We start from the raw sequence: 56,277 nt of genomic DNA, 5'->3' as shown, positions 1-56,277 counted from the left end.
CTCGAAGCGGGCGGTGGCGCGCAGGCGGTCGGGCGCCTCGAAGTCGACGACGATCATCCCGACCGGGCCGTCGGTCTTGGTTTGGAGCTGGAACCGGCCCTCGAACTTCAGGGACGAGCCGAGGAGCACGGTGAGCGCCGCCGCCTCGCCGAGCAGGCGCGCCACCGCATCCGGGTAGCCGTGCCGCCGCAGGATCGTGTCGACGGACGGCCCGAGCCGGACGACGCGCCCGCGCACGTCGAGCGCCTCGACGGAGAACGGCAGCACGCAGTCGTCGGCGCCGTCGTGACCGTTGCCTTCGTTGATCGGGGTGGTGTCGTGTCCGGCGGTCATGGTGCTCAATTCGATCCTGGAAGCAATTGGCCTGGAAACGTTCGGCTTGGAAGCGTTCGGGTCGTCATCGTCTGTCTGTCAGCGCGCCGATCGGCAGGAACAGGGTGCGCGAGTTGTCTGGGAACGCGAGGAATTCCGCCCGGCTGCGGTAGAATGTCAGCGCCTGGTCGTCGAGCGCGTGGATCAGGACGGCGCCGATGCCGATCACCTCGGCGGCATTGGCGATCCGGCGCAGTGCATCGGCCAGGAGGTCGGCACCGAGCCCACGCCCGGCCCAACGCCGATCCAAGGCCAGCCGACCCAGAATCGAGACCGGGATCGGCTCCGGCGCGTTGCGTCGAATCCGTCCCGGAGCATCCGCCCGGGCGACCGTTCCCGCGGAGATGCAGTAATAACCCACCACCGCGCCGTCCGCACAGATCACATAGGTCCGGGCGAACCGGCCCTCGCTGCGGCGTGCTTGCCGCTTCAGCCAATCGTTGAGCACCGGCTTGCCGCACGAGAACCCATCGAGGCCGTGCTCCGGACCCAGCGGAACCGGCGGGCCGATCATCGCTCCCAGGCCGGCTTCCTCTCCATGAGCGCGCTCAGCCTCGGTCTCGCAACCGGCGGCGCGTCGAGGGCCGCGACGAACGCGGCATGCCGCGCGTCGTCCAGGGCGAACAGGCGCTGATCGAGCAGCACGTCGATGGCGTGATGACGCGCGGTGTCGATCATGAACTCGGTCCGCGTCTTGCCGAGCACCGATGCGGCGTCATCGATCAGGTCCCGCGTCTCGGCCTCGACGCGCAGGTTGATCGTCGTCCCGCGCCGCACCGGGACGTTGCTCAGCCCATCGATGCTCACGGCGACAGCCTCTCACAACCGGGTCGGGATCGGTATCTCACGCCGTGAACGTATACACGATGTTCATACGGTCAAGGCCCGCGGACCTCAAGGGTCCTGCGTCCGAACGGCCTCGGCGATCCGTCCGCTCAGAGCCCGTTCGCCCGCAGGCACCACGCCAGAATGCCCTTCTGGGCGTGGAGGCGGTTCTCCGCCTCGTCGAACACCACCGATTGCGGGCCGTCCATCACCTCGGCGGTGACCTCCTCGCCGCGATGGGCCGGCAGGCAGTGCATGAACACCGCGTCCTTGGCGGCGGCGCGCATCAGCTCGGCGTTCACTTGGTAGGGGTTGAGCAGGTTGTGGCGGTGGCTCTCGTCCTCGTCGCCCATCGAGACCCAGCAATCGGTCACGACCGCGTCGGCTCCCTCGACGGCGGCGAACGCGTCGGTGGTGACGTTGACGCGGGCGCCCTCGGCGCGCGCCCAGGCCATCAGCGCGGGCGGGGGCGCCAGCTCGGGCGGGCAGGCGACGTTGAGGGTGAAGTCGAAGCGCGCGGCCGCGTGCGCCCAGCTCGTCAGCACGTTGTTGGCGTCGCCCGACCACGCCACCGTGCGGCCCTTGATCGGCCCGCGATGCTCCTCGAAGGTCAGCACGTCGGCCATGATCTGGCACGGATGCGACAGCTTGGTCAGTGCGTTGATCACCGGCACCGTGGCGTTCTCGGCCAGCTCGAGCATCAGCGCGTGATCGAGGATGCGGATCATGATCGCGTCGACGAAGCGGGAGAGCACCTGCGCGGTGTCGCCGATGGTCTCGCCGCGGCCGAGCTGCATCTCGGAGCCGGTCAGCATCAGCGTCTCGCCGCCGAGCTCGCGCATCGCCACGTCGAACGAGACGCGGGTGCGGGTCGAGGGCCGGTCGAACACCATCGCGAGGTTCTTGCCGGCGAGCGGGCGCTCCACGGCGACCTCGCCCTTGCGGCGGCGCGCCTTGATCGCGGCCGCCGCGTCGAGCACCCGGCGCAGGTCGGCGCCGGAGAAGTCCGACAGGTCGAGGAAGTGGCGGGGCGCGCTCGCGCCGGCCGTCTGGCCGCTGCTCTGGCCGTTCGCTGGGGCAGTCATCTCAACACATCATGTCCGGGTTCGGTCGGCGGCTCCGCCTTCGGGAGCCGAGGAAGGATCACTCGGCGGCGCCGCGCATCGCGCCGTCGAACGCGGCGGCGGTGGCTTCGAGGCGCGCGACGGCCTCGGTCACGTCGGCCTCGGTGACGATCAGCGGCGGCAGCAGGCGCACCACGTTGTCGCCCGCCGGGATCACCAGCAGGTGCTCCGCCCGCGCGGCGGCCGCGAACGCGGTGTTGGGCACGCCGAGCTTGAGCCCGAGCATCAGGCCGTCGCCGCGGATCGCCGTGACGACGTCGGGATAGCGGTCGCGAAGGGCCCCGAGCTTCTGCGTCAGAACCCGCGCGACCTGCCGGACGTGATCGAGGAAACCGTCGGCCAGCACCACGTCGAGCACGGCGTTGCCGACCGCCATTGCGAGCGGGTTGCCGCCGAAGGTGGTGCCGTGGCTGCCGGCGACCATGCCGCGGGCGGCCTCGTGCGTCGCCAGGCACACGCCCATCGGGAAGCCGCCGCCGATGCCCTTGGCCGCGCTCATGATGTCCGGGGCGATGCCCGACCACTCGTGGGCGAACAGCCGCCCGGTGCGGCCGACGCCGGTCTGGACCTCGTCCATGATCAGCATCAGGCCGTGCTCGTCGCAGAGCTCGCGCAGGCCCCGCAGGCATTGCGGCGGCACCGGCCGGACGCCGCCCTCCCCCTGGATCGGCTCGATCATCACGGCCGCCGTCTCGGGGCCGATCGCGGCGCGCAGCGCGGCATGGTCGCCGAAGGGCACCTGGTCGAACCCGTCGACCTTCGGGCCGAAGCCCTCGATGTACTTCTGCTGGCCGCCGGCGGCCAGCGTCGCCAGCGTGCGCCCGTGGAACGCGCCCTCGAAAGTGACGATGCGGTAGCGCTCGGGGTGGCCGCCCGCGGCATGGTACTTCCGGGCCATCTTGATCGCGGCCTCGTTGGCCTCGGCGCCCGAGTTGCAGAAGAAGGCGACGTCGGCGAAGCTCGCGTCGACGAGGCGCTGCCCGAAGCGCTCGCCGTCGGGAATCTCGAACAGGTTCGAGGTGTGCCAGAGCTTCTGCGCCTGGGTGGTCAGGGCCTCGACGAGGTGCGGGTGGGCGTGGCCCAGCGCGTTCACCGCGATGCCGGCGCCGAAATCGAGGTATCGCTCGCCCCCGCGCGCCACCAGCCATGCGCCCTCGCCACGCTCGAAGGCGATGGGGGCCCGGGCATAGGTCGGCAGAAGGGCGGATGTCACGATCCCGTCTCCGTGTCGGCGTGCCGGGCGACGACCCAGCGTTGAAGGCTGCGTGCAGGACGAGTGCCCTGCGTGCAAAAACGAAAGTGCCGCCTCGTCACCGGGGCGGCACGCGCGCGATTACTATGAAACGAGGCCGCGCTGTCAATGATGGGGCCGGCCTTCGTGCCGGACATGCCTGCAAAACAGGCGTCGTTTGCCGGCTTGCCTACGACATGCCTCGCACGGGCCGCTTGCGCGGCAGGTGCTGCCCGTGCTCCAGAACCCGCGCATCGCCGACGACGAACCAGAGGAATCGCCTCATGAGCACGGTCAAGGAACGCCTCGAGAGCCTCGGGCTCGCCCTGCCGAAGGCGGCGGCCCCGGTCGCGAACTACGTGCCGTTCGTGCGGACCGGCAACCTCGTGGTGATCTCGGGCCAGATCTGCTTCGGGGCGGACGGCAAGCTCGGGCCGGCGCATGTCGGCAAGCTCGGCGCCGAGGTCTCGGCGGAGGACGGCATCGCCGCGGCCAAGCTCTGCGCGCTCAACGTACTGGCCCAGGTCGAGGCGGCGGTGGGCGACCTCGAGCGCGGGGTGGTGCAATGCGTCCGCCTCGGGGGCTTCATCAACTGCGTGCCGAGCTTCGCCGGCCTCGCCGGCATCATGAACGGCGCCTCCGACCTGATGGTCGCGGTGCTGGGCGACCGCGGCCGCCATGCCCGCTCCACGGTCGGCGTCGCCGAGCTGCCGCTGGACGCCGCCGTCGAGGTCGAGGCGATGTTCGAGGTGCGGTGATGGGCCGGCCCGCCGGGATCTCCTGGCTCGTCGCGCGGCCGATCGCCCATCGCGGCCTGCACGACCGCGCGGCGGGCCGCCCCGAGAATACGGTCGCCGCCGCCCGGGCGGCGATCGCCGGCGGCTACGCCATCGAGTGCGACGTGCAGATCAGCGCCGACGGCGAGGCGATGGTGTTCCACGATGCGGCGCTGGGGCGGCTGACGGGCGTCGCCGACCCCGTCGCCGCGATGCGGGGCGCCGACCTCGCTCGCCTGACGGTCGCGGGCACGGCGGAGACCATCCCGACGCTGCCGGCCTTCCTGTCGGAGATCGCCGGGCGGACGCCGCTCGTGGTCGAGATCAAGTCGTCCTATTCCGGCGACCTCACCCTGACCCGCCGGGTCGCGGACATCCTGTGCGAATACGCCGGGCCGGTGGCGGTGAAATCCTTCGACCCGCAGGTGGTCGCGGCGCTGCGCGGGCTGGTGCCCGAGACGATCCCGCGCGGCATCGTCGGCGAGACGAACCAGGACGACCCGGCCTATGCCGGCCTCACCGATTCGGCACGGCGCCGGCTCTCGGACCTGCTGCACATCGCGGAGACGCGGCCCGGCTTCGTGTCCTGGCGGGTCGACGACCTGCCCTGCGCCGCGACGCATCTCGCCCGCGTGCTCGGCCATCTCCCGGTGATGGCCTGGACGGTGCGCAACCCGGACCAGCGCCGGCTCGCCGAGATGCATGCCGACCAGATGGTGTTCGAGGGGTTTTCGGCCTGAAAGCCCGGCTTCCGCGTCAGGCGGCTTCGCGCGGAAGCGGCTTGATCAGCGCCAAGGCGTCACCCGCCCGCGCTGCCGCGACCGCGATGTCGAAGCGGATCTGCAGGCCGAGCCAGAGTTGCGCCGAGGTTCCAAGATAGCGCCCGAGCCGGAGCGCGGTGTCGGCGGTGATCCCGATCTCCTCGCGGACGATCCGCTCGATGCGGGTACGCGGCACGCCGCAAGCCTTCGCCACCGCGTAGGGCGTGAGGCCGAGCGGAACCAGAAACTCCTCGCGGAGCACCTCGCCGGGATGAAGCGGCGGCAGCGTCTCAACGATCTCCAAGGCGGTGCCCATCGACTGATCCTCAGTGATAATCGACGATCTCGACATCGGCCGGGCCATGGTCGGTCCAGCGGAAGCAGATTCGATACTGGTCGTTGATCCGGATCGCGTGCTGTCCGGCGCGATCATGGGTCAAGGGGTGGAGCCGATTGCCGGGGGGCGCCCGCAGGTCGTTGAGATCGGCAGCCTGATCGAGGACGGCGAGCTTGCGTCGGGCCGTGGGAAAGATCGCGGCGGGAAATCCCTTCGGCCGATCGCCGCGATGGACCGCCTCGGTCGTTCGATCCGCGAAGCTCTGGATCAGGGCCGGCCTCCCCCGTGCCTTCGCGATACCGCATCGTTCTTGGTATCACTGAGTGTTACCATTTGGCAAGCGGTCCGCGATGCCCCACGCTGCGACGGCAGGATGCACGCCTCCGCCTTGTCCCCCCTGTCCGGCGGGCTAGATTGTCGTGCATGGAAAAACCGGGTGCTCCGCACGAGCCTGCGACCTCCGAGACCGTGCTCAAGGTCCGCGCGCTCGCCGGCCTGAAGGAGATCGGGGCCGCGGCCTGGGACGCCTGCGCCACGTCGGCCGAGACGCTGGGCTCGGGCGACGAGACCCACAACCCCTTCGTCAGCCACGCCTTCCTCTCGGCGCTCGAGGATTCGGGGTGCGTCTCGCGCCGGACCGGGTGGCTGCCGTTGCACGTCTCGGTGGAGCGCGACGACACGCTGCTCGGGGTCGTGCCGTGCTACCTGAAATCCCACAGCCAGGGCGAATACATCTTTGACCACGGCTGGGCCGACGCCTTCGAGCGCGCCGGCGGGAGCTACTACCCGAAGCTGCAGGTGAGCGTGCCGTTCACCCCCGTCACCGGCCCGCGTTTCCTGATCGCGCCCGGCGCCGACCCGGAGACCGCGACGGCCGCCCTGGTCGCCGGCCTGCGGGCGCTGCGGTCCGAGACCAAGGCCTCCTCGATCCACGTCACCTTCATGCAGGAGCCGGAATGGGAGCGGGCGGGCGCCGCCGGCTTCCTCCAGCGCACCGACCAGCAGTTCCACTGGGAGAACGCCGGCTACGCGGGCTTCGACGACTTCCTCGCGGCGCTCGCCTCGCGCAAGCGCAAGAGCATCAAGCGCGAGCGGCGCGACGCGCTGTCGCCCGGCATCACGGTGGAGCACCTGACCGGGGCCGACCTCACCGAGGCGCATTGGGACGCGTTCTACGAATTCTACACCGACACCGGCGCGCGCAAATGGGGCCGGCCCTACCTCAACCGGCGCTTCTTCTCGCTCCTGTCCGAGCGGATGCCCGAGCGCGTGCTTCTCATCATGGCCAAGCGCGAGGGCCGCTACGTCGCCGGCGCGATCAACCTGATCGGCGACACGGCGCTCTACGGCCGGAACTGGGGCTGCATCGAGGAGCACCCGTTCCTGCATTTCGAGGTCTGCTACTATCAGGCGATCGACTTCGCGATCGCGCGCGGCCTGAAGCGGGTCGAGGCCGGGGCGCAGGGCGAGCACAAGCTCGCACGCGGCTACCGGCCGGTGCTGATGCATTCCGCGCACGACATCGCCGACCCGTCGTTGCGCCGCGCGGTGGCCGACTACTTGCAGCGCGAGCGCGCCCATGTCGAAGCCATGGTCGACGAGCTCGACACCCTGACGCCGTTCCGACGGCCCAGCCCGGAAGAGTCCTGACGCCCATGAGCCCGATCGATCGCATCACGACCTACGCCGACGCGTTGACCGCGCTCCGCCGCGACCTGCACGCCCATCCCGAGATCGGGTTCGAGGAGGTGCGCACCTCGGGCATCGTCGCCGACCTGCTCGAGGGCTTCGGCATCGAGGTCCATCGCAACGTCGGCGGCACCGGCGTCGTCGGCATCCTGAAGGGCCGCAGCGACAACGGCCGTCGCATCGGCCTGCGCGCCGACATGGACGCGCTGCCGATCGCGGAGGAGACCAACCTCCCCTATCGCTCGACCATCCCCGGTAAGATGCACGCCTGCGGGCACGACGGCCACACCACCATGCTCGTCGGCGCCGCCCGGTACCTCGCCGAGACCCGCGACTTCGACGGCACGGCGGTGTTCGTGTTCCAGCCGGCGGAAGAGGGGCTGGGCGGCGCCCGCGCCATGCTCGCCGACGGGCTGTTCGAGCGCTTTCCCTGCGACGAGATCTACGGCCTGCACAACCAGCCGAGCGGCCCGCACGGCATGATCAAGCTGCGCCCCGGCCCGATCATGGCGGCGGCCGACTTCTTCGACATCCACGTGAAGGGCCGCGGCATCCACGCGGCGCAGCCGCACAGCGGCATCGACCCGATCGTCGTCGGCACGGCCCTGGCGCAGGCGCTGCAGTCGATCGTCTCGCGCAACGCCGACCCGCTCAAGTCGATCGTGCTGTCGATCACCCAGTTCAACGCCGGCTCGGCCTACAACGTCATCCCCGACACCGCGCACATGGCCGGCACGATCCGCACCTTCGACCGCGACCTGCGCAAGCTCAGCCACGACCGGATGCGGGAGCTCGCCAAGGGCTACGCCGCGGCCTACGGCGCCGAGATCACGGTCGACATCCAGGACAAGTTCTCGGTGCTGGAGAACGCCCCCGACCAGACCCAGGCCGCGATCGACACCGCGACCGAGCTGTTCGGGCCCGAGCGGGTCGACCTCAATTCCAGCCCGAAGATGGGCAGCGAGGACTTCGCCGACATGGCGATGGCGGTGCCCGGCGCCTATGCCTGGATCGGCGCCTCGACCGGAGCCGGGCTGCACAACCCGGGCTACAATTTCGACGACACGATCATCCCGATCGGGTCCGCGTACCTGGCCCGCCTCGTCGAGCGGCGGACGGCGGCCCGATGACGCTGTTCGACTTCGCGCCGAAGGGCGCCGACGGCGCTCCGCATCCCCTCGCGCAGTACCGCGGCAAGGTCGTGCTCGTCGTCAACACCGCCTCGAAATGCGGGTTCACCCCGCAATACGAGGGGCTGGAGGCCTTGTGGAAGAAGCACCGCGCGGCCGGGCTCGTGGTGCTCGGGTTCCCCTGCAACCAGTTCGGCGCGCAGGAGCCGGGAAACGCCACCGAGATTGCCCAGTTCTGCAGCCTGACCTACGACGTGAGCTTCCCGCTGCTGGCGAAGGTCGAGGTCAACGGGGCGGGCGCCGACCCGGTCTACCGGCATCTCAAGAGCGAGAAGCCCGGCCTCCTCGGCACGGCCGGCATCAAGTGGAACTTCACGAAATTCCTCGTCGGCCGCGACGGCCGGGTGATCGGCCGCTATCCGCCGACCGCCAAGCCCGCGTCGCTCGAGCGCGACATCGCGGCAGCCCTCGCCGCCTGAGACGTCGGCGCGCCGCGAACGGTCTCGGCCGTTTGCGGCGGGCGTCAGCCGTCCCGGAAGGTTCTCTCGAAGGGTGGCGCGCGCTTTGCCGCCGTGTTCCCTTGATCGCCGGCATATGGCGCTCGATGGATCGTGAGGCGGCGGGGTCATGAGAGATTCGTCCACCGACGCGGGGCTCGACCGGATCGACCTGAAGATCCTGCGCCTGCTGCAGGCGGACGGGCGGATGGGCAACGCCGAGATCGCCAAGCGCGTGAGCACCAGCGCGGCGACCTGCCATCGTCGGACGCAGCGGCTGTTCGCGGAGGGCTACGTCAAGGCGGTCCGCGCCCAGGTGGCGCCGGACAAGGTCGGCCTCGGCGCGCTGGTGATCGTCGGCGTGGTGCTCGACCGCTCGACGCCGGAGAGCTTCGCGGCCTTCGAGGCGGCGGCCCGCGCCATGCCGACCGTGCTCGACTGCCACCTGGTGGCGGGCGATTTCGACTACTTCCTCAAGATCCGGGTGCGCGACATGGCGGATTTCAACCGCCTGCACAGCAGCACGCTGATCGCGCTGCCCGGCGTGCGCCAGACGCGGACGTTCTTCGTGATGAAGGAGGTCGTCGACAACGCGCCGCTGGCCCTGTGACGCGGAGCGCCGCATGCCGGTCGGGCCGGGGCCTATGAGCGTGGGCCTCCCCTGCCCGCGACCGGGCCGGACCTCCGCTCGCCTTCGGGGTGCGGGGCGCCCGAGGTCAGGCGTCCGCTGCGGCGATGCGCCGTGCGGGGCGGCTGACGTACCGGGATCCGGCGAGCAGGAAACGCCAGGGCGTCTCGGCGCCGCGCGTGATGCCGATGCGCCGGTCGACGACGACGGGCACCGGCCGGCCCCGAGGCGCGAAGCGGAACGGCGGGCCCGCGAGGGAACGACCATCGAGCGCATCGGTGACGCCCAGCGCCTGGCACAGGCGGCCGGGCCCCGCGCACAACAGCCGCGGTTCCGCCGTGGCACGGCGCGCCTGCATCGCCGCGATGCCCTGCGTGGGCTCGATGGCGCGCAGCAGCACCGCGCTGCCGGGCTCGCACACGAGGTTGAGGCACCAGTGCAGGCCGTAGGAGCGATAGACGTAGGCGTGGCCGGGCGGCCCGAACATGCTGGCGTTGCGCTTCGTCGGCCCCCGGAAGCTGTGGGACGCCGGATCGGCGCGGTCGTAGGCCTCGGTCTCGACGACGAGGCCGCCGACCGCCTCGACGAAGAGTCGCGCGCCGATCAGATCCTGCGCGACGGCGGCCGCGGGGCGGTCGAAGAAAGCCTCGAGCATGGATGCGCAATCCTCTGGGGAACCGCGACGCGCCCGCTGTCGCGGGACACCCCGGCGTCTCGCTCGTCGTCGCCGAGCCGCGATCCGGACCCGACCCCGCCGATCGAGGGGATCCGCGGAGGACCCGCACGCGGCCGTTCATGGTCTGCCGCCTCCGGCCGGTCCCGGCCGGGGGCGCGCGGTCAGGCCGCCGACATCGGCATCCCGGATTCCGGGTGGAACGAGGTGAAGCGATCCTGCGCGTCGAGCGGCACGTCCAGGGTGCAGCGAAGCCCCGAGCGGTCGAACTCGAGCTGCACCGTCCCGCCGAGCTCATGGCCGATGCCGCCGTTGATCAGCCGCGTGCCGTAGCCGCGCCGCTGCGGCGCGACGACCGGCGGGCCGCCGCTCTCGCGCCAGTCCAGCACGAGCCGGCGCGTGCCGCCCTCCGCGGTCGCGGTCCGCCACGCGATGTCGACGCGCCCGGTCCCGCCGGACAGGGCGCCGTACTTGGCGGCGTTCGTGGTCAGCTCGTGCAGCGCCATGCCGAGCGCCAGCACGTAGCGCGGCGGAAGGTCGACCTCCGGGCCGTCGAGCCGGAAGCGGTCGGCCTGGCCCTCGCTGAACGGCGCCAGCTCGTTCTCCAGCACCGTCCGGAGCGGGGCGCCCGCCCAGTCGTCGCGCGAGAGCAGGTCGTGGGTCTTCGACAGGGCGATGATGCGCCCCTCCAGCCGCTCGCCGGTCTCGTCGGTGCGGCGCGACTGGCGGGCCAGCGACTGCACCGTGGTGAGGGTGTTGCGGACCCGGTGGTTGAGCTCGTGCAGCATCATCGTCTGCCGTTCCTGCAGGAGATGGCTGCGCGCGATCTCCGAGCGCAGCTCGCCCTCGTGCTTCTGTAGCGAGATCGCCATGGCGTCGAACGCCTCGCCGAGCTGCCCGAACTCGGACGGGCCGGACAGGCTCGACCGCGCGCCGAGGTCCCCGAGCCGCCAGGCGGACGCGGCCTGCAGCAGGCGGCGCACCGGACGGCGGATGAAGGCGCGCCCCGCCAGCAGCGCCGCGACGAGGGCGCCGAGGGCGCCGAGGACGATGAGGATGACGCCGCGCTGCGTCGCCGCGTCGATGTCGGCGAAGGCGGCCGTGGGCGAAAGGCCGACCGCGACGGTCACGCCTTCGAGGTCGTCCGGCGTGACGGCCGCGATTCCGGTGATCCGCATCGTCCCGCGCAGGCCCGCCAGGTCGATCACCTTGCCGCGGTTCTCCGAGAGCGCCGACCAGAACGGCTGCGGCAGCGGCTTGCCGACCCATGCGGCGTGGTCGGGCAGGCGGAGCAGGATGACGCCGTCCCGATCCGCGACGATCAGCGCGGCGTCGGGAGGCAGCCCGGCCCGGGCCTGGTGTCCGGCGAGGTGGTCCAAGTCGATGCTGGCCACCACGACGCCGGTCGGCCGGCCGCCGGCTCCCGGGATGGCCTGGGCGAACTGCCAGGTCGGCTTGCGGGTGATCCGCCCCGTCACGAACCCGCCGACCGCGAAGCCGCCCGTGCGCATCGCGTCCCGGAAGTAGCCGCGGTCGGCCAGGGTGTAGGCGCCGCGCGGGGAGCCGAGGGTGTTGCAGACGATGGTGCCGTCGGCATCCGCCACCCCGAAGAAGAACGCGCCCGGGACCTTCCCGAGCAGGGTCCTGAGATAGGCCGTGCAGGTGTCGGGGTCCTTGCCCTGGATCTCCGGGACCTCGGCCAGGATGCCGAGAACCTGCCGGGTGCCGCGCCCGAACTGGCCGAGGTCGGCGGCGACGCTGCGGGCGGCGCGCATCGCCTCGTCGCGCACGGCCTCGCCCCGCGCGGCGCGCAACGCGAACTCGTTGTAGCCCTGGATCGCGAGGGCGGGCACGAGCGCGAGCGTGACGAGGCCGACGATGCGTTTGGTCAGCGACATGACGGGATCGGCCGAGCGCTCGGGCTGCGCGCGATGGGCATCGCGGCGCGGTGACCGCACAGATAGGCCGGTCGGCCGCCGCGCCAAGGCGCGATGCACGCGCAGGCCGCGCCCGCCCGCACCTCAGGCCGCGGCGGCATCGGGGATCTCCTGCATCGACGCGAGGGGGGCCTCCAGCCGGCAGACGAGGCCCGTCCGTGCGTAGGTGAGCGTGACCTCGCCGCCGACCTCGGCGGCGAAGCTGCGCTCGATCAGGCGCGATCCGAAGCCGCGGCGCGCCGGCTGGACCAGGATCGGCGGGCCGCCCTGCTCGGACCAGACCAGGGAGAACCGCGGGGCGTCGCCGGCATGGGCCACGTGCCAGCGCAGGTCGACGACGCCCGCGTCGTTCGAGAGCGCGCCGTACTTGGCGGCGTTGGTGGCGAGCTCGTGCAGGGACAGGGCGAGCGACAGGGCGGGCTTGGCCGCCAGGAGCACGTTGGGCCCGCTGGTGCGCAGGCGCGCGGCCATCGCCCCGAGATGCACGCTCAGAGCCCCGTCCACGACGTCCCCGATCGGGGCGGCCGTCCAGCTCGCGGCGGTCAGGATGTCGTGCGCTCGGCCGAGCGAGATCAGCCGGGCGGCGAACGCCTCCCGCATCTCGTTGACGTCGGTCGAGCCGCGCAGGGTCTGGCTGGCGATGGCCTGCACCAGGGCGAGGGTGTTCTTGACCCGGTGCTGCAGCTCGCCGGTCAGCAGGCGCTGGTGCTCCTCGGCCTTCCGGCGCTCGGAGATGTCGAGCATGGCGCCGATCATCCGAACCGCCCGGCCGGTCGCGTCGCGGATGACGTAACCCCGGTCGAGGACGTAGGCGTAGGAGCCGTCCGCGCGCAGGAAGCGATACTCGTCGGTCCAGGCCGTGCCGGTGCCGTCGATGATCGCGTGGATGGCGGCGTCGACGCGCCCGCGGTCCTCGGGATGGATCTGCCCGATCCACCAATCCCCCGTCGGGTCGACGGCGTCCGGGGCGTGGCCGTAGGCGGCCTGGAGCGCCTCGTTCCACAGCACGTGATTGCTGGCGAGGTCCCAATCCCAGATCGCGTCGTTGGTGGCGCGCGATGCCAGCCGATAGCGCTCCTCGGTCTCGCGCAGGACCTGCTCGGCCCGCCGCGCGACGGTGATGTCGCGCGCCGTCCCGATGAGCCGCAGGGGCCGCCCGTCCTCGAACAGGGTCTGCCCCTTGGCGGACACCCAGCGCTCGATGCCGTCCTCCGGCGCCACGGTGCGGTAGGTGATGTCGTAGGTCCCGTCGCCCGCCGGATCGATCGCGGCGCCGACCGCCGCGTCCGCCGCGGCGCGGTCGTCCGGGTGCAGGCGGGCGAGGTAGACGTCGAGGTTCACCGCGGCATCGGGACCGAGGCCGAAGAAGGAGCGCGTGCGGGCATCCCACTTCAGGACGTCGGCGACGAGGTCGTAGTCGAAGATCCCGGTTCCCGTCGCCTCGACGGCGAGGCGCAGCTGCTCGCGCGCGCGGCGCAGGTCCTCCTCCACCTGGCGGCGGTCGTGGATGTCGCTGGTGCTGCCGAGCCAGCCCACGACCGATCCGGCGCCGTCCCGCATCGGCTCGGCCCGGATCAGGAACCAGCGATAGGCGCCGTCGGCCCGACGCAGCCGCGCCTCCGTGTCGTAGACGGTCTCGCGGGTGCGCGCCGCCTCCCACGTCTCCAACAGCCCCGGCCGGTCGTCGGGATGGATCGCTTCGGCCCAGCCGAGCGGCAGCGCGTGCTCCGCCGTCTGCCCGGTATAGGCGTACCAGCGGTCGTTCAGGTAGCTGAGGCTGCCGTCGGGATTGCCGAACCAGATCACGGTCGGCGCGAGCTGGGTCAGGGTCTGGAAGCGCGCCTCGGCGACCTTGCGCTCGTGGATGTCGAGCGAGGTGCCGATCCAGCTGCGCACGGTCCCGTCCGCATCGCGGATCGGGCGTGCGCGGGACAGGAACCAGCGGTACATCCCGTCGGCCCGCCGCAGCAGGAACTCCACCTCGTAGTCCCGGCCGTCGCGGGAGGCGGCGAGCCAGGCGCGACGGGTCGCGTCGCGGTGGTCGGGATGGATCACGCCCATCCAGCTCGTCTCCCCGGTCTCGTTCGCGGGTAGTCCGGTATAGGCGTACCAGTAGGCGTTGCAGTAGGTGACGTTGCCGTCGATGTCGCCGAACCAGACCACCTGAGGGCTGACCTCGACGAGGGAGCGGTAGCGCAGCTCGCTCGCCTCCAGCGCCGCACCGGCGTCGCGTTCCCGGGTCCGGTCGCGCAGGATCTTGAGGAAGCCGACGGTTCGCCCATCGTCCGACCGGAGGGGCATCATCTTGCCCGAGGCCCAGAACCGGCTGCCGTCCTTGCGCACGTGCCAGCGCTCGTCGGGCGCGCTGCCGTTCTTTTCCGCGAGCCGCATCTCGATCTCCGGCCGCCCGCTCGCGCGATCGTCCGGCGTGAAGAACGCGTCCACCGCCCGGCCCAGCATCTCGGCTTGGGTCCAGCCGAGGGTGCGCTCGGCGCCCGTGTTCCAGCGGGTCACGCGGCCCGCCGCGTCGGTCGCGACGATGGCGTAGTCTGTGGCGCCGTCGACGATGCGCTCGTGCAGGAGGCGCTGCTCCTCCTGCGCCCGCAGCGACCGGCGCAGCTCCATCTGCGCCATGGTCTGGCGGGCGAGGCGGGCGAGGCCCTTGCGCTGGCGCTCGGTCAGCTGGTGCGGCTTGGTATCGAGGACGCAGACCGTGCCGATGGGATGGCCGTCGGCGGTCTTGAGCAGGGCGCCGGCGTAGAAGCGCAGGCCCGGGTCCCCGACGACGAGCGGGTTGTCCTCGAAGCGCGGGTCGTGGCGCGCGTCGGGGACGTAGAGGAAGTCCTCCTGCAGGATCGCCTGCCGGCAGAACGAGCTCTCCAGCGGCGTCTCGCGGACGCCGAGCCCGACCTCGGCCTTGAAGAACTGGCGCCCGTCGCCGATCAGGTTGACGACCCCGATCGGCACCTCGCACAGCTCGGCGGCCGCTTCCGCGATCTCGTCGAAATCCTGCTCGCGCGGCGTATCGAGCATGCGATAGCGATCGAGGGCGCCGAGACGCGCGGCCTCCGTCTCGCGGGCGGGGGGACGATTCATGTCACCGATTTTATCTGGAACGGTCTGGTCGGTCTCTCAGAGTCGGTGCGCGACGGCGGAAATATGACCGCTCGCCTGTCGTTCCGACCGGTGGGCGATCGTCGAGCGCCGCCGCTCGACGCTTCGAACTCGCACGCCCGCTCGGCCGCGTCGCACGGTCTTTTCGGTACAATCCGCCCCGAAAGCCGACGCGCCGGTCGGGGGGGCCGCCCACCCGACCCGAGACGGCCCGGCGTCTCGATACGGGACAGCCGGGCATGGTCCGATCCTACGCACGCTTAAATCCGATCGCGGTATCCCGCATCCGGGCCGCGTCGCGTTTCGGCCCAGGCTGGTGAGATCCGGGGTTCCCCCGCCCCGTGAGCGGATCGGGGCGGGGCCGAACCGAGGGCGGCCGGCGTTCCAGGGCCGAGGCGGCCCGGTCGAGGACGCGGCATCTCGCCCGGTCGGGCAACTTCCGCGAGTCGCCCCACGTTTGAGGGCATGACCCAGCAACCTCCGCTTCGGTTCGACCCCTCCTTCGAGACCGTCCCGGCGGACGAGGACGAGATCCAGCGGGGCCTGACCGAGGCCATGCTCTCGATCCAGCGGAAGACGCATGCCGACACCGGCTACGCCCACCGGGCCGTCCACGCCAAGGCGCACGGCTACCTGAAGGCACGATTCGAGGTCCTGCCCGGCCTTCCGCCGGCCCTCGCCCAGGGCCTGTTCGCGGCGCCGGCCAGCTACGAGGCGATCCTGCGGTTCAGCACCACGCCGGGCGACATCCTCGACGACCGGGTGTCCACCCCGCGGGGGGCCGCCTTCAAGGTCCTGGGCGTTCCCGGCCCGCGCCTGCCGGGCAGCGAGGGCGAGACCACCCAGAACTACGTGCTCGGCAACTCGCCCGCGTTCCAGATCGGCACCGCCGAGGGCTTCCTGCGGCAGCTCAGGCCGCTGGCCGCGACCACCGGGCGTGCCGAGCCCCTCAAGCGGGCGGTGTCGGCCGTGACGCGCACCGCGGAGGCCGCGCTCGAGATGGTCGGGGGCAAGTCCGCCACGCTGACCACCCTGGCCGGCCAGGCGAAGACCCATCTACTGGGCGACAGCTTCTTCTCCCAGGCCGCGCTCCTGCATGGCGCGTATTTCGGCAAGGTGGCGCTTTCGCCGGTCTCCTCCGACCTCGTCGCCCTGTCGGAGCGGCCCCTCGACCTCGCCGGCCGTCCCGACGGGATCCGCGAGGCCGTCCGGGACTTCTTCCGCACCTGCCCGGCCGTCTGGGAGCTGCGGGTGCAGCTGGCGACGGACATCGAGGCGATGCCGGTCGAGGACGCCGCGGCGATGTGGTCCGAGGACGAGAGCCCCTATCGCCCCGTCGCCCGCATCACCGCCGCGCCGCAGGACACGTGGTCGGACGCGATGCGCGCCGCCGTCGAGGACCGCCTGGCCTTCAATCCGTGGACCGGCCTGGCCTCGCACCGGCCGCTCGGCTCGATCATGCGAGCCCGGCGCCCGGCCTACGCCGCCGCCCGCGAATACCGGTCCCGCAACAACCGGGTCGAGATCGCCGAGCCGACGGCCTTTCCCGTCGCCTGAGGCCTCTTCCTCCGCCGGCCGGTCAAGCCGACGGCACGGAAGGCCGGCTCAGGCGGCGAGCGCCCCGGGATGATCCGCCGCGATCCACCGCCCGCGCCCGCCGCCCTTGGCGGCATACAGCGCGCGGTCGGCCCGGTTCAGGACCTCCTGCGGATCGGCCCCGACCTCCGGCGCATGGGCGATGCCGACGGAGATCCCGATCTCCGCGCTGCCGCCGGACAGGCGGTAGGGGCGGCCGACCTCCGCGACGATCCGAGACGCCAGGGCGCGCGCCCGTTCGGGCGTCGCGTCGACCTCCAGCAGCACGGCGAATTCGTCGCCGCCGAGACGATAGGCGCTCGCCTGCCCTTCGATGGCCTGGCGAAGGCGGTCCGCGACCCGAGCCAAGAGCGTATCGCCGGCGGCGTGGCCCATCGTGTCGTTCACGGACTTGAAGCGATCGAGGTCGAGGTAGAGCACCGCGCAGGGCTCGCCCGTGCCGCCCGGCCGGCGGCAGGCGCGATCGAGCTGCGTGCCGAAGCTGGCGCGGTTCGGCAGGCCGGTCAGGCCGTCATGCGCCGCGGTCCAGGCGACGGCGCGCCGTGCCAGGATCTTGTCGATGACGGTGCCCTCCAGGTGCAGGCAGGCTTCGGCGTAGGCCACCAGCATCAGGATCAGGAACCAGCCTCCGAACCAGCAGCCGAATTCCGGCCGCCGGGTCAGGGCGACGATGCAGGCGATCAGCATGATGTAGGCGGTCGTCACCGGGATCCACGGGATCACGGAGGAGCGGGTCGCCGCGCCGACGCAGAAGCTGAGGATGATGCCGAAGAACAGGATGAAGAAGTCCAGGCGGTCGATCGCTGCGGCGCGCAGCGCGAGCAGGGCGAGGCAGATCCCGGTGCCGACCATCATCGCGCCGAAGGTCCGGCCGCAGGCCCGCGCGACGCGAAACGTCATGTCCTGCGTCCGCGTGCGCTTGAACCGCCGGATCGAGGCGACGCGGCAGAGGGTGGCGGCGGATGCGAGCGCGCCCAGCGCCGCCTCGACGAGGCCGCCGGTCGCGAGCGCGAAGGCGAGGCTGGCCGCCGACACGGTGATCGCGAGGATCGCCACCTGCGGCAGGGACGAGTACAGCAGGAAGACGAGCTCGGTCTGCACGTCGTCGGGCAGGTCCTGGCGGCTCGTGAGTCTGCGTGTCATGCCTTACTATCGCGGGCAAGGTCTTTCGAAATGGTAGCCGCGATTTGACAGTCGCGAGGCGTCAAGCGAGCCTACAGAGGCCTGATTTGTCGGATGTGCGATAGATCAGGCGACCATCAAGCCGGTGCCGGCCCGTGGGGCGCGTCGTCGTCGTCGGCGTCCCGGCGGTCCCTCAGGCGCCGGGGCCGTCGGCTGCCAGGCGGCGCGCGATCGCCTCGAACATCCCGGTATCCTCGCCCACCATGGCGCCCATCGCGGCCATGCGCTGGACCACGGTCGCGGTGATCTCCTCCTCGACCGTGCCCTCGGCATAGGCGTAGTGGATCGTCGCCGCCTGCCCGTCCCGGTGGCAGCGTCCCTCGATCTGAGCGAGCTGGATCGCGCTGTGGCGCATGTCGTGGATCACCAGGGCCCGCGTGCGCTCGCCGCCCGGCAGCTCGTCCTGATGGAGCGAGATCGACTCCGTCACGGTGAACACGACGACGTCGAGCCGACCGGTCTGGAAGGCCCGGCGCACCGCCTCGTTCGCCTCGGCATCCTGCCGCCCGTCGATGGTGCCGACCTGCCAGCCGCGCTGCTCCAGGGCCGCCTGCAGAGCCGCACCGGTCTCGAGGAACGCCACGGAGATCGCGACCTGCTCGCCCGCGCCGAGGAGAAGCTCGGCGAAGTCGCACGTTCCCGCCACGCGCAGCAGGCTCGCCTTCTGCCGGAAGCGCAGATCCGCCGCCCACCCGGCCGGGCGCCGGTGGCTGCCGCCGAGCAACCCGAATTCCTGGCGGAACGCGCGCCACGTCGCCTGGTACAGGCGGCGGGCCTCCGCCGTCAGGGCCGTCGGCGCCAGGGCGCGCTGAACCTCCGGCCAGCCGGCGATGTCGCCCGGGCGCCGCCGCAGCCCGATCGCGCGCGGGCCGGTGTAGAGCAGGTCGGCCATGACGGCGCAGTCGCGCGCATTGCTGGTCCACGACCAGTTCACCCAACGGCCCTTGGCCCGGCCGATCCCGAGGCGCTGCATCAGCGTCCGGAACTCGGCGAGGGTCGCGGTCGGCGCGTCGGCCGCCTCGCCGAGGAGGCGTCCGAGATAGGAGAGCTCGTGGGGCGCCTGCCCGGCCGTCGCGCTCACGTAGCCGGTGAACACCGCCGCGTCGGCCAGGTGGCGGCACACCAGGCTCTGCTGGCTGTAGGGATTGCGCAGCCGGTGGCTCTCGTCGAACACGACGAGGGGCCAGGTCCGGCGCAGGCTTCCGTTCTTGGCCAGCGCGTTGTTCCTGGCGCGCGCCGACCGGCGGGTGCTCGCGGGCGGCGGCGCCATCAGGGACTTGGTGCGCTCGTAGTTCACGAGGGTCACCGCCTTCTCCGGCAATCCCGAACCGGCGATCGTGCGACGCCATTGCGGCATCGCGCCCTTCGGGCAGACGATCAGCACCTCGCCCTCGGGCATCCGCGCGAGCGCGCTCCAGATCGAGAGCGTCTTGCCCAGGCCCGTCGCGTCGCCGAGCAGGAAGCCCGGACGGCCGGCGGCCCGCGCGGCCAGGATCGCGTCGGCGGCTGCGGCCTGATGCGGGCGCGGGACCAGCGTCGCCTGGAAGCGGGGCGCCGGCGCGCCGGCGAGGGCGATGCCGTCGAGGTGCTTATCCACCCTGTCGTGACCGCGCGACGCTGTTCGCACCGGAACCCGTTTGCCTTCGACGGATTTCAGAACATATCATGAACGAGATTCGACCCGGTCGCTCAGGGAGTTGCACCGCCATGGCACGCTACCGTTTCCATTGCACGAACGGCCTGGAATGCGTCGTCGACACGGTCGGCAAGGACATCCGCTTGCCGGACAGGCTGCCCGCCAAGGCGCGCGGTGTCGCCGAAGCCCTGATGGTCACGCTCGACGGGCAGACGGATTGGGCAGAGTGGCAGGTGAGCGTGCACGATCTGAAGGGACGCAAGGTGCTGGCGCTTCCCTTCCGGCCGCCCGGCGACCACCTCCGGCAGGACATCTGAGCTTACGGCGTCGCCTCTCGCGCAAGCGGCCTTCGTCGCCCCGGGCGATGGATGCCACCGCGCACGGCGCCGTCGCATGGCGGCGCGAGGCGCGACGAGATCCCGAACGGAGTGACGCCATGACGAGCCTTCCCCAGCTTCCGCCCGAGGCGTTCCTCAAGCGGGACCAGGCGCCGGACGCCCTGTTCTACGCCCAGCCCCGGTTCGTCACCCACATCGACGACGCGGCGATCGCGGCCGTGACGGACCTCTACCGCGCCCTGCTCCCGGCCGGCGGCCGCCTCCTCGACCTGATGTCGAGCTGGGTCAGCCACCTGCCTCCGGAGATCGCCTACGCCGCCGTGATCGGGCACGGCCTCAACGGGCGCGAGCTCGCGGCCAATCCCCGCCTGACGGCCTCGTTCGTGCAGGACCTCAACGGCGACCCGGCCCTGCCGCTGGAGGCGGGCAGCATCGACGCCGTCCTCGTCTGCGTCGGGGTGCAGTACCTGCAGGATCCGGTCGCCGTGCTGCGCGAGGCCGCGCGGGTGCTGCGCCCGGACGCACCCGTGATCATCACCTTCTCGAATCGCTGCTTTCCGACCAAGGCCGTGGCGATCTGGCAGGCGCTCGGCGGCGACGATCAGGCGCGGCTGATCGATCTCTATCTCCGCCAGGCCGGCTTCCCGACCGTCGAAACCCGTGTCGTCCTGCCGGAAGGCGGCCCTGGCGATCCGCTGCGCGCCGTGATCGGCCGGACCGCGCCGTAGAGCGCGGCGCGAGGATCGGGCTTCGGTCCCGCCCGCACGCTTCGGCGGCCCGTGACGGGAGCGGTCGCGACGCCTTCAGACCCTGCGTCGACCCAAGGCTCGCAGGACGGCGGGAACGCCGCCGGCCGACAGGCTCGGGGGGCGTGCGCGCCGCCGATCCGCAGGATCGCAGAAATGCTGATGGCGGGCCTCAACCCGTTGTCGCGGCAGCGTTATCGCGGCCGGACCTCACCTGACGATCGACCACCAGGAAAGCCTGGTGGAGCTGAGCGGGATCGAACCGCTGACCTCCGCAGTGCGATTGCGGCGCTCTCCCATCTGAGCTACAGCCCCGTCCAAGGCGCCGGCCTTTTAGGCTTGCGCCGATCGAACTGTCAATTCCCGATTCCCGCTGCCGTCGCGTCGCCGTTCCGGCGTCCCGCGCGGGCGCACGAGGACACGTGTTTCGCGCATGAATTCCTTGATCTGGCTCTTCGACACCGTCGTCCAGCTCTTCATCTACGTCCTCATCGCCAGCGCGATCCTCAGCTGGCTCGTCGCCTTCAACGTGGTGAACGTGCGCAACCCGATCGTCTCGCAGATCGGCGAGGTGCTCTACCGGATCACCGAGCCGGTGCTGCGCCCGATCCGCAACCTGTTGCCAAACCTCGGCGGCGTCGACATCTCGCCGATCATCCTGATCCTGCTGCTGCTGTTCGTGAGCCGCCTGCTGCACGAGTTCGTGCCGGCCGACCCCTACGTCTACGCCCGCTGACGGCCGGTCCCGCGATCCTCAGGATCGTGGGACCCGCGCGCCGGCGGCCGACCCGCCGCACACCGTCCTCGAAACCGTCGCGCCCGGACGCGGAGATCCCCGAGCCCCATGAAGACCAATCCCGGCCGCTTCTTCGAGGATTACCGCCTCGGCGAGACCATCCGCCACGCCACGCCCCGCACGGTGACCACCGGCGACGTCGCGCTCTACACCGCCCTCTACGGCCCGCGCTTCGCGGTGCAGTCGTCGGACGCGTTCGCGCAAGGCATCGGCTACCCGCGCAGCCCGCTCGACGACCTGCTCACCTTCCACGTGGTGTTCGGCAAGACCGTGCCGGACATCTCGCTCAACGCGCTGGCCAACCTCGGCTACGCCGAGGGCGGGTTCCGCCGTCCGGTCTATCCGGGCGAGACCCTGTCCACCGTCTCCGAGGTGATCGGCCTCAAGGAGAGCTCGAACCGCCAGACCGGCGTCGTCTACGTGCGCTCGACCGGCTCGGACGCCAAGGGCGAGACCGTGCTGAGCTATTGCCGCTGGGTGCTGGTGCGCAAGCGCGACCCGCAAGCCGCGATCGCCGAGGAGCACGTGCCGAGCTTCGCCAAGGTGGTCGACCCGGCCGACCTCGCATGCGCCCTGCCCCCGCTCGACGTCTCGGCCTACGATCTCGACCTCGCCGGCAGCCCGCATCGGTTCTCCGATTACGCGGTCGGCGAGAAGATCGACCACGTCGACGGCATGACCGTCGAGGAGGCCGAGCACCAGATCGCAACGCGCCTCTACCAGAACACGGCCAAGGTGCATTTCGACGCGCTGAGCGGCAAGGAGACCCGCTTCGGCCGGCGCCTGATCTACGGCGGCCACGTGATCTCGCTGGCCCGCGCCCTGAGCTTCAACGGGCTCGCCAACGCCTTCGCCATCGCGGGCATCAACGCCGGCCGGCACGTGGCGCCGCTGTTTGCCGGGGACACGGTCTACGCCTGGAGCGAGGTGCTCGACACGGCCGAGACCGGTCGCGGCGACGTCGGCCTGCTGCGGCTGCGCACGGTCGCCACCAAGAACCAGCCCTGCGCCGCGCATCCCGGCCGCGAGGGCGACGGCTACCACCCGAGCGTCATCCTCGACCTCGACTACTGGGCCTTCATGCCGAAGTGACGGCCCGCCCCGGGCGCGTCCCGCACCGGCTTCAGGCGCTGCGGGAGAAGGCTTTGGCGGGAACGGGCTCGGCGAGGCGACGTCCCAGGAGATCGCCCGGCACCGGCCGGCCGTAGCGGTACCCTTGCGCGTAGCGGCAGCCCATGCCCATCAGCGCCGCCTCCTGCTCCGGCGTCTCGATCCCCTCGGCGATGACGATCAGGTCGAGGCTGCGGCCGATGTCGAGCACCGCCTTCACGATGGTCGCGTCGTGGGCGTCGTGGAGCACGTCGCGGACGAAGCCGCGGTCGATCTTCAGCTTGGTGAGCGGGAAGCTCTTGAGGGTGGAGAGCGAGGCGTAGCCGGTGCCGAAATCGTCGAGCGCGATGCCGACGCCGAGGGCCCGCAGGCGCCGCAGCGGCTCCAGCGTGGCGGGTGCGTCGACCAGCGCGATCATCTCCGTCACCTCCAGCTCCAGGATCTCCGGCGGCAGCCGGTGCCGCGCCAGGGCCTGGATCACCACCTCGGCCAGGGTGCCGGCGCGGATCTGCGCGTCGAACAGGTTCACCGCCACGCCGATCCGCGGCAGGCCGGCCTTGCGCCACGCGGCCGCCTGGCGGCAGGCCTCGTCGAGGCACCACTGGCCGAAGCGGGTCGCCAGGGTGCTCGCCTCGATCGCCGGCAGGAACTCGGCCGGCGCGAGCAGCCCGCGGGTCGGGTGGTTCCAGCGGATCAGGGCCTCGACGCCGCGCAGGCGCCCGGTCGCGAGCTCGATCTGCGGCTGGTAGTGCAGGGCGACCTCGCCGGCGGCGAGGCCGTCGAGGAGCGCATCCTGCAGGTCGCGCCGGGTCTTGGCCGCATCCCGCATCGCGGGGGTGAAGGCGCGGTAGCCGCGCGGGCCCATGTGGCGGGCGCGCTCGAGGGCGAGGTCGGCCGCCGCCATCAGCTCGGCCGCGTCGGCCCCGTCGCGCGGCGCCTGCGCGGCGCCGATCCGCGCGCCGACATGCAGGACGTGGTGGCCGACGGTGACAGGTTCGGCGAGCGCGGCGAACAGGGCTTCGGCGCAGGCTTCGGTGCCGGCCTCGAGATCCGCCTCGCCGGGCGCCTCGGTCGCGGCCAGCAGCACGGCGAGCTCGTCCTCGCCGAGGCGGGCCAGGAGCGTCCCCGGCGGCAGGCGTCCGGCCAGCCGCACCACCAGCGCCTCCAGCAAGGCCGCCCCGATGCCCGAGCCGAACCCGTCGGTCACGGCCCGCAGGCCGTCGACCCCGAGGGTCAGCAGCCCGACCGGTCGGCGCGCGGCGAGGCGCGCATCGATCTCTCCGGATAGGCGGACCCGGTTCGGCAGGCCGGTGCCGGGGTCCTCGTGGGCGAGCCGGAGCAGGCACGCGTTGCGGCGGCGGCGGTCCGAGATGTCGCGCATCACCGCGCCGACGCCCATCGCGGCGCCCTCCCCCCAGGCGCAGAGCGACAGCTCGATCGGCACCTCGCTGCCGTCGGCGCGCAGAGCCGTCACCTCGACGGAACGGCCGGCGAGCTTGGGAGGGCCGCCGGCGGTGAGCGCACCCATGCCGGCGACGTGGTGCCCGCGCAGGCGCAGCGGCACGATCGAGGCCACGTCGCGCCCGGCCAGGGCACCGGCGGGGTAGCCGAGCAGCGTCTCGCAGGCGGGGTTGGCGAAGGTGATCTGGCCGGTCGCGTCGGTGGTGATCAGCGCCGAGCTCGTGGCGGCGACGAACCCTTCCGCGTCCCGCTGCGCCATCGTCCGCCGCCCCTGCGCCAGCACCGCGACGGCGAGGTCGGACAGCCGCGCCAGCCGCCGGCGCGTGCGGTCGGCCAGGGGCGGCCGCGGCGCCGGGTCGGCGACGCACAGCACCCCGAGGCAGGTGCCGTCGCGGTCGATCAGCGGCGCGCCGGCGAAGAAGCGGATCGCGCCGCCGCCGGCGGAGCCGGCACGGAACTGCGGATCGATCGCCGCGTCGGGGACGACGAGGACGTCGCCCCGGGCGATCGCACGGTCGCGGAAGGGCGCGAGCGCGTTCGCTTCCTCCGCTCGCGGCCCGATCGGCGCCCCGGCGCCGAGGATGGCGGCGATCGGCGCCTCGAGAAGGTCCGCGGCCAGGTCGATCAGGCCCTGCAGCGACGCCTCGACCGACGCCGTCCGCGCGTCGCGCATCGCCGCTGAGCCTGCTCGATCATCCGCCATGCGAAACCGTCCCGGACGCCCGATCGGGCGCGGACGGCAGGATTTCACGGCAAACGCTGTCAAAGACTTAAAATTACAATCTTGAATTGTAATTTTGTCGGTCGAGGCGACGGCTGCCCAGGCGAAGCCCTTCGTAACGGCGGGACGAAGACCGGCGCCCCATCCCGCCGCCATCAACCATCAGTTGCGAACGATCACCTTGGTGCCGACGCGGACGCGATCGTAGAGGTCGACCACGTCCTTGTTGGTCATCCGGATGCAGCCGGAAGAGACGGCGGCGCCCATGGTCTCGGGCTCGTTGGAGCCGTGGATGCGATAGAGCGACGAGCCGAGATACATCGCCCGGGCCCCGAGCGGGTTGTCCTGGCCGCCGGCCATGAAGCGGGGCAGGTCCGGGCGGCGGGCGAGCATCTGCGACGGCGGCCGCCACGACGGCCATTCCTTCTTCATCGTGACGCTCTTCTCGCCCGACCACGAGAAGCCCTCGCGCCCGACGCCCACGCCGTAGCGCACCGCTTCGCCGCCGCCGAGCACGTAGTAGAGCCGGCGCTGGCTCGTCGAGACGACGATGGTGCCGGGCTTCTCCTTGCCCTTCCAGGCGATGGTCTCGCGCGGGATCGCCTGGGTGCGGAAGATGTTCATGAAGTCGGCGATCGGCCCGGCATCGAACGGGTTCGCGTGCGCCGCGCCGGCGCCGAGCGCGAGCCCGGCAGCGAGGCAGAGTGTGGCGATGCGGCGTGTCATGCTGGTCCTCCGGTGGTTCGTTCGATCCGCTGCCGAGTAGGCGGGCATTGCGGCAAGCGGCGGACGTCGGATGCGTTGGGGGCCCGGAACGCGCCGCCTGTGGGATCGCCGCAACACTTCCTGCGGGTGGATCGCGGCCTGCCGACCCGGAAAGCCCTCCACCCGGCCGGAGGCGGAGGGCGATTGGTTCCCGGATTTCTCGCAGACCCTCTCGACAAGATGTCGCAGCCGGTTGTGCCGCGATGGGGCAGAGCCTTTATGGGAGCCGTGACATGCCCCTCCGAAATCGCTGCGCCGGCCCGCGTGGCCGCTCGTGCCACGATGCTGCGGGTGCTCGTCGCTCTCGTGGTCGGCGTGCTGCTGCTCGTCGTCGGTCTCCCTCGGGAGGCCGGTGCCGCCGTCTCGGGCAGCGGCTCGACGCTGACGGCTCCCCGGTCGGTCCTGGCCGACGCCGCCGACGCTTCGGTCGACATGGTCGCGCCGCACGCGGTCGAGGCCGACGATTGGGCCGGACGCCCGGCCTCCGCCGATCCGCTGCCGCACCTCCTCCGATGCCTGTCCGGATCCGCCTTCGTTCCACGCGGCCGCGCCGTCGTGCGCGCCCGGGCTTCCGCACCGCCCGACCGCCCGCCCCGGCTCGCCTGAAGGGCCGACGGCGCGGACTTTCCGCCCGTTGTCGCGGGATCGCCAAGATGTCCTGCGAAAGCGGGGGGCTCGCGCTGTCCTCGCGGTTGCCCCGACCCCTCGAGCGGGCGACCGTTGCCGAACGATCCGGCACCACGCGCCACCGACACACACCGGACGGCCGAGCCTCACCTCGGCCTTCCCCGAGATGCGTTTCGCAGGAGCGACCCGACCTTGACCTTCTCCCTGTCCGCCCGCCGGATGCGCCCTGCCTCGCTCGGTTTCGGGGTGTTTCTCGTCGCGCTCTCCGCCTGCAACCAGAAGCAGGCCTCGGCCCCGGTCCCGCCTCCGCCGCCGGAGGTCAGCATCGTCACGGTGGCGCCCCAGGCGATCCCCTACGTCCGCGACCTGCCCGGCCGCGTCGCGCCGATGCGGATCGCCGAGGTGCGGTCCCGCGTCTCCGGCCTCGTGGTGAAGCGGCTGTTCGAGCAGGGCAGCCAGGTCAAGGAGGGCGACGTCCTCTACAAGATCGACCCGGCACCGTATCAGGTCGATCTGATGAGCGCCGAGGCCGCGCTGGCGCGTCAGGAGGCGGCCCTGGTCCTCGCCAACCAGCAGGCCGAGCGCCTCGAGACGCTGCTCACCCGCCAGTCGGCGAGCCAGGCCCAGTACGACACCGCCTTCGCCGGCAAGAAGCAGGCGGAGGCCGAGGTCGCCGGCGCCCGGGCGACCCGCGATCGGGCCAAGCTCAACCTCGATTGGACGGATGTGCGCGCGCCGATCTCGGGCCGCATCGGCCGGGCGCTGCTCACCGAGGGCACCCTGATCGAATCCGGCACCACCGGCGTGCTCGCCACGATCCAGCAGCTCGACCCGATCTACGTCGACATCACCCAGTCGGTCGGCGAGCTGAACAAGCTCCGGCGCGATCTGGCCAGCGGCGAGCTCTCGCGGCTGGAGCGCGATTCCGCCAACGTCCACCTGATCATGGACGACGGCGCCCTCTACCCGATGGCGGGCCGGCTCCTGTTCTCGGACGTCACTGCCGACCCGAGCACCGGCCAGGTGACGCTGCGCGTGCAGATCCCCAACCCGCACGACGAGCTGTTCCCCGGCATGTACGTGCGCGCCCGGATCAAGCAGGGCATCGATTCCGATGCGATCGCGGTGCCGCAGCAGGCGATCCAGCGCACCAACGACGGCAAGGCCGAGGTCTGGGTCGTCAAGGCGGACGACAAGGTCATGCTCCAGCCGGTCGAGGTCGGCCCGGTGGTCGGCACCAACTGGCTCATCCGCGACGGCCTCAAGGCCGGCGAGCGGGTGGTGATCGAGGGCTTCCAGAAGATCGTCGCCGGCCAGCAGGTGAAGCCGGTGGACAAGACGCCGCCGCACGAGACCGCCGAGGCCATGCCGCACGACGTCGACGAGGTCGCCGAAGCCGAGGCGAAGGTCGCCGAAGCCAAGATGGCCGAGGCCAAGGCCGCCGAGGCCCGGGCCGCCGAAGCCAAGGCGAGCGCGGCGAAGGCCGGCGCGATCAAGGCTTCGGACGGCAAGACTTCGGACGGCAAGGCCGAGGCCGCCGCCAAGACGCGCTGAGCAAGTTGCGCTGATCACGACGCGCCGACGACCGACCACCCGACAGGCTGATCCGGAACATCCATGGCACGCTTCTTCATCGACCGGCCGGTCTTCGCCTGGGTCGTCGCGCTGTTCATCATCCTCGGCGGCGCGCTCGCGCTGCCGCTGCTGCCGGTGGCGCAGTATCCGGTGATCGCGCCGCCGGCGATCGCCCTGTCGACCGCCTATCCCGGCGCCTCGGTGGAGAGCCTCTACACAGGCACGACCCGGCTGATCGAGGACGAGCTGAACGGCGCGGCCAACATCATGAGCTTCGAGTCGACGAGCGACTCGTTCGGCGCGGTCAACATCACCGCGACCTTCCAGCCCGGCACCGACCCGGCGCTGGCCTCGGTCGAGGTGCAGAACCGCCTCAAGCGCGTCGAGGCGCGCCTCCCGGCCGAAGTCCGCCAGCAGGGCATCCTGGTCGAGGAGGCGTCGGCCGCCACGCTCAACATCATCACCCTGGTCTCGACCGACGGGAAGATGGACGAGATCGGGCTCGGCGACTTCCTCATCCGCAACGTCATCAACGAGATCCGCCGCATTCCCGGGGTCGGGCGCGCGACGCTGTACTCGACCGAGCGCAGCCTTCGCATCTGGGTCGACCCGGACAAGCTGCGCGGGCTCTCGCTCACCGCCGAGAACGTGACGGACGCGATCCGCAACCAGAACATCCAGGTGGCGTCCGGCGCCGTCGGCGCGCAGCCGAGCCCGTACAGCCAGGCGATCACCGCGCCGATCATCGTCAAGGGCCAGCTCGCCTCGGTCGACGACTTCGGCGCGATCGTGCTGCGCGCCAACTCGGACGGCTCGAACGTGCGCCTGCGCGACGTCGCGCGGATCGAGCTCGGCGGCGATGCCTACCAGTTCTCGACCCGCCTCAACGGCGGCCAGGCCGCGGGCATCTCGGTGACGCTGGCGCCCGACGGCAACGCCCTGGAGACGGCGGGCGCCATCCGCAAGAAGATGGAGGAGCTGTCGCAGTTCTTCCCGCCGGGCCTGAAGTGGGACATCCCCTACGACATCACCCCCGCGGTGAAGGCCTCGATCGAGAAGGTGCTGCACACCCTCGTCGAGGCGGTGGTGCTCGTCTTCGTGGTGATGTTCCTGTTCCTGCAGAACATCCGCTACACCCTGATCCCGACCATCGTCGTGCCGATCGCCCTGATGGGCACCTGCTGCACGATGCTGCTCGCGGGCTTCTCCATCAACGTGCTGACGATGTTCGGCATGGTGCTGGCCATCGGCATCCTCGTCGACGACGCCATCGTCGTGGTCGAGAACGTCGAGCGCATCATGACCGAGGAGGGCCTGTCGCCGAAGGACGCGACCAAGAAGGCGATGGACCAGATCACCGGGGCGATCATCGGCATCACCCTGGTGCTGATCGCGGTGTTCATCCCGATGGCGTTCTTTCCCGGCTCGGTCGGCATCATCTACCGCCAGTTCTCGATCGCGATGGTGACCTCGATCGCCTTCTCGGCGGTGCTCGCGCTCTCGCTCACCCCCGCCCTGTGCGCGACACTGCTGAAGCCGGTCGCGAAGGGCCATGGCCATTCCAAGGGCGGCGTGTTCGGCTGGTTCAACCGCATCGTCGACCGCGAGACCAAGCGCTACGGCCGCGGCACCGCGTGGTTCATCAAGAAGTCCGGCCGGGTGATGATCGTCTACCTCGCGCTCGTCGCCGGCGTCGCCTTCGCCTTCGCGCGGCTGCCCGAGGGCTTCCTGCCGCTGGAGGACCAGGGCTTCTTCACCGTCGACATCCAGACCCCGCCCGGCGCCTCGTTCAACCGGACGCAGGCCGCCGTGCGCAAGGTCGAGGAGCATCTGCTGGCCCAGCCCGGCGTCGCCACGGTGACGATGCTGAACGGCTTCTCGTTCTCCGGCCAGGGCTCGAACACCAGCCAGGCCTTCGTGACGCTGAAGCCCTGGGGCGAGCGCGACGCGGCGAACGCGGCCTCGGCGCTCGTGGCCGGAACCAACAAGGCGCTCTCCGGCTATCGCGACGCGATCGTCGACGCGCAGGAGCCGCCGCCGGTGGACAACCTCGGCAACGCCGCCGGCTTCTCGTTCCGCCTCCAGGACCGCGCTCAGAAGGGCTACTCGGCGCTGCTCGCCGCGCAGGAACAGCTCCTGAAGCTCGCCATGCAGAGCCCGGTGCTGCAGAAGATGAAGATCGAGGGCCTGCCGCCGGCGCCCGAGGCCGAGCTCGTCATCGACCGCGAGAAGGCCGCCGCGCTCGGGGTGAAGTTCGAGGACATCAACGCGACGATCCAGGTCAATCTCGGCTCGGTCTACACCAACGACTTCCCGAACCGGGGCAAGATGCAGCGCGTGATCGTCCAGTCGGAGGATCTCCAGCGGATGCAGGCGACCGACATCCTGAACTACGGGGTGAAGAACGCCTCCGGCACGATGGTGCCGATGTCCTCCTTCGCCGACCTGAAATGGAGCGTCGGGCCGCAGCAGATCGTCGGCTTCAACGGCTACCAGTCGGTCCGCATCACCGGCGAGCCCAACGCCGGCTACACGTCGGGCGACGCGATCGCCGAGATGGAGCGGCTGATGGGCCAGCTGCCCAAGGGCTTCGGCTACACCTGGACCGGCCAGTCGCTGCAGGAGAAGCAGGCCGGCTCCCAGGCCTCGCTGCTGCTCGCGCTCTCGGTGCTGATCGTGTTCCTGTGCCTGGCCGCGCTCTACGAGAGCTGGGCGATCCCGGTCTCGGTGCTGCTGGTCATCCCGCTCGGCGTCATCGGCTCGGTGGCGGCGGTCTACCTGCGCGGCCTGCCCAACGACGTCTACTTCAAGATCGGGCTGATCACGATCATCGGCCTGTCGGCCAAGAACGCGATCCTGATCGTGGAGTTCGCCAAGGACTTGTGGAAGCCGGGCACCTCGATCGTCGACGCGACGATCGAGGCGGCGACGCTGCGGTTCCGCCCGATCGTGATGACCTCGCTCGCCTTCATCTTCGGCGTGGTGCCGCTCGCCATCGCCAGCGGCGCCGCCTCGAAGAGCCAGCAGGCGATCGGCACCGGCGTGATGGGCGGCATGATCTCGGCGACCATCCTGGCGGTGTTCTTCGTGCCGGTGTTCTTCGTGGTCGTGATGCGGCTCTTCCGCCGCAAGGACGTGCTCGCCGGCGAGAAGGCCGATGCCGCGACCCCGGCGGTGCGGGCGCCGGGCGGGCACGGCGTGCCGGCGGAGTAGCGCCGGACGGCATTCGGGCGCAGGCCCGATCGCCGTGCACTGGTCGCCGCGGGTACGTTGTTGATCGCGTGCCGCGCGGCACCGGGCGAGGACAATCCTCGTGGACGCTGTCGTAAGATCTCGGTAAGAATTGTGCCGAGGCAGGCAGCGTCGTCCGCGCTGCCGCCGCCATCCGCCGGGGAGTGCGCGATGTCGATCGGAGCCGGTGGAATCCTCAGGGCGACCCTGATGCTGAGCCTGGCGCTCGGCACGACGGCCGCCTCCGCGCAGACCGCCCCCAACGGCGCCTGGACCGATCCGCCGACGCGCAGCACCACGACCGCCGCGCCGCCGGCCGCGGCAATCCCCGCCGCTCCGGTGACGGAGCCGACAGCGAGCGCGGGCCGATCGGCGGACGAACGAGCCGCGTCGAGCCGGTCGGAGACGGCGGGCAGGGCCACGGCACCGGCGTCCTCGCCGGCCCGCCAGGCGGCAGTGCCGGTGCGCAAGCGGGTGCGCGAGGTCCGGCGCACGCATCCGCAGGTGATCGCCGCGACACCGCGTGCCCGGATCGCGACCCCGCGCGTCGTCGAGCGTCGCGAGGCGACGCGGCCGGTGATGCGCCGGGTCGCCGCGCGGGCCTACACCCCCCGGACGTTTTCAGCGCCGCCCTACCCGTACGCTCCGCTGCCGGTCGGGCGGGTGGTGGGCCCGAGCGATGGCGAGCGCAACCCGATCTTCGCCGAGGGCGACGACCGGATGCGCCGCATCGCGGCGGCGCAGGCCGCCGGCTACCTCGTCGTGCGTTCCCGCTCGGTGCAGTATCCGGATGGGCGGATGGTGCGCAGCTACCGGCCCTACGACGACGATGACGGGCTGGACTAGCGTGCGAGCGCCCTCGTTCGATCACGAGGGCGCTGACGATCCGCGTACGACCGCGCCGTGCTCGCGCAGTCCTCGAAGCCGGCCGCTGCGCTCAGCGGATGCGGCCGGGGCGGGTCGGCTCGAACACGATGCGGCGGTGGAAGGCGCACCAGCTCTTCCCCTCGGCGACCGGAGCGCCGCAGCACATCGCGCGATCGTTCGGCTCGCCGATGATGAACTTGCACACGAAGGCGCCCGACTGCGCGAACGGCACGCGCAACTCGGCGGACGGCTCGGTGATGGTCTCTGCTTCGCCGATCTGGGACATGCGGACGAGTTGGTTCATCGCACTAAAGCTCGCGGAATCTCATGCTGGCGCCGACGGCCGCCCGGCAGGGGGATGGTGAGAGAACGCCGCACCGTATCGAGCGATCCCGCAACGCACGATGCTCCGTGCCGTCGAGACGTTCGGTCCATACGGGTCCGGCGAAAATGCCGGCGCGACAGTGTCATGGTGTTGTTATAACTGGTCTTGTTCTCCGCGGAAACAAGACCGCCCCGCGCATCTTGCAACCGCGCACAGCCTTCAGGGTCTGACGCGGACGTAAGCCGGCGGCACCGGCGCGACACGATGTCTTGCCCTGCAGCATGGAGCATCGGCACGGGATCCGCGACGGTTGCGGCGGATCGGCGACGCCCGGGCGGGCTTCCCGACGAAGCCCGCCCTCGCGACCGCGCACCGTTCGGCGGGGCGTGCATCCGTCTCCACCCTGTGATTGAGTGGCGCCGACATCGCCCGCAACGACTTCCCGGACGCATCATGGCCGACACCGCGCTCGTCTCGACCGAATGGCTGCACCAGCGCCTGGATGCGCCCGACATCGTGGTGCTCGACGCCTCCTGGTACCTGCCCGCCGCCGGGCGCGACCCGGAGGCGGAGTATCGCGCCGCCCACATCCCGGGCGCGGTCCGCTTCGACATCGACGCGATGAGCGACACCGAATCCGGCTTGCCGCACATGATGCCGCGCCCGGAGGTGTTCGCCTCGCGGATGCGGGCGCTCGGCATTGGCGACGGGCTGCACATCGTCGTCTACGACGGGCACGGCCTGTTCTCGGCGCCGCGCGTGTGGTGGATGCTGCGCACCTTCGGCGTCCGCGACGTCTGCGTGCTCGACGGCGGCCTGCCGGCCTGGGTCGCGGCCGGCTACCCGACCGAGGACGGCGAGCCGCGGGTCCGCGACCGGCGCCATTTCACCGCCCGGCTCGACCACGGCGCCGTCGCCGACGCGGCCGACGTCGCCCGCGCGCTGGCCGGCGGCACCGCCCAGGTGGTCGATGCCCGCTCCGCGCCCCGCTTCCGCGGCGAGGAGCCGGAGCCCCGCCCCGGCGTCCGCCCCGGCCACATGCCCGGCGCCCGGAACCTGCACTACGCCGCGCTGCTGACCGACGGGCATCTCAAGGCGCCGGACGCGCTCCGCGCAGTCTTCGCCGAGAACGGTGTCGACCCCGACCGGCCGATCGTCACCACCTGCGGCTCAGGCGTCACCGCGGCGATCGTCGCCTTGGCGCTGGACCGCCTCGGCCGCCCGGCCCGCGCGCTCTACGACGGGTCGTGGTCCGAGTGGGGGGGCGATCCGAGCCGTCCCATCGCGACGGGCCCGGCCTGACCGACACCGGCGTCATCCGCGCGTCATCGAGCGCGGGGCATTTTTGCAACGTCGCGATCGGGAATGCGCAGGCCGGCAGGGCCGGGATTGCCGCAGTTATAGCCAATGCTATACCTCGCATCGGAACGTGCGGGGGATCAGGTCGATGCGGCATCGGGGCGAGGCGGACAGCGCCGGATCGATGGGCGTCGCCGGTCGCCGCGCGGCCTGGCTGATCGGTGCCTGCCTCCTCCCGGCGCAGGCCTTCGGCGCCGATCTCGCGGTCGCGCGCGCGCCGGCGCCCGCCTTCGTCGACTGGTCGGGGGGCTATCTCGGGATCGAGGGCAGTGCCGGCGGCTCCTTCGGCGCCCTCGGCTTCGAACCGACCACGATCGGCGGACGCCCCGTGCCGCCGTTCAAGACCGGGGATGCCACCGGCCGCGCCGACCGCAGCCGCGAGGCGACCACCGCCGTCGGCGGCGTGTTCGGCGGCTGGAACTGGCAGGCCGGCCCGTGGCTCTACGGCCTGGAGGCGGACATCGCCGGCGCCAACCTCAAGCGCCCGGTCGCCTCGACCGCCGCCGGCTTCGGCTACGAGGGGTTCGACCCGGTCTTCGACGTCATCCGCGCCAAGACCGACCTCTACGGCGCCCTGCGCGCCCGCCTCGGCTTCGCCTTCGAGCGCGCGCTGATCTACGCGACCTTCGGCCTCGCCGGCGCCGAGACGCGGTTCCTCGCCACCTATCCGGACCGTGCCGGCGGTCCCGCCGCGACGGCCAGGACCGACCGGGGAACCCTCGGGTTCACCCTCGGGGCCGGCGTCCAGTACGCGATCACCGAGCACCTCGCCCTCGGCCTCGACTACCGCTACATCGATCTCGGCAGCACCGGGCGGTTCGACCTCGGCGCGGTGCCCGGCCTCGGCCCGGTGTCGACGCAGGCGCACGTCACCTCCAACCAGATGCTGGCGCGGCTGTCCTGGTATCCGGCGGGGCTGCGGCTGCCGCCCGAGCCCGACGAGGCGGCCCCGCACGACCCCGACAACGGCGACACCGGCCGGTTCTCGCTCCACGGCCAGACCACCTTCATCAACCAGGGCGTGACCGGGTTCCGCTCGCCCTATCTCGGCCCGAACAGCCTGGTGCCGCACCAGGCCCAGGCGACCACGACGGCGACCGCCTTCGTCGGCTTCAAGCTGTGGGAGGGCACCGAGCTCTACTACAACCCGGAATTCAGCCAGGGCTTCGGCCTGTCGCGGACCCTGGGCGTCGCCGGCTTCGTCAACGGCGAGGCGCAGAAGGCCGGCGCCCCGTTCCCGAAGCTGCGCTCGAACCGCTACTTCGTGCGCCAGACCTTCGGCCTCGGCGGCGAGACCGAGGATGTGCCCGACGGCCCGAACCAGGTCGCCACGCGCCGCGACGTCGAGCGGATCACGGTGGTCGCCGGCAAGTTCGCGCTCGGCGACTTCTTCGACGGCAACGTCTACGCCCACGATCCGCGCGTCGACTTCATGAACTGGTCGCTCTGGGCGGCCTCGGCCTGGGATTTCCCGGCCAACCTCCCCGGCTTCACGCAAGGCGTCTACGTCGAGTACAACCGCGCCGAGTTCGCGGTGCGCGCCGCCTACACGCAGGTGCCCAAGGAACCGTCGAGCGACGTGCTCGACCCGCGGGTGTTCGACCGCCAGGGCGCCAACATCGAGTTCGAGGGGCGCTACGTCCTGCCCGCGCTGGAGCAGCCGGGCCGGGTGCGGATCGGCTTCTTCTCGAACCAGGGCAACACCGCGCGCTATCGGCAGGTCGTCGCGCTGACGCAGTCGGGCGTCTTCGACGACGTCAACGACGCGGTTGCCGCCACCCGCCGCCCGCGTCGCAAGACCGGCGGCTACGTCAACCTCGAGCAGGCGGTCACGGCCGATCTCGGCGTCTTCGCCCGCGTCAGCCTGTCGGACGGGCGCAACGAGAGCCTGTCCTTCACCGACGTCGACCGGAGCGCGTCGGGCGGCGTCTCGCTCAGGGGGACCGCCTGGGGCCGGGCAGGCGACACGGTCGGCCTCGGCGCCACGGTGAACGGCCTCACCGAGGCGCACCAGGCCTACTTCGCCACCGGCGGCCTCGGCTTGCTGATCGGCGACGGGCGCCTGAACTACGCCCCCGAGCGGGCGCTCGAGGCCTACTACGCCATCGGCCTGACCAAGACCGTGACCCTGACCTTCGACTATCAGCGGGTGATCAACCCCGCCTACAACCGCGACCGGGGCCCGGCGGACTTCTTCGCCACCCGGCTGCACGCGGATTTCTGATCGCTATTCCGCCTCGTCCACGGTCGCCCCGAACACCGCCTCGAACCCGGCCCGCAGCTGCATGTCGACCTCCGGCATCGCGACGATGCGGCCGAGGTCGGCCAGGCTGGTCACGCCGTGGCCGCGGATGCCGCAGGGGACGATGCCGGAAAAGTCCGCGAGGTCGGGCTCGACGTTGAGGCTGATCCCGTGGAAGCTGACCCAGCGCCGCACGCGGATGCCGATCGCCGCGATCTTGTCCTCGACGGCGTCTCTGTTCTCCTGGCCCTTCTCCGGCCGCCGCACCCACACGCCGACGCGGTCCTCGCGGCGTTCGGCCCGGACGTTGAAGGCCTCGAGCGTCGCGATGATCCAGGCTTCCAGGCAGGCGACGTAGGCGCGCAGGTCCGTGCGGCGGCGGTTGAGGTCGAGCATCACGTAGGCGACCCGCTGGCCGGGGCCGTGATAGGTGTACTGCCCGCCCCGCCCGGTCCGGTACACCGGCAGCCGCGCCGGCGCGACGAGGTCGGCCTCGCGGGCCGAGGTGCCGGCGGTGTAGAGCGCCGGGTGCTCCAGCAGCCAGACGCATTCCGGCGCCAGCCCGCGCGCGATCGCCTCGGCGCGGGCCTCCATCCACGCGACGGCTTCCTCGTACGCGACCGGCGCATCGCTGATCCGCCAGCCCACCGGCGGAGAGCCCGCCCGCGGCAGGAAGGTGTCGGGCGCGATCGCGAGACGGTGCGCGGCGTTTACCAAGGCTTCACCCTTCGTCGGGAATGCTCTCCTTCCACCGGTCCGTGCCGGTGGCAAGGCGCATGGGGGCGGTGGACGCGTGGCGGTTCTGGAAGACCTCAAGGTCGATCTCACGGTGGTGCTCGGGCGCTCCCGCATGCCGCTGCACATGCTGCTGCGCATGGGACGCGGCGCGGTGATCGAGCTGGAGGCGACCGAGACCGACCTGGTCGAGATCCTCGCCAACGACCATCCCGTGGCCCGCGGCCAGATCGTGGTGACCGGCAACCGCATCTCGATCGAGGTGACGGAGCTGATCCGCAAGGCGGATTCGGTGCGCACGCCGGGCGTCACCATCGGCGACGGCGCCGTGCCGTTCCTGGAAAGCCGCCTGGAGCCGGCATCATAACTTCGGCCGCGGCACCGAATTGCCGCGCTGCGGCGCTTGTCGGATCGGGATCGATCTGGTATCCGCTGCGCCGCTCACCCGAGACGCCGGCCGCCGCAGCGGCCCCGATCTCGGAGAAGCAAACGGGACCCGACGGGTGCCGATGCGGCCATGGCGGAATTGGTAGACGCGCTAGCTTGAGGTGCTAGTCCTGCAAGGGGTGGAGGTTCGAGTCCTCTTGGCCGCACCAACGTTTCGATGTCGTACGTCGAAGCGTCGGTGCATGAAAAACGGGTTGTGGGCGGCCGCGCTCTTCGACGACGGCGCCCTTCGCGGCTCACACGAGAACCCGCATTCGAAGGCGCCCGAACGCCGGGCCCTGATTCTTCGCACGGACATCACGGCTGACTGATAAGCGCTCCTGAAAGGCCGATGATCGATAGATCTCGTGCGCGTTCGGTGCGTCGCCGCGTCCTGCTGACGTCGTCTGTCCTGCAATCTTCTCCGCCGGCATTTCGGCGCCGCCGGGCGGCGTTCGCCCACCGCGGTCGAGGAAGCTGAACGCTTGCTGCCGACGGGCTTCAGCGTCGGTCCAGCGATACCCTGCCAATCTTCTCCTCGACAGCCGAGGCCGGGGCTTCGGCACGATGCCGGCCCCGCGACGTGTCAGGAGATGGGCGATGAAGAAGATTGCTGCCGTCACAGCCGCCGTGCTCTTCGCGGCGAGCGGGTTCGGAACCACCGCAGCCGAGGCTCGGGGCGGCGGTGCCCTCGCGGCCGGCCTGATCGGCGGGCTCGCCGCGGGCGCACTCCTCGGTGCCGCTGCCGCGGAGGCGCACGCGGCGCCCGCCTACGGCTATGGCGACCCTGCGCCCGCCTACGGCTACGCAGATGCGCCCCCCGTGGTGCGCTATCGGCCCGCTCGCGTCGTCCGCTCATACGACGACGAGGTGGTCTACCGGACCACGCGGATCGTGCGCTCCGACGCGACGGATCCGGAAGGTTACGGCTATCGCGCCGCCGGGTACGGCGACCGCTGGCACTGCGACCGGCCGCACGGCTACGGCGGCTGGTAGCCGAAGAGGCGCCAGGGCTGCCCGAGGGGCGCGGGCAGCCCGCTTGCACCGCTCGGCACGCCGCGAGGCCCAGGCCTCGGGCTCCGGCACCCGGGCGGGGCTTCGGCGAAGTCCGAGATGCCCCGTCGAGGGTGAAACCCTTGACCGGTCCCGCCGCACCGCCGAAACATCGCCATCGACCGACCGGTCGTCCCGATCCATCCACCACGGCTCGTGCGCCGGCGCCGTGCCGACCTGCCTCGCTCATGCCGGGCGGATACGATCCCGGCGGCGACCCTGTTCTCGAAAGCGACCATGGCAGGCCTCAAGGACAAGCGCGGATTCATCGACAAGGATCGGCTCGATCTCTCCGAGCGGAAGGCGGTCGAGTACTGGATGAAGCGCTGGGGCGTGACGCAGGACCAGCTGACCACGGCGCACCGCAAGGCCGGGCGCATGATCAAGGACATCGCCGCCGAGCTCGGCAAGAAGCGCTGAGCGGGCCGGATCGGACGACCCCATCGCAGGTCCGCGCTGCTTGTGGCCGCGCGAGGAACCGGCCCACGTCGGTGCGAATGGATCCACCGGGGGGCGGGATCGACCGAAGCCGCCTGCAATCCTCATGGCCGCCCGAGGGCCGGCCGTGAGGATGTGCATCAGCCCTCGCTGTCGCGATTGAGGCCGAGGGCCTTCATCAGGTCGCCGATCGGATCGCCCTCCACCGGCTTGCCCGGCTGCGTCGCCGAGGCGACCGGGCTCGGAGCCTGCTGCTCGATCCGGGCCGTGGCCGGCCGGCCGCTCGCATTGGGCTGCGCCACCCTGCGAGCATGGACGTGATCGGCCTTCCGCACCGGACGCGCCTGCGGCTGATCCTCGAGCCCCGACAGGCTCGCCGTCATCGCGACGGGCAGGAGGGTGAAGGAGGCGGGACGCGCCAGCGTCGCTTCCGCCGTCTCGGCCTGCGACGCGCGCGCCGGCGGATCGCTCCAGGCCGTCGCGGCTTCGGCGGACGCGACGACGGAGTGTCCGCGGCGCGTTTCGAAGGCCGGATCGCGCGGATGCAGAACATGCGCGGCGGTGATCAATCCCGTAACGAGCACGGCGGTCGTGAGGATTGTGGACTTGACGTGTTCCATGATCTCAGAACGAACGGCCAAGGTCATGGTTCCGCTTGCCGCGGCCCCGACCTTCGGCCGGCATCGCCCAGCCCCCGAAACGAAAAGGGCGGCCCGCTGGGCCGCCCTTTCGCAGGTCGTAAATCGCTTCGCGGCCTACTCGGCCGCGGCCGAGGGCAGCTCGCCCAGCGGCCGGGCGCCGCTGTCGGACGCCTTCTGCTGGAGGATCATGCTGTCGCGGCGGCGTGCCACCGCGCGGATGTCGGCCACCATCGAGCCGGTGCCCGCGGGGATGAGCGAGCCGACGATGACGTTCTCCTTGAGGCCTTCCAGGTGGTCGATCTTGCCGTTGACCGCGGCTTCCGTGAGGACCCGGGTGGTCTCCTGGAACGAGGCCGCCGAGATGAACGACTTCGTCTGCAGCGACGCCTTGGTGATGCCGAGCAGGACGGGGACGCCCTGGACCGGCTTCTTGCCCTCGGCGAGGAGCTTCTCGTTGACCTCGGTCAGCTCCGTGCGGTCGATCTGGTCGCCCGCCAGGATGTCCGAGTCGCCGCCGTCGGTGATCTCGACCTTCTGCAGCATCTGCCGGACGATGACCTCGATGTGCTTGTCGTTGATCGACACGCCCTGGAGCCGGTAGACCTCCTGGATCTCGTTGACGAGGTAGGCGGCCAGCTCCTCCACGCCCTTGATCGCCAGGATGTCGTGCGGCGCCGGGTTGCCGTCGACGATGTAGTCGCCGAGCTCGACCACGTCCCCGTCCTGAAGGTGGATGTGCTTGCCCTTCGGGATCAGGTACTCGACCGTCTCCGAGCCGTCGTGCGGCGTCAGCGACAGGCGGCGCTTGTTCTTGTAGTCGCGCCCGAAGGCGATGGTGCCCGACTTCTCGGCGATGATCGCCGCGTCCTTCGGGCGCCGCGCCTCGAACAGCTCCGCCACCCGCGGCAGACCGCCGGTGATGTCGCGGGTCTTGGCCGAATCGGTGGAGACGCGGGCGAGGATGTCGCCGGCCTTCACCGAGCCGCCCGGGTCGTAGCCGATGATGGCGTCGACTGGCAGGAAGTAGCGGGCGTCCGAGCCGCGCGGCAGCTTGACCGGCTTGCCCTCAGCATCGACGACCACCATCGCCGGCTTGAGGTCCGAGGTGCGCGCCGAGCCGCGCCAGTCGATGACGACGCGCTTGGCGATGCCGGTCGACTCGTCGGTGGTCTCGGTGATCGACTGGCCGTCGACCATGTCCTCGTACATCACCACGCCGTCCGTCTCGGTGATGATCGGGCGGGTGTAGGGGTCCCACTCGGCGATGCGCTGGCCGCGCTTGACCTTGTCGCCGTCGTCGACCCGCAGGCGCGCGCCGTACTGGAGGCGGTGCACCGCCCGCTCCGTGCCGTCGGCGCCGACGATCACCACCGCCACGTTGCGGCCGGTGGCGATCAGGTCGCCGTCCGAGTTCTTGGCGATCGCGCGGTTGCGGATCTTGATCGTGCCCTCGAAGCTCGACTCGATGAAGGACGAATCCGCGATCTGCGCCGCGCCGCCGATGTGGAAGGTGCGCATGGTGAGCTGGGTGCCCGGCTCGCCGATCGACTGCGCCGCGATGACACCGACGGCCTCGCCCATGTTGACGGGCGTGCCGCGGGCGAGGTCGCGCCCGTAGCAGGTGGCGCAGACGCCCTGGCGGGTCTGGCAGACCAGCACCGAGCGGATCTTCACCTCCTGGATCCCGGCCGCCTGGATGGCGGGCAGGTGGCGCTCCTCGATGGTCTCGCCGGTCTTGACGATGACCGTGCCGTCCTGGGCGACGAGATCCTCCGCCGTGGCGCGGCCGAGGATGCGGATCGCCAGCGTCGCGACGACCTGGCCGGCATCGATGATGGCGCGCATCTTGATGCCGTTGGTGGTGCCGCAATCGACCTCGCGGATGACCGCGTCCTGCGCCACGTCGACGAGGCGGCGGGTCAGGTAGCCGGAGTTGGCGGTCTTCAACGCCGTGTCCGCGAGGCCCTTGCGGGCGCCGTGGGTGGAGTTGAAGTACTCGAGCACGTCGAGGCCTTCCTTGAAGTTCGAGATGATCGGCGTCTCGATGATCTCGCCCGAGGGCTTGGCCATCAGGCCGCGCATCGCCGCGAGCTGCTTCATCTGCGCCGGCGAGCCGCGCGCACCGGAATGGCTCATCATGTAGATCGAGTTGATCTGCTTGTCGGCGCCCTGGTCGTCCTTCTGGACGGTCGAGATCCGGAGCATCATCTCGGCGGCGAGCTTGTCCGAGCACTTGGCCCAGGCGTCGACGACCTTGTTGTACTTCTCGCCCTGGGTGATCAGGCCGTCGTTGTACTGCTGCTCATAGTCCTTCACCAGCGTGCGCGTGGTGTCGACGATGGTCCACTTGTTCTCCGGCACGACCATGTCGTCCTTGCCGAACGAGATGCCGGCCTTGAACGCGTGGTTGAAGCCGAGCGCCATGATGCGGTCGCAGAAGATCACCGACTCCTTCTGACCGCAGTGGCGGTAGACGGTGTCGATCATCGACGAGATCTCCTTCTTGGTCATCAGCTTGTTGACGACGTCGAAGGGCACCTTGGCGTGCAGCGGCAGCGCGCCGGACAGGATCACCCGGCCGGGCGTGGTGTCGTAGGTCTTGGTCAGCGGCTCGCCGTCGGGGCCGATGCCCTTCCAGCGCCACTTGATCTTCGAGTGCAGCTTCACCGACTTGGCGGCCAGGGCGTGCTCGAGCTCGCCCATGTCGCCGTAGACGCCCTGCATCGGGTTGGTCTTGTGGTCGGGCTGGAACGCGCCGACCAGGCCCTCGCCGACGATGGAGAGGTAGTACAGGCCGAGCACGATGTCCTGCGAGGGCACGATGATCGGCTGGCCGTTGGCCGGGTGCAGGATGTTGTTGGTCGACATCATCAGGACGCGCGCCTCCAGCTGAGCCTCGAGGCTCAGGGGGACGTGCACGGCCATCTGGTCGCCGTCGAAGTCGGCGTTGAACGCGGCGCAGACCAGCGGGTGCAGCTGGATCGCCTTGCCCTCGATCAGCTTCGGCTCGAACGCCTGGATGCCGAGGCGGTGGAGCGTCGGCGCGCGGTTGAGCATCACCGGGTGCTCGCGGATCACCTCGTCGAGGATGTCCCAGACCTCGGGCTTTTCCTTCTCGACGAGCTTCTTGGCCTGCTTGACGGTGGCCGAGAAGCCCTTGGCGTCGAGGCGCGCGTAGATGAACGGCTTGAACAGCTCGAGCGCCATCTTCTTCGGCAGGCCGCACTGGTGCAGCTTCAGCTCGGGGCCGACCACGATGACCGAGCGGCCCGAATAGTCGACGCGCTTGCCGAGCAGGTTCTGGCGGAAACGGCCCTGCTTGCCTTTGAGCATGTCGGCGAGCGACTTCAGCGGGCGCTTGTTGGCGCCGGTGATGACGCGGCCGCGGCGGCCGTTGTCGAACAGCGCGTCGACCGCCTCCTGCAGCATCCGCTTCTCGTTGCGGATGATGATGTCGGGCGCGCGCAGCTCGATCAGACGCTTGAGGCGGTTGTTGCGGTTGATCACGCGACGGTAGAGGTCGTTCAAGTCCGACGTGGCGAAGCGGCCGCCGTCGAGCGGAACCAGCGGGCGCAGGTCCGGCGGGATCACGGGGACGACGGTCAGGATCATCCACTCGGGCTTGTTGCCCGACATCTGGAACGCCTCGATGATCTTGAGGCGCTTCAGGAGCTTCTTCGGCTTCAGCTCGGAGGTCGTGGTGGCGATCTCCTCGCGCAGCGAGTCGGCGATGCCGTCGAGGTCGAGCTCCTGCAGGATGCGCCGGATCGCCTCGGCGCCGATCATCGCGGTGAACGAATCCTCGCCGTACTCCTCCTGGGCGCGCAGGTACTCCTCCTCCGACAGGAGCTGGCGCTCCTTGAGGGGGGTGAGGCCCGGCTCGATGACGCAGTAGGACTCGAAGTAGAGGATCCGCTCGAGGTCCTTCAGCGGCATGTCGAGCAGCAGGCCGATGCGGCTCGGCAGCGACTTCAGGAACCAGATGTGGGCGACCGGGGCGGCGAGCTCGATGTGGCCCATGCGGTCGCGCCGCACGCGCGCGAGGGTGACCTCGACGCCGCACTTCTCGCAGATGACGCCCTTGTACTTCATGCGCTTGTACTTGCCGCACAAGCACTCGTAGTCCTTGATCGGCCCGAAGATGCGGGCGCAGAACAGGCCGTCACGCTCCGGCTTGAAGGTCCGGTAGTTGATCGTCTCGGGCTTCTTGATCTCGCCGTAGGACCACGAGAGAATCTTTTCGGGGCTGGAGATCGAGATCTTGATCTGGTCGAAGCTCTGGGGCTGAGCCTGCTGGTTGAAAAGGTTCATGACCTCTTGGTTCATGATCCGCTCCTTGCTTGACGGGAACGCGCGCCCTGCGCCGGCGCCGTCCACGTCCTGAAATCAACTCGGCGCCGCGCCCTTCAAAGGCGCCGCTGGCCGTCGGCCCGTCCGGAGGCTCCGCCCCTCCCCGCTCGAACCGTGCCGGCGTTGGCGCCGGCACGGGAGGTGTCTTGTTTCGGCTACTCGGCCGCGTCGGCCGGCGGCTCCAGGGCGTCGTTGGCGGCCTTCTTGGACGAGGTCAGCTCGACGTTGAGGCCGAGCGACCGCATCTCCTTCACCAGCACGTTGAAGCTCTCGGGGATGCCGGCCTCGAAGGTGTCGTCGCCGCGGACGATCGCCTCGTAGACCTTGGTGCGGCCGGCCACGTCGTCCGACTTCACCGTGAGCATCTCCTGCAGCGTGTAGGCCGCACCGTAGGCCTCCAGCGCCCAGACCTCCATCTCGCCGAAGCGCTGCCCGCCGAACTGCGCCTTACCGCCGAGCGGCTGCTGGGTGACCAGCGAGTACGGGCCGATCGAGCGGGCGTGGATCTTGTCGTCCACGAGGTGGTGGAGCTTCAGCATGTAGATGTAGCCCATCGTCACCTTGCGGTCGAAGGCCTCGCCGGTGCGCCCGTCGTAGAGCGTCGACTGGGCCGACCGGTCGAGCCCGGCCATCTCCAGCATGGTCTCGATGTCGGCTTCCTTGGCGCCGTTGAACACCGGGGTCGCCATCGGCACGCCGCGGCGCACGTTGTTGGCGGCCTCGGCCATGTCCTCGTCCGACAGGCCTTCCAGCTCCGACGGGGAGTAGATCGCCTGCATCTCCTCCTTCAGCGGGCCGATGTCCTGGCTCTTCAGGTAGGCGTCGACCGCCTTGCCGACCTTGCGGCCGAGGCCGGCCGCGGCCCAGCCGAGGTGCGTCTCGAGGATCTGGCCGACGTTCATGCGCGAGGGCACGCCGAGCGGGTTGAGCACGATGTCGGCATGCGTCCCGTCCTCCAGGAACGGCATGTCCTCGATCGGCACGATCCGCGAGACCACGCCCTTGTTGCCGTGGCGGCCGGCCATCTTGTCGCCCGGCTGGATCTTGCGCTTCACCGCGACGAAGACCTTGACCATCTTCATCACGCCGGGGGGCAGCTCGTCGCCGCGCTGCAGCTTCTCGACCTTGTCGAGGAAGCGCTGCTCGAGGCGCTTCTTCGACTCGTCGTACTGCTTCTGCATCGCCTCCATCTCGGTCATGAGACGGTCCTCGACGACGGCGAACTGCCACCATTGCGAGCGCGGGTACTCGTTGATGAGCTCACGCGTCAGCGTGGTCTCCTTCCTGAAGCCCTTCGGGCCGGCGATCGGCGCCTGGCCGATCAGCACGCCCGAGAGGCGGGCGTAGGTGTTGCGGTCCAGGATCGCCTGCTCGTCGTCGCGGTCCTTGGCGAGGCGCTCGATCTCCTCGCGCTCGATCGCCTGGGCGCGCTCGTCCTTGTCGACGCCGTGGCGGTTGAACACCCGGACCTCGACGATCGTGCCGGTCACGCCCGGGGGGACCCGGAGCGAGGTGTCGCGCACGTCGGACGCCTTCTCGCCGAAGATCGCGCGGAGGAGCTTCTCCTCCGGCGTCATCGGGCTCTCGCCTTTCGGCGTGATCTTGCCGACGAGGATGTCGCCGGCATGGACCTCGGCGCCGATGTAGACGATGCCGGCCTCGTCGAGGTTCTTCAGAGCCTCCTCCGAGACGTTCGGGATGTCGCGGGTGATCTCCTCCGGGCCCAGCTTGGTGTCGCGGGCCATCACCTCGAACTCCTCGATGTGGATCGAGGTGAACACGTCATCCTTCACGATCCGCTCGGAGAGCAGGATCGAGTCCTCGAAATTGTAGCCGTTCCACGGCATGAACGCGACGAGGACGTTGCGGCCGAGCGCGAGCTCGCCGAACTCGGTGGACGGGCCGTCGGCGATTATCTCGCCCTTCTTCACCGGCTCTCCGACGCGAACCAGCGGCTTCTGCGTGATGCAGGTCGACTGGTTGGAGCGCTGGAACTTCTGCAGGCGGTAGATGTCGACGCCGGGCTTGGTGGCGTCGGCCTCCTCCGTCGCGCGGATGACGATGCGGGTGGCGTCCACCTGGTCGACGATGCCGGAGCGGCGGGCGGCGATGGCGGCGCCGGAGTCGCGGGCGACCACGGCCTCCATGCCGGTGCCGACGAACGGCGCGTCGGCGCGCACCAGCGGCACCGCCTGCCGCTGCATGTTCGAGCCCATCAGCGCGCGGTTGGCGTCGTCGTTCTCGAGGAACGGGATCAGCGCCGCGGCGACCGACACGAGCTGCTTCGGCGACACGTCCATCAGGTCGACGCGCTCCGGCCCGACGACGATCACGTCGCCGGCGCGGCGGCAGACCACCAGCTCCTCGGTGAGCTTCTTGTTCTCGTCCATCTGCGCGTTGGCCTGGGCGACGTAGTACTTCGCCTCCTCCATCGCGGAGAGGTACGAGACCTCGTTGGTGACGACGCCGTCCTTGACCCGGCGGAACGGGGTCTCGATGAAGCCGTACTTGTTTACCCGCGCGAAGGTCGCGAGCGAGTTGATCAGGCCGATGTTCGGGCCTTCCGGCGTCTCGATCGGGCAGATGCGGCCGTAATGGGTCGGGTGCACGTCGCGCACCTCGAAGCCGGCGCGCTCGCGGGTCAGGCCGCCCGGGCCGAGCGCCGAAAGGCGGCGCTTGTGCGTCACCTCGGAGAGCGGGTTGGTCTGGTCCATGAACTGCGACAGCTGCGACGAGCCGAAGAACTCGCGCACGGCCGCGGCCGCAGGCTTGGCGTTGATCAGGTCCTGCGGCATCACCGTGTCGATGTCGACCTGGGACATGCGCTCGCGGATGGCGCGCTCCATGCGGAGCAGGCCGAGGCGGTACTGGTTCTCCATCAGCTCGCCGACCGAGCGCACCCGGCGGTTGCCGAGGTGGTCGATGTCATCGATCTCGCCCTTGCCGTCGCGCAGCTCGACGAGCGCCATGACGACCGCCAGCATGTCCTCCTTGCGGAGCGTGCGGACGGTGTCCTCGGCGTCGAGGTCGAGGCGCATGTTCATCTTCACGCGGCCGACGGCGGACAGGTCGTAGCGCTCGCTGTCGAAGAACAGCGAGTGGAACATGGCCTCGGCCGTCTCCAGGGTCGGCGGCTCGCCCGGGCGCATGACGCGGTAGATGTCGAACAGCGCGCCTTCGCGGGCGGAGTTCTTGTCCACGGCGAGCGTGTTGCGGATGTAGGGGCCGATGTTGACGTGGTCGATGTCGAGCACCGGGATCTCGGCGACGCCGACCTCCTCGAGGCTCTTGAGCAGCTTCTCGGAGATCTCCTCGCCGGCCTCAGCCCAGATCTCGCCGGTGTTCACATCGACGAGGTCCTCGGCGACGTACTGGCCGACCAGGTCCTCGTCGGTCGCCTTGAGGAACTTGGTCCCTTTCTCGGCGATCTGGCGGGCGTTGCGGGCGTTGAGCTTCTTGCCGGTCTCGAGCACGACCTCGCCGGAATCGGCGTCGATCAGGTCGACCGAGGCCTTGAAGCCCTTCAGCCGCTCGGCGTCGAACGGCACGCGCCAGTCGGCGCCGTCCCGGTCGTAGACGACCTTGTTGTAGAAGGTCGACAGGATCTCCTCGCCGGACAGCCCGAGCGCGTAGAGCAGCGACGTCACCGGCAGCTTGCGCTTCCGGTCGATGCGGACGTGCACGATGTCCTTGGCGTCGAACTCGACGTCGAGCCAGGAGCCGCGATACGGGATGATCCGGGCGGCGAACAGCAGCTTGCCCGAGGAGTGGGTCTTGCCCTTGTCGTGGTCGAAGAACACGCCCGGGGAGCGGTGCATCTGCGAGACGATGACGCGCTCGGTGCCGTTGACGATGAAGGTGCCGTTCTCCGTCATCAGGGGCATGTCGCCCATGTAGACGTCCTGCTCCTTGATGTCCTTGACCGACTTGGCCGCCGTGTCGGGATCGACGTCGAACACGATCAGCCGCAGGGTCACCTTCAGCGGGGCCGCGAAGGTGATGCCGCGCTGGCGGCACTCGTCGACGTCGTATTTCGGCTGCTCGAACGTGTAGCGGACGAATTCGAGGAGCGCCGTCGAGGAGAAGTCCGAGATCGGGAACACGCCCCGGAACACGCTCTGCAGGCCCTCGTCGCCGCGGCCGCCCTCGGGCTCGTCCATCATCAGGAACTGGTCGTAGGACGCCTTCTGAACCTCGATGAGGTTCGGCATCTCGGCGACTTCCTTGATCTTGCCGAAGAACTTCCGAATGCGCTTGCGACCGACCAGCGTATTGGCCATGTGACCTCGCTCCACCATCTTCGCGTCCTGGTCGCCCGGGGAAGTCTCGCCGACTCCCGCGCCGGGCCATGGCTCGCGTCCCGCCGGACCGCGCCACCCGAATTCATGATCTCGATCGGCTCGTTCCGAGCCGGGACCCGTCTTAGGGTCCGCCGGCCGCCGAAGCGGCCTCAGCCCGCGGGTGCGAACACCCGCGGGCTGCGGTCACGGCCGGCTCCCGAGGGAACCGGCCGCGCGGTGACGGGCCGGGGATCGGCCCATCGTCGGCTTACTTGAGCTCGACCTTGGCGCCGGCCTTCTCGAGCTGCGCCTTGAGCTTCTCGGCCTCGTCCTTGGCGACCGACTCCTTGACGGCCTTCGGGGCGCCCTCGACGAGGTCCTTGGTTTCCTTGAGGCCGAGGCCGGTGATCGCGCGGATCTCCTTGATGACCTCGATCTTCTTGTCGCCGGCGGCGGTGAGCATAACCGTGAACTCGGTCTGCTCCTCGGCGGCGGCAGCCGGGCCGGCGGCCGGGCCGGCAGCCACGGCGACGGCGGCGGCGGCCGAGACGCCCCACTTCTCCTCGAGCATCTTGGCGAGGTCGGCGGCCTCGAGAACGGTCAGCGACGACAGGTCGTCGACGAGCTTGGCAAGATCAGCCATGGTGATGATCCTCTAACGATATCGGTGTGAAGGGATGGGTTTGAAAGGGGAAACGACCGTCAGGCCGCTTCGTCCTTGGTGGCATAGGCTCCGAACACGCGGGCGAGCTTGGCCGCCGGCGCATTGACGACCTGGGCGATCTTGGTCGCGGGAGCCTGGACGAGGCCCACGATCTTGGCGCGCAGTTCGTCGAGGGACGGGAGCGAGGCGAGGGCCTTCACGCCGTCCGGGTTCAGAGCGGTCGCGCCCATGGCGCCGCCGAGGATCACGAGCTTGTCGTTGGCCTTGGCGAAATCCACCGCCACCTTGGCGGCCGCGACCGGATCGCTCGAATAGGCGAGCAGGGTCGGGCCCTTCAGGAGGGGCTTGATGGAGGCGACGTCCGTGCCATCGAGAGCGATGCTGGCGAGGCTGTTCTTCGCGACCTGCACGGTGGCGCCGGCGAGCTTCATCTGCGAACGCAGCTTCTGCATCTCGGCGACCGTGAGGCCTTTGTAGTGGGCCACGACGACGACGGCGCTCTTTGCGAACACGCCGTTGAGCGTCGAGACGAGATCAGCTTTTGCTGTCCTGTCCACTGGGGCTCTCTCCGGTTGGGCGGAACCCGAGAATGGGTCCGCCGGTTGCACGTGCCGCCCGGGACGGATCTTCGGCCTCATGGAAGCCGAAAACGTCCTGGACGACGCTTCACGGCCCTGTCCCCCGGTGCCGCCCCCGCGAGGGGTGCGATGCCTAAGGGCTGAGATGGTTCAAACCGATGCCTTCACGCCGTCCCTAATCGGTCGGGCGCTTCGAAAATGCGGTCTTCCCCGTCTGTGCAGGCTGGGGGATTAAGCCGGCGAACCGGCACCTGCAGTCTCGGACAGGACATGGCCGGACGCGGCCCTCAGAGGTTTTCACCCCTCAGGTCCTGCCGGCCATCGACGCCCGGTCACCCAGGCGGCGTCTCGATACGGAACCCGACCGGGCGGACGGGCTCCCTGAACAAACATGAAAATTGCGTGGAGCGCGGTGTATAGAGGCAAGCAAGCCGCCTGCCAAGGGCCGAGACGCGACTTTTCCGACTTAGGCAAACGCGCGGTGTCCTCGGGTGGCCGAGCTCCTACCCGAGCCGGTCGATGGCTCCGAGCGGCTTCTCGGACGGACTCTGCGTTGGATCTGCGATTCGGTGCGGATGGTCGGCCTTCTCCGACGCTTGATAAGCTCTCCACCGGGCTGCCGGATTTCGACCGATTGCGCTGAAGGTTCGGGCGTCGTCATGGCCGTGTGCCGTCGCATCCCGACCTCGAGGCGAGTCCCATGCAGCGCGTACAACGGCAGGACTGGATCGACGTCGCGCGCGGCATCGGGATCATTCTGGTCGTGTTCGGCCACGTCCTCCGGGGAACCGTCAAGGCGGGGATCGTGCCTGACACATCCGCGACCCAGTGGGTGGATTTCGGTCTGTACACCTTCCACATGCCGCTGTTCTTCTTCCTGGCCGGACTGAACCTGCCCGGCAGCCTGCGACGCGGACGGGTGCCGTTTCTTCAAGCCAAGCTCTGGACGATCGGCCTTCCCTACGTGATCTGGACGTTCATCCAGGGCAGCGTGATGATCCTGCTGGCGCAGGACATCAACACGCAGGTCGCTTCCGCCGACCTTCTCGCCTTCCCGTACCGTCCCCTCGGACCGCTTTGGTTTCTCTACGCCCTTCTGATCTGCCACGTGCTGGCCGCCATGATTCCCGATCGCAGACTGTTCGCTGCCATCGCGGCGGCGGGATTCGTGATCTTCTTTCAACTCCCGGAGGTTCCAAGCCTCGCGCTGACCCTGCACAACCTTCCGTTCTATCTCGCAGGTGCCTATGCCGGGCACGCCGTGGCGGCTTGGCGGACGCCGGTGAGCCGGTCGGGGATCGCACTCATCTGGACGGGCTTCGCCGTGGCGGTCGTGGGTGCCTGGACGGTCTCCGGCTTCAGCCCGATGGCGCTAGCGGCGCTACCTGCCTGTTGTCTCGGCATTCTCGGCGTCGTGTGGGTGAGTAAGCGTATCGGTGGCGGCGCGCTCGCCACGGTCGGCCTGCTCTCGCTCTCGATCTTCGTCATGCACTCGCTGGCCGCGGCCGGCCTGCGCGTGGCCATGACGCGCCTGCACGTCCCGCCCGACCCCATGGTCTACCTGATCTCGGGGACGGCCTTCGGCATCCTGGGCCCGATGCTCGCACATCGGCTCCTCGCCCGATGGAACACGCTGTCGGTGTTGGGGCTCGAAGCGCCGCCGTGGCGCCACCGCATCGCCGTCTCGGACACAGCCCGGTAACGTCTCGACGGTCGGCCCGCTCGGTTAGGCTGCCTCGCGCTCCGGCACGAAGCGCTTGCGCGCGTTCTCCCACCACGAGCGCTGCCGCGCCGCCTCGGTCTCGGCGGCCTTGGCCGCGTAGAACGAGGCGTTGTGCTCGCCGCGCAGGGCCTCGCGGGTGAAGCGGATCAGGTGGTGGGCGACGAAGCCCATGTTGAACACCGCCTCGATCTGCCCACGCCTCAGGGCGTAGACGGCCGCCGACCAGAACGGCTTGCGGTAATCCGAGAAGATGCCCACCCGGGTGATGATGTTGAACCCGAGGATCAGCCCGCGGCGCAGGTTGGTGAAGGTCAGCTTGCCCTTCGTCGGGGTGACGATGCGATTCGGGTAGGTCGTCGCGCACTGGTGCTTGAAGCGCTCGAAGATCTTTTCCGGCGCGTAGGCGTGCGCGATCGCCCGGCGCCAGCTCGACACCACGGTGTCGTGCGGGCGCTTGAACAGGACGTTCGACTCGAGCGCCGCGTCGTGGACGAGGCGCCCTTCCCGCTGCAGCCGGTCCCAGAGCGGCGTCTTCGGCAGGGCCTGGAGGATGTTGATCGTCAGGACGGGGATGCCCGACTTGTCGATGAAGTCGATCAGGTACTGCTCGGAGGCGTCCGAGTCGGAGTCGAGACCGAGGATGATGCCCGACGTCACCTCGAGGCCGTAGGAGTTCAGCGTCTCGATCGCGCCGTACATCGGCACGGCGGCGTTGTGGGTCTTGTCGATGCCCTTGAGCGCGTCCTCCTCCGGCGTCTCGATGCCGACGAACACGGTCATGAAGTTCGCCTGCCGCATCAGCTCGAGGATCTCGGGCTGCTTGGCCATGTTGAGGGTCGCCTCGCAGGCGAACTGGAGCGGGTAGTCGTTCTTCTTCTGCCACGCGACGAGGTGCGGGAGCATGTCCCGCGTCGCCTTGCGGTTGGCGATGAAGTTGTCGTCGACGAAGTAGACCACCGCCGGGTGGCCGGGCTGGCTGATGATCGCGTCGAGCTCGGCGCACATCTGCTCGGGGCTCTTCAGCCGCGGCTGGCGCCCGTAGAGCTGCGGGATGTCGCAGAACTCGCAGCGGTAGGGGCAGCCCGAGGAGAATTGCAGCGAGCCGATCAGGTAGCGCTTCAGCGGGGCCGCCTCGTAGGCCGGCGCCGGGAAGTCCGAGAGCGGCAGCCGCTCCTTGGTCTCGAGCCGGACCTGGGACGGGGGCCGCGCCAGGTCGCGGTCGAGGATCGCGACGAGCGCGTCCGTGGCGTCGCCGATCTCGCCCATGTGGAGGTAGTCGAAGTCGGGATACTTCTCGGGTGCGCCGGAGACCGAGGGGCCGCCGAGCACCGTCACCTTGCCCGCGGCGTGCGCGCGCTTGGCGATCTCGTGGATCTGCGGCTCCTGGATGTGCATGCCCGACACGAACACCGCATCGGCCCAGGCGAACTCCTCAGGGGTGGCGCGCTTGATGTTCTCATCGACGAACCGGCACTCCCAGGTCTCGGGCATGTAGGCCGAGATCAGCAGAAGGCCCTGGGGCGGCATGAACGCCTTCACGCCGCCCATCAGCGGGTAGGCGTGGGAGAAGGTCCCGAAGGACGGCGTGTAGGCGGGGAAGACGCACAGGATGCGTCGCTGAGTCTGAACGGAGAGGTTGCATCGCATGGCGCCCTATTTAGCACAGCTGCGACCGTTGGCGCCCCCCTTCGCCGCGGCAATCTGCATCGTGATCGCCGGGTGCGGGGGCCGCTCCGCGGGGCTGTCTGCGCAGGGCCTCGGATCGCCCTCGGCCGACGCTTCGGGTGTCCGGGACCCGGCACGACGCGCAACGAAAAACGCCCGGCCGCAGGGGCCGGGCGCTTCGATCGTGTCGTCGTAGCGGGACGGTCAGGCGCCGAGGACGGAGCCCGGCTCGACCTTCACGCCCGGGCCCATCGTCGAGGTGACGGCGATGCGCTGGATGTAGGTGCCCTTGGAGCCGGCGGGCTTGGCCTTGGCCACCGCGTCGGCGAACGCCTTGATGTTCTCGACGAGCTTGGCCTCGTCGAACGAGACCTTGCCGATGCCGGCGTGGACGATGCCCGCCTTCTCGACGCGGAACTCGACCGAGCCGCCCTTGGCGCCGGCGACCGCGGACTTCACGTCCATGGTGACGGTGCCGACCTTCGGGTTCGGCATCAGGCCGCGGGGGCCGAGCACCTTACCGAGCCGGCCGACGAGCGGCATCATGTCCGGGGTGGCGATGCAGCGATCGAACTCGATCTTGCCGCCCTGGACGATCTCGAGCAGGTCCTCGGCGCCGACGATGTCGGCACCGGCCGCCCGGGCGTCGTCCGCCTTGGCGCCGCGGGCGAACACCGCCACCCGCACCGTCCGGCCGGAGCCGTTGGGCAGGTTGCAGACGCCGCGGACCATCTGGTCGGCGTGGCGCGGGTCGACGCCGAGGTTCATCGAGACCTCGACGGTCTCGTCGAACTTGGCGTTGGCCTTGGCCTTCACCATCGCGATCGCCTCGGCGATCCCGTAGAGCTTGGTCGGGTCGATGCCCTCGCGGGCGGCGCGGATGCGCTTGCCTTCGTGTGCCATGGTGCCCTCCCCTTACGCGGTGACTTCGAGGCCCATGGCCCGCGCGGAGCCACGGATCATCGCGACGGCGGCATCCACCGAATCGCAGTTCAGGTCGGGCATCTTCTTCTCGGCGATCTCGCGAAGCTGCGCCTCGGAGACCGTGCCGACGGTCGGGCCCTTGCCGGGGGTCTTGGAGCCGGAGGCCGGCTTCTTGCCGATCTTCAGGCCCGCGGCCTTCTTCAGGAAGAAGGTGACCGGCGGCTGCTTCATCTCGAAGGTGAAGCTGCGATCCTGGTAGGCCGTGATCACGACCGGGATCGGGGTTCCCTTCTCGATCTGCGCGGTCTTCGCGTTGAAGGCCTTGCAGAATTCCATGATGTTGAGGCCGCGCTGACCGAGCGCGGGACCGATCGGCGGCGACGGGTTGGCGGCGCCGGCCGGGACTTGAAGCTTCACGTAGCCCGTGATCTTCTTCGCCATGGGACTGCTCCCAAATGATTGCGCGCCGCCGGGCTGCCTGAGGCTCGGTCGGACGGGCGGTTGCAGGTCGCGGTGCGGACCGTTGGCCCCGGCGGCGAACCGGGCGGGCCTTCCGCGGGCTTTCGCGAACAGGAAGCAGCGAAGACGGAATGGGCGGGCCGGTGCATCGCATCGGCCGATCCGAAAGGGCGCGGTGCCCTCGATCCGCTATTCGCTCCTCCCGATCCGCTCTACGTCAGGCCTTCTCGACCTGGGCGTATTCGAGTTCCACCGGGGTGGCGCGGCCGAAGATCGACACGGCGACCTTCAGGCGCGAGCGGCTCTCGTCGACTTCCTCGACGGTGCCGTTGAACGAGGCGAAGGGGCCGTCGGCGACGCGGACGGTCTCGCCGATCTCGAAGGAGATCGACGGCTTCGGACGGTCGACGCCCTCGGCGACCTGGCCCTTGATCCGCTCGGCCTCGGCGTCCGGGATCGGCACCGGCTTCGACTTGTCGGCGCCGAGGAAGCCCGTCACCTTCGGGGTGTTCTTGATCAGGTGGTAGACCTCGTCGGTGAGGTCGCACTTCACCAGCACGTAGCCGGGGAAGAACTTCCGCTCCGCGTCGACCTTGCGGCCGCGGCGGACCTCGACGACCTTCTCGGTCGGGACCATCACCTCCTCGAAGAGGTCCATGAGCCCACGCTGGGCCGCCTGATCCTTGATGGACTGGGCGACCTTGTTCTCGAAGTTCGAGTAGGCGTGGACGATGTACCAGCGCTTCGACACGGTTCTGATCGACTCCTGCATGTTCGCGTCGGGCCGGGGCCCGCGGACGGTGTGTGTTGCCTACAGGCCCAGGATCAGGCCGACGAGGTAGCGAAGGCCCTGATCGACCACCGTGAAGAACAGGCTCGCGACCACCACCATCACGAAGACCATGATCGTGGTGACCGTGGTCTCCTTGCGGGTCGGCCACGTGACCTTGCGGCCCTCGTCGCGCACCTGCCCGAGGAACTCCAGCGGGCCGACGCGCTTCGGCGCGGGCCGGGCCGGCGGAGCGTTGCGCTGCGGCGGCTGGGAAGCCGCGCCGCGGACCGGGCTGCGCGCCGGATCGGCCTTCTTGGTCGCTTCGTTCGATGCCATGGCGTCAGGAACCGGGTTTCGAGAATGACGACGGGTTCGGAAGCTCGCCCGAACGAGCCCGAACCGACAGCCGACATCGATCTCGGAGTGCGCCCGCTCTAGCGCAAGTCGTCGGGGTTGTCGACAGCCGCGGCGCGTCGCGAGCGTCAGGAGCGTGGCTTGGAACGGCAGGAAATGCAGACTGGCAGGAGTGGAGGGACTCGAACCCGCAACCTCCGGTTTTGGAGACCGGCGCTCTGACCAGTTGAGCTACACTCCTATCGCGACGCCCAATGCCCGATCGGGCGCCGGGATGCAAGAGCCGGGAACGCCGGAAATGCGTCACCGACCGTGATCGGCCCGCTCCGTCACCGTCAGCGGGCGCAGTCCCGTTCGGTCGAAGCGGAAGAGCTCGTCGCTGCGGCCGTAAGGGCCCTTCCGCAGCCGGTCGCGCACCTCCGCGGCGAGGCCGATGCGGGCCTTGCTGTCGGCGGGCCATGCCATCAGCAGGTCGCGGGTCGGGATCGCGACCGTGATGCCATCGGCTTTCAGCGCCGTGCGGATCTCGTCCAGATAGCCGGGCAACATCAACCGCGCGGCGTCGTAGTCATCGCCGGCATTGGTCATGGCGAGGATGGGGGTGCCGCCGTCGACCGCGAGGGCGAACGCGGCCTCCTTCGAGGCCGCGGCGAGGTTGGCCAGCGCCGGAACCTCGATGGCGGTTCGGATCGCCGCGGCATCGACGCCCCACCCTTCGAGCATCGGCCGGGTCAGGTAGCGCATCCGGTCCGCCCCATCGATGACGTAGGCCACGACCAGGGTCTCCGAGAAGGTCCGCGTGGCGAGGTCCGGCACCTGGGCGAGGATCGCGCGCGGCAGGAGCTGCGGGCGCAGCTGCGCCCGGATCGCCGCGAGGCTCGGCTCGCCGGGCAACGGCGCCGCGTCCATGCCCTTCAGCGCGGTGACGAGATACGCTTCGATCATCCGCCGGCGCGCGTCGCCGGCCAGCGGGGCGACCCGCGGATACAGGTTGGTGAGGGCGATCGTGCTGCGGCCGACCAGGATCTGTCCCGGATCACGGTCGGGGCGGATCTCCGCGCCCGGCCGGATCGCCCGCAGGATGGCCGCCACCTCGTCGCGGAAGCGTCCGTCGCTCAGGGCGTCGGCACGGGCCGGGCAAATCAGGATCGCGCTCGCGGCGGCGGCGAGCCACAGGCGGCGCGTCGGCCACGGAAACCCGATGGCGGTGTTCATTCCTGGGGCTCCGCGGCTCGTCGCGGATGGCAGGAAAATAAACCGACGGCTCCCTGTCAAGCTCGGGGTCGGCAGGGAGGGATGGAATGCCGATGTCAGGCGGTGACAACGGGGTCGCGAGCCGATCCCGCGGCCTCCGCGACGAGACACGGCCGGCGAAGACCGCCGGCCGTGCCGAATCGCTCGAGCGACTACGCGTTGATGGCGGCGACGACGCCGGCGCCGACGGTTCGGCCGCCCTCGCGGATGGCGAAGCGCAGCTTCTCCTCCATGGCCACCGGCACGATCAGCGTGACGTCCATGGTCACGTTGTCGCCCGGCATCACCAT

At 70.3% G+C, this 56,277-nt stretch carries 48 protein-coding genes, 3 tRNA genes and 1 pseudogene (1 of these 52 only partly in view); 22 read left to right on the top strand and 30 right to left on the bottom strand.

The window, feature by feature from the left end; genetic code table 11:
• The 5 genes from MKK68_RS28815 to MKK68_RS28795 all read right to left on the bottom strand — a co-directional run.
• On the bottom strand, positions 1–333 hold the beginning of the coding sequence (locus tag MKK68_RS28815) for an Hsp33 family molecular chaperone (protein WP_244033659.1). It extends 690 nt beyond the left edge of the window; the window shows 333 of its 1,023 coding nt (coding positions 1–333); the start codon lies at positions 331–333; the stop codon falls past the left edge of the window.
• Positions 334–397: 64 nt separating this feature from the next.
• Entirely contained in the window at positions 398–886 is a 489-nt protein-coding gene (locus MKK68_RS28810; RefSeq protein ID WP_244033658.1) for a GNAT family N-acetyltransferase, read from the bottom strand.
• Positions 883–1,179, bottom strand: coding sequence for a DUF1778 domain-containing protein (locus MKK68_RS28805; RefSeq protein WP_243935052.1), 297 nt, complete (start codon positions 1,177–1,179; stop codon positions 883–885). Before MKK68_RS28805 ends, MKK68_RS28810 begins: the two co-directional genes overlap by 4 nt.
• Before the next feature lie 128 nt (positions 1,180–1,307).
• Positions 1,308–2,282: an ornithine carbamoyltransferase gene (gene argF, locus MKK68_RS28800; protein ID WP_147727006.1), complete on the bottom strand. Its 975-nt coding sequence runs from the start codon at positions 2,280–2,282 to the stop codon at positions 1,308–1,310.
• Positions 2,283–2,340: 58 nt separating this feature from the next.
• Positions 2,341–3,534, bottom strand: a complete 1,194-nt coding sequence (locus MKK68_RS28795; protein WP_244033657.1) for an aspartate aminotransferase family protein — start codon at positions 3,532–3,534, stop codon at positions 2,341–2,343.
• A 302-nt stretch (positions 3,535–3,836) separates the two neighbouring features.
• Here MKK68_RS28795 and MKK68_RS28790 point away from each other — a divergent pair, with 302 nt between their 5' ends.
• Entirely contained in the window at positions 3,837–4,310 is a 474-nt protein-coding gene (locus tag MKK68_RS28790; RefSeq protein WP_147858746.1) for a RidA family protein, read from the top strand.
• Entirely contained in the window at positions 4,310–5,068 is a 759-nt protein-coding gene (locus tag MKK68_RS28785) for a glycerophosphodiester phosphodiesterase family protein (protein ID WP_147727003.1), read from the top strand. Before MKK68_RS28790 ends, MKK68_RS28785 begins: the two co-directional genes overlap by 1 nt.
• Positions 5,069–5,084: 16 nt before the next feature.
• On the opposite strand, the gene MKK68_RS28780 is transcribed toward MKK68_RS28785, so the two are convergent.
• Entirely contained in the window at positions 5,085–5,405 is a 321-nt protein-coding gene (locus tag MKK68_RS28780) for a HigA family addiction module antitoxin (RefSeq protein ID WP_243935062.1), read from the bottom strand.
• A 10-nt stretch (positions 5,406–5,415) separates the two neighbouring features.
• A complete protein-coding gene (locus MKK68_RS28775; protein WP_313899251.1) occupies positions 5,416–5,694 on the bottom strand; it encodes a type II toxin-antitoxin system RelE/ParE family toxin in 279 nt (92 codons plus the stop codon).
• 155 nt (positions 5,695–5,849) lie between these two features.
• Between MKK68_RS28775 and MKK68_RS28770 the strand changes: the two genes are divergently transcribed.
• The 4 genes from MKK68_RS28770 (at position 5,850) to MKK68_RS28755 (ending at position 9,352) form a co-directional block, all read left to right on the top strand.
• A complete protein-coding gene (locus MKK68_RS28770) occupies positions 5,850–7,076 on the top strand; it encodes a GNAT family N-acetyltransferase (protein WP_243936067.1) in 1,227 nt (408 codons plus the stop codon).
• A gap of 5 nt (positions 7,077–7,081) precedes the next feature.
• A complete protein-coding gene (locus MKK68_RS28765; protein ID WP_147727000.1) occupies positions 7,082–8,245 on the top strand; it encodes a M20 aminoacylase family protein in 1,164 nt (387 codons plus the stop codon).
• Positions 8,242–8,724, top strand: a complete 483-nt coding sequence (locus MKK68_RS28760) for a glutathione peroxidase (protein ID WP_147842071.1) — start codon at positions 8,242–8,244, stop codon at positions 8,722–8,724. The genes MKK68_RS28765 and MKK68_RS28760 overlap by 4 nt, the downstream gene beginning before the upstream one ends.
• Before the next feature lie 148 nt (positions 8,725–8,872).
• Complete coding sequence (locus MKK68_RS28755; protein ID WP_147842072.1) at positions 8,873–9,352, top strand: Lrp/AsnC family transcriptional regulator; 480 nt, start codon at positions 8,873–8,875, stop codon at positions 9,350–9,352.
• A gap of 106 nt (positions 9,353–9,458) precedes the next feature.
• Here MKK68_RS28755 and MKK68_RS28750 read toward each other — a convergent pair whose 3' ends face one another.
• The 3 genes from MKK68_RS28750 to MKK68_RS28740 all read right to left on the bottom strand — a co-directional run bounded on the left by MKK68_RS28750 (position 9,459) and on the right by MKK68_RS28740 (position 15,076).
• Positions 9,459–10,025: a DNA-3-methyladenine glycosylase gene (locus MKK68_RS28750; protein ID WP_147842073.1), complete on the bottom strand. Its 567-nt coding sequence runs from the start codon at positions 10,023–10,025 to the stop codon at positions 9,459–9,461.
• Positions 10,026–10,207: 182 nt separating this feature from the next.
• Positions 10,208–11,941 carry a sensor histidine kinase gene (locus MKK68_RS28745; RefSeq protein WP_243935066.1) on the bottom strand — a complete coding sequence of 578 codons (1,734 nt, stop codon included), beginning with the start codon at positions 11,939–11,941 and terminating at the stop codon, positions 10,208–10,210.
• Positions 11,942–12,064: 123 nt separating this feature from the next.
• Complete coding sequence (locus MKK68_RS28740; protein ID WP_244033656.1) at positions 12,065–15,076, bottom strand: PAS domain S-box protein; 3,012 nt, start codon at positions 15,074–15,076, stop codon at positions 12,065–12,067.
• Between the two features lie 483 nt (positions 15,077–15,559).
• Between MKK68_RS28740 and MKK68_RS28735 the strand changes: the two genes are divergently transcribed.
• On the top strand, positions 15,560–16,651 hold the full coding sequence (locus MKK68_RS28735) for a catalase family protein (RefSeq protein ID WP_244033655.1): 1,092 nt from the start codon (positions 15,560–15,562) through the stop codon (positions 16,649–16,651).
• Positions 16,652–16,699: 48 nt separating this feature from the next.
• On the opposite strand, the gene MKK68_RS28730 is transcribed toward MKK68_RS28735, so the two are convergent.
• Entirely contained in the window at positions 16,700–17,833 is a 1,134-nt protein-coding gene (locus MKK68_RS28730; RefSeq protein ID WP_147842076.1) for a GGDEF domain-containing protein, read from the bottom strand.
• Positions 17,834–18,005: 172 nt separating this feature from the next.
• Positions 18,006–19,469, bottom strand: coding sequence for an SNF2-related protein (locus tag MKK68_RS28725; protein ID WP_244033654.1), 1,464 nt, complete (start codon positions 19,467–19,469; stop codon positions 18,006–18,008).
• A gap of 110 nt (positions 19,470–19,579) precedes the next feature.
• Between MKK68_RS28725 and MKK68_RS28720 the strand changes: the two genes are divergently transcribed.
• Complete coding sequence (locus MKK68_RS28720; protein WP_244033653.1) at positions 19,580–19,825, top strand: DUF6894 family protein; 246 nt, start codon at positions 19,580–19,582, stop codon at positions 19,823–19,825.
• 119 nt (positions 19,826–19,944) lie between these two features.
• Complete coding sequence (locus tag MKK68_RS28715) at positions 19,945–20,574, top strand: class I SAM-dependent methyltransferase (RefSeq protein ID WP_244033652.1); 630 nt, start codon at positions 19,945–19,947, stop codon at positions 20,572–20,574.
• A 257-nt stretch (positions 20,575–20,831) separates the two neighbouring features.
• Here MKK68_RS28715 and MKK68_RS28710 read toward each other — a convergent pair.
• Positions 20,832–20,907, bottom strand: a tRNA-Ala gene (locus tag MKK68_RS28710).
• A 118-nt stretch (positions 20,908–21,025) separates the two neighbouring features.
• Between MKK68_RS28710 and MKK68_RS28705 the strand changes: the two genes are divergently transcribed.
• Both MKK68_RS28705 and MKK68_RS28700 read left to right on the top strand, forming a co-directional pair.
• Positions 21,026–21,328 (top strand): YggT family protein, encoded by a 303-nt coding sequence (locus MKK68_RS28705; protein ID WP_147751992.1) that lies wholly within the window; start codon positions 21,026–21,028, stop codon positions 21,326–21,328.
• Positions 21,329–21,436: 108 nt separating this feature from the next.
• A complete protein-coding gene (locus tag MKK68_RS28700; RefSeq protein WP_244033651.1) occupies positions 21,437–22,480 on the top strand; it encodes a MaoC family dehydratase in 1,044 nt (347 codons plus the stop codon).
• Positions 22,481–22,511: 31 nt separating this feature from the next.
• On the opposite strand, the gene MKK68_RS28695 is transcribed toward MKK68_RS28700, so the two are convergent.
• Together MKK68_RS28695 and MKK68_RS28690 are read right to left on the bottom strand one after the other, a co-directional pair.
• Positions 22,512–24,632 (bottom strand): putative bifunctional diguanylate cyclase/phosphodiesterase, encoded by a 2,121-nt coding sequence (locus MKK68_RS28695; protein ID WP_244033650.1) that lies wholly within the window; start codon positions 24,630–24,632, stop codon positions 22,512–22,514.
• 210 nt (positions 24,633–24,842) lie between these two features.
• Positions 24,843–25,406 carry a L,D-transpeptidase gene (locus MKK68_RS28690; RefSeq protein WP_147728073.1) on the bottom strand — a complete coding sequence of 188 codons (564 nt, stop codon included), beginning with the start codon at positions 25,404–25,406 and terminating at the stop codon, positions 24,843–24,845.
• 303 nt (positions 25,407–25,709) lie between these two features.
• On the opposite strand from MKK68_RS28690, the gene MKK68_RS28685 reads away from it, so the two are divergent.
• From MKK68_RS28685 to MKK68_RS28670, 4 genes are all read left to right on the top strand, one after another.
• Positions 25,710–26,051 (top strand): hypothetical protein, encoded by a 342-nt coding sequence (locus MKK68_RS28685; protein WP_244033649.1) that lies wholly within the window; start codon positions 25,710–25,712, stop codon positions 26,049–26,051.
• Positions 26,052–26,291: 240 nt separating this feature from the next.
• Complete coding sequence (locus tag MKK68_RS28680; RefSeq protein ID WP_243936179.1) at positions 26,292–27,626, top strand: efflux RND transporter periplasmic adaptor subunit; 1,335 nt, start codon at positions 26,292–26,294, stop codon at positions 27,624–27,626.
• 63 nt (positions 27,627–27,689) lie between these two features.
• Positions 27,690–30,860: a multidrug efflux RND transporter permease subunit gene (locus MKK68_RS28675; RefSeq protein ID WP_244033648.1), complete on the top strand. Its 3,171-nt coding sequence runs from the start codon at positions 27,690–27,692 to the stop codon at positions 30,858–30,860.
• 189 nt (positions 30,861–31,049) lie between these two features.
• Positions 31,050–31,724, top strand: a complete 675-nt coding sequence (locus tag MKK68_RS28670; protein ID WP_244033647.1) for a hypothetical protein — start codon at positions 31,050–31,052, stop codon at positions 31,722–31,724.
• A 91-nt stretch (positions 31,725–31,815) separates the two neighbouring features.
• On the opposite strand, the gene MKK68_RS28665 is transcribed toward MKK68_RS28670, so the two are convergent.
• On the bottom strand, positions 31,816–32,049 hold the full coding sequence (locus MKK68_RS28665) for a hypothetical protein (RefSeq protein WP_147729797.1): 234 nt from the start codon (positions 32,047–32,049) through the stop codon (positions 31,816–31,818).
• Positions 32,050–32,523: 474 nt separating this feature from the next.
• Between MKK68_RS28665 and sseA the strand changes: the two genes are divergently transcribed.
• Positions 32,524–33,372 carry a 3-mercaptopyruvate sulfurtransferase gene (gene sseA / locus MKK68_RS28660; protein ID WP_244033646.1) on the top strand — a complete coding sequence of 283 codons (849 nt, stop codon included), beginning with the start codon at positions 32,524–32,526 and terminating at the stop codon, positions 33,370–33,372.
• A gap of 181 nt (positions 33,373–33,553) precedes the next feature.
• Positions 33,554–35,653: a carbohydrate porin gene (locus MKK68_RS28655; protein ID WP_244033668.1), complete on the top strand. Its 2,100-nt coding sequence runs from the start codon at positions 33,554–33,556 to the stop codon at positions 35,651–35,653.
• Positions 35,654–35,656: 3 nt separating this feature from the next.
• Here MKK68_RS28655 and lipB read toward each other — a convergent pair whose 3' ends face one another.
• Positions 35,657–36,388, bottom strand: a complete 732-nt coding sequence (gene lipB / locus MKK68_RS28650; RefSeq protein WP_244033645.1) for a lipoyl(octanoyl) transferase LipB — start codon at positions 36,386–36,388, stop codon at positions 35,657–35,659.
• A gap of 76 nt (positions 36,389–36,464) precedes the next feature.
• Here lipB and MKK68_RS28645 point away from each other — a divergent pair, with 76 nt between their 5' ends.
• From MKK68_RS28645 to MKK68_RS28630, 4 genes are all read left to right on the top strand, one after another.
• Positions 36,465–36,773, top strand: coding sequence for a FliM/FliN family flagellar motor switch protein (locus MKK68_RS28645; protein ID WP_147728794.1), 309 nt, complete (start codon positions 36,465–36,467; stop codon positions 36,771–36,773).
• 144 nt (positions 36,774–36,917) lie between these two features.
• Positions 36,918–37,002: transfer RNA gene (locus MKK68_RS28640), tRNA-Leu, on the top strand.
• A 430-nt stretch (positions 37,003–37,432) separates the two neighbouring features.
• Complete coding sequence (locus tag MKK68_RS28635; RefSeq protein WP_244033644.1) at positions 37,433–37,828, top strand: hypothetical protein; 396 nt, start codon at positions 37,433–37,435, stop codon at positions 37,826–37,828.
• A gap of 294 nt (positions 37,829–38,122) precedes the next feature.
• The gene (locus MKK68_RS28630) at positions 38,123–38,305 is read left to right on the top strand and encodes a DUF3606 domain-containing protein (RefSeq protein ID WP_147842154.1); all 183 of its coding nucleotides are present in this window, start codon (positions 38,123–38,125) and stop codon (positions 38,303–38,305) included.
• A 158-nt stretch (positions 38,306–38,463) separates the two neighbouring features.
• Here MKK68_RS28630 and MKK68_RS28625 read toward each other — a convergent pair whose 3' ends face one another.
• The 5 genes from MKK68_RS28625 to rplJ all read right to left on the bottom strand — a co-directional run bounded on the left by MKK68_RS28625 (position 38,464) and on the right by rplJ (position 48,815).
• Positions 38,464–38,943: a hypothetical protein gene (locus tag MKK68_RS28625; protein ID WP_244033643.1), complete on the bottom strand. Its 480-nt coding sequence runs from the start codon at positions 38,941–38,943 to the stop codon at positions 38,464–38,466.
• A gap of 135 nt (positions 38,944–39,078) precedes the next feature.
• Positions 39,079–43,290, bottom strand: coding sequence for a DNA-directed RNA polymerase subunit beta' (gene rpoC, locus MKK68_RS28620; RefSeq protein WP_147727147.1), 4,212 nt, complete (start codon positions 43,288–43,290; stop codon positions 39,079–39,081).
• A gap of 179 nt (positions 43,291–43,469) precedes the next feature.
• Positions 43,470–47,594 carry a DNA-directed RNA polymerase subunit beta gene (gene rpoB / locus MKK68_RS28615; RefSeq protein ID WP_243948747.1) on the bottom strand — a complete coding sequence of 1,375 codons (4,125 nt, stop codon included), beginning with the start codon at positions 47,592–47,594 and terminating at the stop codon, positions 43,470–43,472.
• A gap of 268 nt (positions 47,595–47,862) precedes the next feature.
• Positions 47,863–48,237, bottom strand: coding sequence for a 50S ribosomal protein L7/L12 (rplL, locus tag MKK68_RS28610; RefSeq protein WP_244033642.1), 375 nt, complete (start codon positions 48,235–48,237; stop codon positions 47,863–47,865).
• Positions 48,238–48,296: 59 nt separating this feature from the next.
• Complete coding sequence (gene rplJ / locus MKK68_RS28605) at positions 48,297–48,815, bottom strand: 50S ribosomal protein L10 (RefSeq protein ID WP_147727669.1); 519 nt, start codon at positions 48,813–48,815, stop codon at positions 48,297–48,299.
• A gap of 721 nt (positions 48,816–49,536) precedes the next feature.
• Between rplJ and MKK68_RS28600 the strand changes: the two genes are divergently transcribed.
• On the top strand, positions 49,537–50,538 hold the full coding sequence (locus MKK68_RS28600) for an acyltransferase family protein (protein WP_244033641.1): 1,002 nt from the start codon (positions 49,537–49,539) through the stop codon (positions 50,536–50,538).
• A gap of 24 nt (positions 50,539–50,562) precedes the next feature.
• Here MKK68_RS28600 and MKK68_RS28595 read toward each other — a convergent pair whose 3' ends face one another.
• From MKK68_RS28595 to tuf, 8 genes and pseudogenes are all read right to left on the bottom strand, one after another.
• Positions 50,563–52,206, bottom strand: a complete 1,644-nt coding sequence (locus MKK68_RS28595; RefSeq protein WP_147842160.1) for a B12-binding domain-containing radical SAM protein — start codon at positions 52,204–52,206, stop codon at positions 50,563–50,565.
• Between the two features lie 222 nt (positions 52,207–52,428).
• Complete coding sequence (gene rplA, locus MKK68_RS28590; RefSeq protein ID WP_147727672.1) at positions 52,429–53,127, bottom strand: 50S ribosomal protein L1; 699 nt, start codon at positions 53,125–53,127, stop codon at positions 52,429–52,431.
• 12 nt (positions 53,128–53,139) lie between these two features.
• Complete coding sequence (gene rplK / locus MKK68_RS28585) at positions 53,140–53,589, bottom strand: 50S ribosomal protein L11 (protein ID WP_243935002.1); 450 nt, start codon at positions 53,587–53,589, stop codon at positions 53,140–53,142.
• Between the two features lie 235 nt (positions 53,590–53,824).
• Positions 53,825–54,358, bottom strand: a complete 534-nt coding sequence (gene nusG, locus MKK68_RS28580; protein ID WP_147727676.1) for a transcription termination/antitermination protein NusG — start codon at positions 54,356–54,358, stop codon at positions 53,825–53,827.
• A gap of 60 nt (positions 54,359–54,418) precedes the next feature.
• Entirely contained in the window at positions 54,419–54,715 is a 297-nt protein-coding gene (gene secE / locus MKK68_RS28575) for a preprotein translocase subunit SecE (protein WP_147727674.1), read from the bottom strand.
• Positions 54,716–54,897: 182 nt separating this feature from the next.
• A tRNA-Trp gene (locus MKK68_RS28570) sits at positions 54,898–54,974 on the bottom strand.
• A gap of 62 nt (positions 54,975–55,036) precedes the next feature.
• Entirely contained in the window at positions 55,037–55,948 is a 912-nt protein-coding gene (locus MKK68_RS28565; protein WP_244033640.1) for a hypothetical protein, read from the bottom strand.
• A 191-nt stretch (positions 55,949–56,139) separates the two neighbouring features.
• Positions 56,140–56,277, bottom strand: a pseudogene (tuf, locus tag MKK68_RS28560) (elongation factor Tu); the annotation flags it as partial.

Source organism: Methylobacterium sp. E-016 (assembly GCF_022829745.1).
GTDB lineage: Bacteria > Pseudomonadota > Alphaproteobacteria > Rhizobiales > Beijerinckiaceae > Methylobacterium.
The sequence above is the reverse complement of the archived record's forward strand: the minus strand, read 5'-3'. Positions and strand labels throughout refer to the sequence as shown.

What these genes read in the sequence shown, in the direction of transcription:
- MKK68_RS28810 (WP_244033658.1), bottom strand. Translation starts at nt 886, where the DNA reads ATGATCGGCCCGCCGGTTCCGCTGGGTCCGGAGCACGGCCTCGATGGG.
- argF (WP_147727006.1), bottom strand. Translation starts at nt 2,282, where the DNA reads ATGACTGCCCCAGCGAACGGCCAGAGCAGCGGCCAGACGGCCGGCGCG.
- MKK68_RS28790 (WP_147858746.1), top strand. Translation starts at nt 3,837, where the DNA reads ATGAGCACGGTCAAGGAACGCCTCGAGAGCCTCGGGCTCGCCCTGCCG.
- MKK68_RS28785 (WP_147727003.1), top strand. Translation starts at nt 4,310, where the DNA reads ATGGGCCGGCCCGCCGGGATCTCCTGGCTCGTCGCGCGGCCGATCGCC.
- MKK68_RS28780 (WP_243935062.1), bottom strand. Translation starts at nt 5,405, where the DNA reads ATGGGCACCGCCTTGGAGATCGTTGAGACGCTGCCGCCGCTTCATCCC.
- MKK68_RS28770 (WP_243936067.1), top strand. Translation starts at nt 5,850, where the DNA reads ATGGAAAAACCGGGTGCTCCGCACGAGCCTGCGACCTCCGAGACCGTG.
- MKK68_RS28765 (WP_147727000.1), top strand. Translation starts at nt 7,082, where the DNA reads ATGAGCCCGATCGATCGCATCACGACCTACGCCGACGCGTTGACCGCG.
- MKK68_RS28760 (WP_147842071.1), top strand. Translation starts at nt 8,242, where the DNA reads ATGACGCTGTTCGACTTCGCGCCGAAGGGCGCCGACGGCGCTCCGCAT.
- MKK68_RS28755 (WP_147842072.1), top strand. Translation starts at nt 8,873, where the DNA reads ATGAGAGATTCGTCCACCGACGCGGGGCTCGACCGGATCGACCTGAAG.
- MKK68_RS28750 (WP_147842073.1), bottom strand. Translation starts at nt 10,025, where the DNA reads ATGCTCGAGGCTTTCTTCGACCGCCCCGCGGCCGCCGTCGCGCAGGAT.
- MKK68_RS28745 (WP_243935066.1), bottom strand. Translation starts at nt 11,941, where the DNA reads ATGTCGCTGACCAAACGCATCGTCGGCCTCGTCACGCTCGCGCTCGTG.
- MKK68_RS28740 (WP_244033656.1), bottom strand. Translation starts at nt 15,076, where the DNA reads ATGAATCGTCCCCCCGCCCGCGAGACGGAGGCCGCGCGTCTCGGCGCC.
- MKK68_RS28735 (WP_244033655.1), top strand. Translation starts at nt 15,560, where the DNA reads ATGACCCAGCAACCTCCGCTTCGGTTCGACCCCTCCTTCGAGACCGTC.
- MKK68_RS28730 (WP_147842076.1), bottom strand. Translation starts at nt 17,833, where the DNA reads ATGACACGCAGACTCACGAGCCGCCAGGACCTGCCCGACGACGTGCAG.
- MKK68_RS28720 (WP_244033653.1), top strand. Translation starts at nt 19,580, where the DNA reads ATGGCACGCTACCGTTTCCATTGCACGAACGGCCTGGAATGCGTCGTC.
- MKK68_RS28715 (WP_244033652.1), top strand. Translation starts at nt 19,945, where the DNA reads ATGACGAGCCTTCCCCAGCTTCCGCCCGAGGCGTTCCTCAAGCGGGAC.
- MKK68_RS28705 (WP_147751992.1), top strand. Translation starts at nt 21,026, where the DNA reads ATGAATTCCTTGATCTGGCTCTTCGACACCGTCGTCCAGCTCTTCATC.
- MKK68_RS28700 (WP_244033651.1), top strand. Translation starts at nt 21,437, where the DNA reads ATGAAGACCAATCCCGGCCGCTTCTTCGAGGATTACCGCCTCGGCGAG.
- MKK68_RS28695 (WP_244033650.1), bottom strand. Translation starts at nt 24,632, where the DNA reads ATGCGCGACGCGCGGACGGCGTCGGTCGAGGCGTCGCTGCAGGGCCTG.
- MKK68_RS28690 (WP_147728073.1), bottom strand. Translation starts at nt 25,406, where the DNA reads ATGACACGCCGCATCGCCACACTCTGCCTCGCTGCCGGGCTCGCGCTC.
- MKK68_RS28680 (WP_243936179.1), top strand. Translation starts at nt 26,292, where the DNA reads ATGCGCCCTGCCTCGCTCGGTTTCGGGGTGTTTCTCGTCGCGCTCTCC.
- MKK68_RS28675 (WP_244033648.1), top strand. Translation starts at nt 27,690, where the DNA reads ATGGCACGCTTCTTCATCGACCGGCCGGTCTTCGCCTGGGTCGTCGCG.
- MKK68_RS28670 (WP_244033647.1), top strand. Translation starts at nt 31,050, where the DNA reads ATGTCGATCGGAGCCGGTGGAATCCTCAGGGCGACCCTGATGCTGAGC.
- MKK68_RS28665 (WP_147729797.1), bottom strand. Translation starts at nt 32,049, where the DNA reads ATGAACCAACTCGTCCGCATGTCCCAGATCGGCGAAGCAGAGACCATC.
- sseA (WP_244033646.1), top strand. Translation starts at nt 32,524, where the DNA reads ATGGCCGACACCGCGCTCGTCTCGACCGAATGGCTGCACCAGCGCCTG.
- MKK68_RS28655 (WP_244033668.1), top strand. Translation starts at nt 33,554, where the DNA reads ATGGGCGTCGCCGGTCGCCGCGCGGCCTGGCTGATCGGTGCCTGCCTC.
- MKK68_RS28635 (WP_244033644.1), top strand. Translation starts at nt 37,433, where the DNA reads ATGAAGAAGATTGCTGCCGTCACAGCCGCCGTGCTCTTCGCGGCGAGC.
- MKK68_RS28630 (WP_147842154.1), top strand. Translation starts at nt 38,123, where the DNA reads ATGGCAGGCCTCAAGGACAAGCGCGGATTCATCGACAAGGATCGGCTC.
- MKK68_RS28625 (WP_244033643.1), bottom strand. Translation starts at nt 38,943, where the DNA reads ATGGAACACGTCAAGTCCACAATCCTCACGACCGCCGTGCTCGTTACG.
- rpoC (WP_147727147.1), bottom strand. Translation starts at nt 43,290, where the DNA reads ATGAACCAAGAGGTCATGAACCTTTTCAACCAGCAGGCTCAGCCCCAG.
- rpoB (WP_243948747.1), bottom strand. Translation starts at nt 47,594, where the DNA reads ATGGCCAATACGCTGGTCGGTCGCAAGCGCATTCGGAAGTTCTTCGGC.
- rplL (WP_244033642.1), bottom strand. Translation starts at nt 48,237, where the DNA reads ATGGCTGATCTTGCCAAGCTCGTCGACGACCTGTCGTCGCTGACCGTT.
- MKK68_RS28600 (WP_244033641.1), top strand. Translation starts at nt 49,537, where the DNA reads ATGCAGCGCGTACAACGGCAGGACTGGATCGACGTCGCGCGCGGCATC.
- MKK68_RS28595 (WP_147842160.1), bottom strand. Translation starts at nt 52,206, where the DNA reads ATGCGATGCAACCTCTCCGTTCAGACTCAGCGACGCATCCTGTGCGTC.
- rplA (WP_147727672.1), bottom strand. Translation starts at nt 53,127, where the DNA reads ATGGCACACGAAGGCAAGCGCATCCGCGCCGCCCGCGAGGGCATCGAC.
- rplK (WP_243935002.1), bottom strand. Translation starts at nt 53,589, where the DNA reads ATGGCGAAGAAGATCACGGGCTACGTGAAGCTTCAAGTCCCGGCCGGC.
- secE (WP_147727674.1), bottom strand. Translation starts at nt 54,715, where the DNA reads ATGGCATCGAACGAAGCGACCAAGAAGGCCGATCCGGCGCGCAGCCCG.
- MKK68_RS28565 (WP_244033640.1), bottom strand. Translation starts at nt 55,948, where the DNA reads ATGAACACCGCCATCGGGTTTCCGTGGCCGACGCGCCGCCTGTGGCTC.